Source organism: Shimia sp. R9_2 (genome assembly GCF_017743735.1).
Lineage (GTDB): Bacteria > Pseudomonadota > Alphaproteobacteria > Rhodobacterales > Rhodobacteraceae > Shimia.
Genome location: NZ_JAGHRO010000003.1, coordinates 227,425 through 282,780 on the forward strand (window position 1 = coordinate 227,425; position 55,356 = coordinate 282,780).

57 protein-coding genes, 1 tRNA gene and 1 other RNA gene (2 of these 59 cut by a window edge) are annotated in these 55,356 nt (G+C 59.4%); 26 read left to right on the plus strand and 33 right to left on the minus strand.

Annotated features, from left to right (window positions below):
• Positions 1 to 544, minus strand: the start of a protein-coding gene (locus J7400_RS09695; protein WP_209062566.1) for a CaiB/BaiF CoA-transferase family protein. It extends 569 nt beyond the left edge of the window; 544 of the gene's 1,113 nt are visible here — the first part of the coding sequence; the start codon lies at positions 542 to 544; the stop codon falls past the left edge of the window.
• Positions 545 to 779: 235 nt separating this feature from the next.
• On the opposite strand from J7400_RS09695, the gene J7400_RS09700 reads away from it, so the two are divergent.
• On the plus strand, positions 780 to 1,994 hold the full coding sequence (locus tag J7400_RS09700; RefSeq protein WP_209062568.1) for an acyl-CoA dehydrogenase: 1,215 nt from the start codon (positions 780 to 782) through the stop codon (positions 1,992 to 1,994).
• Positions 1,995 to 2,031: 37 nt separating this feature from the next.
• Here the strand turns inward: J7400_RS09700 and J7400_RS09705 are convergent, their stop codons facing one another.
• The 3 genes from J7400_RS09705 to J7400_RS09715 form a co-directional block, all read right to left on the minus strand.
• A complete protein-coding gene (locus J7400_RS09705; protein ID WP_209062570.1) occupies positions 2,032 to 3,789 on the minus strand; it encodes a hydantoinase B/oxoprolinase family protein in 1,758 nt (585 codons plus the stop codon).
• On the minus strand, positions 3,786 to 5,864 hold the full coding sequence (locus J7400_RS09710; protein ID WP_209062572.1) for a hydantoinase/oxoprolinase family protein: 2,079 nt from the start codon (positions 5,862 to 5,864) through the stop codon (positions 3,786 to 3,788). The genes J7400_RS09705 and J7400_RS09710 overlap by 4 nt, the downstream gene beginning before the upstream one ends.
• Positions 5,865 to 5,925: 61 nt before the next feature.
• Positions 5,926 to 6,711 (minus strand): copper chaperone PCu(A)C, encoded by a 786-nt coding sequence (locus J7400_RS09715; RefSeq protein ID WP_209062573.1) that lies wholly within the window; start codon positions 6,709 to 6,711, stop codon positions 5,926 to 5,928.
• Positions 6,712 to 6,739: 28 nt separating this feature from the next.
• Here J7400_RS09715 and J7400_RS09720 point away from each other — a divergent pair, with 28 nt between their 5' ends.
• The 6 genes from J7400_RS09720 (at position 6,740) to J7400_RS09745 (ending at position 12,929) form a co-directional block, all read left to right on the plus strand.
• Positions 6,740 to 8,179, plus strand: coding sequence for a hypothetical protein (locus J7400_RS09720; protein ID WP_247738728.1), 1,440 nt, complete (start codon positions 6,740 to 6,742; stop codon positions 8,177 to 8,179).
• A gap of 107 nt (positions 8,180 to 8,286) precedes the next feature.
• A complete protein-coding gene (locus J7400_RS09725) occupies positions 8,287 to 9,591 on the plus strand; it encodes an ABC transporter substrate-binding protein (protein WP_209062575.1) in 1,305 nt (434 codons plus the stop codon).
• 66 nt (positions 9,592 to 9,657) lie between these two features.
• A complete protein-coding gene (locus tag J7400_RS09730; RefSeq protein WP_209062577.1) occupies positions 9,658 to 10,584 on the plus strand; it encodes a branched-chain amino acid ABC transporter permease in 927 nt (308 codons plus the stop codon).
• Positions 10,581 to 11,528 (plus strand): branched-chain amino acid ABC transporter permease, encoded by a 948-nt coding sequence (locus J7400_RS09735; RefSeq protein WP_209062580.1) that lies wholly within the window; start codon positions 10,581 to 10,583, stop codon positions 11,526 to 11,528. The genes J7400_RS09730 and J7400_RS09735 overlap by 4 nt, the downstream gene beginning before the upstream one ends.
• The gene (locus tag J7400_RS09740) at positions 11,525 to 12,247 is read left to right on the plus strand and encodes an ABC transporter ATP-binding protein (protein WP_209062582.1); all 723 of its coding nucleotides are present in this window, start codon (positions 11,525 to 11,527) and stop codon (positions 12,245 to 12,247) included. Before J7400_RS09735 ends, J7400_RS09740 begins: the two co-directional genes overlap by 4 nt.
• Positions 12,234 to 12,929: an ABC transporter ATP-binding protein gene (locus J7400_RS09745; RefSeq protein WP_209062584.1), complete on the plus strand. Its 696-nt coding sequence runs from the start codon at positions 12,234 to 12,236 to the stop codon at positions 12,927 to 12,929. The genes J7400_RS09740 and J7400_RS09745 overlap by 14 nt, the downstream gene beginning before the upstream one ends.
• 32 nt (positions 12,930 to 12,961) lie before the next feature.
• Here the strand turns inward: J7400_RS09745 and J7400_RS09750 are convergent, their stop codons facing one another.
• Positions 12,962 to 13,477 carry a MarR family transcriptional regulator gene (locus J7400_RS09750; protein ID WP_348540159.1) on the minus strand — a complete coding sequence of 172 codons (516 nt, stop codon included), beginning with the start codon at positions 13,475 to 13,477 and terminating at the stop codon, positions 12,962 to 12,964.
• A gap of 79 nt (positions 13,478 to 13,556) precedes the next feature.
• Between J7400_RS09750 and J7400_RS09755 the strand changes: the two genes are divergently transcribed.
• The 4 genes from J7400_RS09755 to J7400_RS09770 are packed head-to-tail and all read left to right on the plus strand — an operon-like array spanning position 13,557 to position 19,414.
• Positions 13,557 to 14,411 carry an FAD binding domain-containing protein gene (locus J7400_RS09755; RefSeq protein ID WP_209062585.1) on the plus strand — a complete coding sequence of 285 codons (855 nt, stop codon included), beginning with the start codon at positions 13,557 to 13,559 and terminating at the stop codon, positions 14,409 to 14,411.
• Positions 14,408 to 17,128: a molybdopterin cofactor-binding domain-containing protein gene (locus tag J7400_RS09760; RefSeq protein WP_209062587.1), complete on the plus strand. Its 2,721-nt coding sequence runs from the start codon at positions 14,408 to 14,410 to the stop codon at positions 17,126 to 17,128. Before J7400_RS09755 ends, J7400_RS09760 begins: the two co-directional genes overlap by 4 nt.
• Position 17,129: 1 nt before the next feature.
• Positions 17,130 to 18,596: a 6-hydroxynicotinate reductase gene (locus tag J7400_RS09765; protein WP_209062589.1), complete on the plus strand. Its 1,467-nt coding sequence runs from the start codon at positions 17,130 to 17,132 to the stop codon at positions 18,594 to 18,596.
• Positions 18,593 to 19,414 carry a UPF0280 family protein gene (locus J7400_RS09770; RefSeq protein WP_209062591.1) on the plus strand — a complete coding sequence of 274 codons (822 nt, stop codon included), beginning with the start codon at positions 18,593 to 18,595 and terminating at the stop codon, positions 19,412 to 19,414. The genes J7400_RS09765 and J7400_RS09770 overlap by 4 nt, the downstream gene beginning before the upstream one ends.
• Here the strand turns inward: J7400_RS09770 and rsmA are convergent.
• The 6 genes from rsmA to lptF all read right to left on the minus strand — a co-directional run bounded on the left by rsmA (position 19,398) and on the right by lptF (position 26,960).
• Entirely contained in the window at positions 19,398 to 20,240 is an 843-nt protein-coding gene (gene rsmA, locus J7400_RS09775) for a 16S rRNA (adenine(1518)-N(6)/adenine(1519)-N(6))-dimethyltransferase RsmA (protein WP_209062593.1), read from the minus strand. The two genes, J7400_RS09770 and rsmA, sit on opposite strands and share 17 nt — an antisense overlap.
• Positions 20,241 to 20,326: 86 nt before the next feature.
• Entirely contained in the window at positions 20,327 to 21,319 is a 993-nt protein-coding gene (gene pdxA, locus J7400_RS09780; protein WP_209062595.1) for a 4-hydroxythreonine-4-phosphate dehydrogenase PdxA, read from the minus strand.
• A complete protein-coding gene (locus tag J7400_RS09785) occupies positions 21,316 to 22,560 on the minus strand; it encodes a peptidylprolyl isomerase (RefSeq protein WP_209062596.1) in 1,245 nt (414 codons plus the stop codon). Before J7400_RS09785 ends, pdxA begins: the two co-directional genes overlap by 4 nt.
• Before the next feature lie 22 nt (positions 22,561 to 22,582).
• Positions 22,583 to 24,754, minus strand: a complete 2,172-nt coding sequence (lptD, locus tag J7400_RS09790; protein ID WP_247738729.1) for an LPS assembly protein LptD — start codon at positions 24,752 to 24,754, stop codon at positions 22,583 to 22,585.
• The gene (gene lptG / locus J7400_RS09795) at positions 24,751 to 25,848 is read right to left on the minus strand and encodes an LPS export ABC transporter permease LptG (RefSeq protein WP_209062598.1); all 1,098 of its coding nucleotides are present in this window, start codon (positions 25,846 to 25,848) and stop codon (positions 24,751 to 24,753) included. Before lptG ends, lptD begins: the two co-directional genes overlap by 4 nt.
• Positions 25,845 to 26,960, minus strand: a complete 1,116-nt coding sequence (gene lptF, locus J7400_RS09800; protein ID WP_209062601.1) for an LPS export ABC transporter permease LptF — start codon at positions 26,958 to 26,960, stop codon at positions 25,845 to 25,847. Before lptF ends, lptG begins: the two co-directional genes overlap by 4 nt.
• 144 nt (positions 26,961 to 27,104) lie before the next feature.
• Here lptF and J7400_RS09805 point away from each other — a divergent pair, with 144 nt between their 5' ends.
• Both J7400_RS09805 and J7400_RS09810 read left to right on the plus strand, forming a co-directional pair.
• On the plus strand, positions 27,105 to 28,571 hold the full coding sequence (locus tag J7400_RS09805; RefSeq protein WP_209062603.1) for a leucyl aminopeptidase: 1,467 nt from the start codon (positions 27,105 to 27,107) through the stop codon (positions 28,569 to 28,571).
• 4 nt (positions 28,572 to 28,575) lie between these two features.
• The gene (locus tag J7400_RS09810; protein ID WP_209062606.1) at positions 28,576 to 29,043 is read left to right on the plus strand and encodes a DNA polymerase III subunit chi; all 468 of its coding nucleotides are present in this window, start codon (positions 28,576 to 28,578) and stop codon (positions 29,041 to 29,043) included.
• A gap of 10 nt (positions 29,044 to 29,053) precedes the next feature.
• On the opposite strand, the gene J7400_RS09815 is transcribed toward J7400_RS09810, so the two are convergent.
• From J7400_RS09815 to J7400_RS09825, 3 genes are read right to left on the minus strand one after another with little or no spacing between them, the layout of a single operon-like run.
• Positions 29,054 to 29,635, minus strand: coding sequence for a TIGR02281 family clan AA aspartic protease (locus J7400_RS09815; protein WP_209062608.1), 582 nt, complete (start codon positions 29,633 to 29,635; stop codon positions 29,054 to 29,056).
• A 26-nt stretch (positions 29,636 to 29,661) separates the two neighbouring features.
• The gene (locus J7400_RS09820) at positions 29,662 to 30,285 is read right to left on the minus strand and encodes a MarC family protein (protein WP_209062609.1); all 624 of its coding nucleotides are present in this window, start codon (positions 30,283 to 30,285) and stop codon (positions 29,662 to 29,664) included.
• Between the two features lie 42 nt (positions 30,286 to 30,327).
• Positions 30,328 to 32,178, minus strand: a complete 1,851-nt coding sequence (locus J7400_RS09825; protein WP_209063039.1) for an ATP-binding cassette domain-containing protein — start codon at positions 32,176 to 32,178, stop codon at positions 30,328 to 30,330.
• Positions 32,179 to 32,312: 134 nt separating this feature from the next.
• Here J7400_RS09825 and ndk point away from each other — a divergent pair, with 134 nt between their 5' ends.
• Entirely contained in the window at positions 32,313 to 32,735 is a 423-nt protein-coding gene (gene ndk / locus J7400_RS09830; protein ID WP_209062611.1) for a nucleoside-diphosphate kinase, read from the plus strand.
• Positions 32,736 to 32,826: 91 nt separating this feature from the next.
• Positions 32,827 to 33,363, plus strand: coding sequence for an NUDIX hydrolase (locus J7400_RS09835; RefSeq protein ID WP_280637997.1), 537 nt, complete (start codon positions 32,827 to 32,829; stop codon positions 33,361 to 33,363).
• On the opposite strand, the gene J7400_RS09840 is transcribed toward J7400_RS09835, so the two are convergent.
• The 6 genes from J7400_RS09840 to J7400_RS09865 form a co-directional block, all read right to left on the minus strand.
• Positions 33,360 to 33,689, minus strand: coding sequence for a TfoX/Sxy family DNA transformation protein (locus J7400_RS09840; RefSeq protein WP_209062617.1), 330 nt, complete (start codon positions 33,687 to 33,689; stop codon positions 33,360 to 33,362). The genes J7400_RS09835 and J7400_RS09840 overlap by 4 nt on opposite strands.
• A 252-nt stretch (positions 33,690 to 33,941) precedes the next feature.
• Positions 33,942 to 34,589 carry a hypothetical protein gene (locus J7400_RS09845; RefSeq protein WP_209062619.1) on the minus strand — a complete coding sequence of 216 codons (648 nt, stop codon included), beginning with the start codon at positions 34,587 to 34,589 and terminating at the stop codon, positions 33,942 to 33,944.
• Between the two features lie 271 nt (positions 34,590 to 34,860).
• A complete protein-coding gene (gene rnd / locus J7400_RS09850) occupies positions 34,861 to 36,030 on the minus strand; it encodes a ribonuclease D (RefSeq protein ID WP_209062621.1) in 1,170 nt (389 codons plus the stop codon).
• Between the two features lie 85 nt (positions 36,031 to 36,115).
• A complete protein-coding gene (gene purN / locus J7400_RS09855; RefSeq protein ID WP_209062623.1) occupies positions 36,116 to 36,709 on the minus strand; it encodes a phosphoribosylglycinamide formyltransferase in 594 nt (197 codons plus the stop codon).
• Complete coding sequence (gene purM, locus J7400_RS09860) at positions 36,706 to 37,755, minus strand: phosphoribosylformylglycinamidine cyclo-ligase (protein WP_209062625.1); 1,050 nt, start codon at positions 37,753 to 37,755, stop codon at positions 36,706 to 36,708. The genes purN and purM overlap by 4 nt, the downstream gene beginning before the upstream one ends.
• Positions 37,756 to 37,862: 107 nt before the next feature.
• Entirely contained in the window at positions 37,863 to 38,801 is a 939-nt protein-coding gene (locus tag J7400_RS09865; protein ID WP_247738730.1) for an MBL fold metallo-hydrolase, read from the minus strand.
• A gap of 152 nt (positions 38,802 to 38,953) precedes the next feature.
• Between J7400_RS09865 and J7400_RS09870 the strand changes: the two genes are divergently transcribed.
• Together J7400_RS09870 and J7400_RS09875 are read left to right on the plus strand one after the other, a co-directional pair.
• On the plus strand, positions 38,954 to 39,886 hold the full coding sequence (locus tag J7400_RS09870; RefSeq protein ID WP_209062629.1) for a LysR family transcriptional regulator: 933 nt from the start codon (positions 38,954 to 38,956) through the stop codon (positions 39,884 to 39,886).
• 35 nt (positions 39,887 to 39,921) lie between these two features.
• Positions 39,922 to 39,997 (plus strand) — tRNA-Ile (locus J7400_RS09875).
• Positions 39,998 to 40,087: 90 nt separating this feature from the next.
• On the opposite strand, the gene J7400_RS09880 is transcribed toward J7400_RS09875, so the two are convergent.
• Complete coding sequence (locus J7400_RS09880) at positions 40,088 to 40,594, minus strand: hypothetical protein (protein WP_209062631.1); 507 nt, start codon at positions 40,592 to 40,594, stop codon at positions 40,088 to 40,090.
• Positions 40,595 to 40,722: 128 nt separating this feature from the next.
• Here J7400_RS09880 and J7400_RS09885 point away from each other — a divergent pair, with 128 nt between their 5' ends.
• The gene (locus tag J7400_RS09885) at positions 40,723 to 41,133 is read left to right on the plus strand and encodes a SufE family protein (protein WP_209062633.1); all 411 of its coding nucleotides are present in this window, start codon (positions 40,723 to 40,725) and stop codon (positions 41,131 to 41,133) included.
• Positions 41,134 to 41,202: 69 nt separating this feature from the next.
• Here the strand turns inward: J7400_RS09885 and J7400_RS09890 are convergent, their stop codons facing one another.
• From J7400_RS09890 to J7400_RS09945, 12 genes are all read right to left on the minus strand, one after another.
• Entirely contained in the window at positions 41,203 to 41,436 is a 234-nt protein-coding gene (locus J7400_RS09890) for a ribbon-helix-helix domain-containing protein (RefSeq protein ID WP_209062635.1), read from the minus strand.
• Positions 41,433 to 41,618: a DUF4169 family protein gene (locus tag J7400_RS09895; RefSeq protein ID WP_209062637.1), complete on the minus strand. Its 186-nt coding sequence runs from the start codon at positions 41,616 to 41,618 to the stop codon at positions 41,433 to 41,435. Before J7400_RS09895 ends, J7400_RS09890 begins: the two co-directional genes overlap by 4 nt.
• 76 nt (positions 41,619 to 41,694) lie before the next feature.
• Entirely contained in the window at positions 41,695 to 41,832 is a 138-nt protein-coding gene (locus J7400_RS09900; RefSeq protein WP_209062639.1) for a hypothetical protein, read from the minus strand.
• A 128-nt stretch (positions 41,833 to 41,960) separates the two neighbouring features.
• Entirely contained in the window at positions 41,961 to 43,355 is a 1,395-nt protein-coding gene (fumC, locus tag J7400_RS09905) for a class II fumarate hydratase (protein WP_209062640.1), read from the minus strand.
• A 152-nt stretch (positions 43,356 to 43,507) separates the two neighbouring features.
• Complete coding sequence (locus J7400_RS09910; RefSeq protein WP_209062642.1) at positions 43,508 to 43,978, minus strand: ClpXP protease specificity-enhancing factor SspB; 471 nt, start codon at positions 43,976 to 43,978, stop codon at positions 43,508 to 43,510.
• Between the two features lie 79 nt (positions 43,979 to 44,057).
• The gene (gene chrA, locus J7400_RS09915; RefSeq protein WP_209062644.1) at positions 44,058 to 45,314 is read right to left on the minus strand and encodes a chromate efflux transporter; all 1,257 of its coding nucleotides are present in this window, start codon (positions 45,312 to 45,314) and stop codon (positions 44,058 to 44,060) included.
• Positions 45,315 to 45,365: 51 nt separating this feature from the next.
• Positions 45,366 to 45,797 carry a nuclear transport factor 2 family protein gene (locus J7400_RS09920; protein ID WP_209062646.1) on the minus strand — a complete coding sequence of 144 codons (432 nt, stop codon included), beginning with the start codon at positions 45,795 to 45,797 and terminating at the stop codon, positions 45,366 to 45,368.
• 229 nt (positions 45,798 to 46,026) lie between these two features.
• Positions 46,027 to 46,376, minus strand: a transfer-messenger RNA (tmRNA) gene (gene ssrA / locus J7400_RS09925).
• A gap of 119 nt (positions 46,377 to 46,495) precedes the next feature.
• Entirely contained in the window at positions 46,496 to 47,143 is a 648-nt protein-coding gene (locus J7400_RS09930; RefSeq protein ID WP_209062648.1) for a TenA family protein, read from the minus strand.
• Positions 47,144 to 47,221: 78 nt separating this feature from the next.
• Positions 47,222 to 47,854 (minus strand): ferric reductase-like transmembrane domain-containing protein, encoded by a 633-nt coding sequence (locus tag J7400_RS09935; protein WP_209062650.1) that lies wholly within the window; start codon positions 47,852 to 47,854, stop codon positions 47,222 to 47,224.
• A 1-nt stretch (position 47,855) separates the two neighbouring features.
• Positions 47,856 to 48,341: a twin-arginine translocation signal domain-containing protein gene (locus J7400_RS09940; RefSeq protein ID WP_209062652.1), complete on the minus strand. Its 486-nt coding sequence runs from the start codon at positions 48,339 to 48,341 to the stop codon at positions 47,856 to 47,858.
• A gap of 111 nt (positions 48,342 to 48,452) precedes the next feature.
• Positions 48,453 to 49,199 carry a FadR/GntR family transcriptional regulator gene (locus J7400_RS09945; RefSeq protein WP_209062654.1) on the minus strand — a complete coding sequence of 249 codons (747 nt, stop codon included), beginning with the start codon at positions 49,197 to 49,199 and terminating at the stop codon, positions 48,453 to 48,455.
• An 81-nt stretch (positions 49,200 to 49,280) separates the two neighbouring features.
• Between J7400_RS09945 and J7400_RS09950 the strand changes: the two genes are divergently transcribed.
• The 8 genes from J7400_RS09950 to J7400_RS09985 all read left to right on the plus strand — a co-directional run.
• On the plus strand, positions 49,281 to 50,084 hold the full coding sequence (locus tag J7400_RS09950) for a DUF2182 domain-containing protein (RefSeq protein ID WP_209062656.1): 804 nt from the start codon (positions 49,281 to 49,283) through the stop codon (positions 50,082 to 50,084).
• Between the two features lie 2 nt (positions 50,085 to 50,086).
• Positions 50,087 to 50,791 (plus strand): DUF1326 domain-containing protein, encoded by a 705-nt coding sequence (locus tag J7400_RS09955; RefSeq protein ID WP_209062658.1) that lies wholly within the window; start codon positions 50,087 to 50,089, stop codon positions 50,789 to 50,791.
• Positions 50,791 to 51,306 carry a DinB family protein gene (locus J7400_RS09960; protein WP_209062660.1) on the plus strand — a complete coding sequence of 172 codons (516 nt, stop codon included), beginning with the start codon at positions 50,791 to 50,793 and terminating at the stop codon, positions 51,304 to 51,306. The genes J7400_RS09955 and J7400_RS09960 overlap by 1 nt, the downstream gene beginning before the upstream one ends.
• Complete coding sequence (locus J7400_RS09965; protein ID WP_209062662.1) at positions 51,297 to 52,400, plus strand: dimethylsulfoniopropionate demethylase; 1,104 nt, start codon at positions 51,297 to 51,299, stop codon at positions 52,398 to 52,400. Before J7400_RS09960 ends, J7400_RS09965 begins: the two co-directional genes overlap by 10 nt.
• A gap of 105 nt (positions 52,401 to 52,505) precedes the next feature.
• A complete protein-coding gene (acuI, locus tag J7400_RS09970; RefSeq protein ID WP_209062665.1) occupies positions 52,506 to 53,498 on the plus strand; it encodes an acryloyl-CoA reductase in 993 nt (330 codons plus the stop codon).
• A gap of 201 nt (positions 53,499 to 53,699) precedes the next feature.
• A complete protein-coding gene (locus J7400_RS09975) occupies positions 53,700 to 54,143 on the plus strand; it encodes a hypothetical protein (protein ID WP_348540162.1) in 444 nt (147 codons plus the stop codon).
• A 123-nt stretch (positions 54,144 to 54,266) separates the two neighbouring features.
• A complete protein-coding gene (locus J7400_RS09980) occupies positions 54,267 to 54,683 on the plus strand; it encodes an HIT family protein (RefSeq protein ID WP_209062667.1) in 417 nt (138 codons plus the stop codon).
• A gap of 80 nt (positions 54,684 to 54,763) precedes the next feature.
• Positions 54,764 to 55,356 carry the beginning of an aminotransferase class V-fold PLP-dependent enzyme gene (locus tag J7400_RS09985; protein ID WP_209063044.1) on the plus strand. Its footprint extends 631 nt past the window's final position, so 593 of the gene's 1,224 nt are visible here — the first part of the coding sequence; the start codon lies at positions 54,764 to 54,766; the stop codon falls past the right edge of the window.

A 55,356-nucleotide genomic window follows, 5' to 3' on the forward strand; every position in this document is an offset into this window, starting at 1 on the left:
TGCCGATGGTGCCGTAAAGTCCGGTGACCACATCGGTGACCGCAACGCCGACCTTTTGCGGCTGACGTTCGGGCTCTCCGGTGATCGACATCAGGCCGGACATGCCCTGGATCATGAAATCATAGCCCGCGCGGGAGGCATAGGGGCCGGTCTGGCCAAAGCCTGTGATGGAGCAGTAGATCAGGCGCGGATTGATCTTGGCGAGGTTGTCGTAGTCCAGCCCGTATTTTTTGAGCCCGCCGACTTTGAAATTCTCGATCAGAATGTCGGCGTCTTTGATCAGCTCCAGCACCTGCGCGCGGCCTTCCTCGTTGCGGAAATCGGCCACAACCGATGTCTTACCCCGGTTGGCGGCATAGAAATAGGCGGCGGTTTTGTCGCCGTCGCGCTCGATAAAAGGCGGGCCCCAGGTTCGGGTGTCATCCCCCTGAGGGGCCTCGACTTTGATCACCTCAGCGCCAAGATCGGCAAGGGATTGCCCGATCCAGGGACCGGCGAGAATGCGGGCAAGTTCAACAACTTTGAGACCGTGTAGTGGGGTCATGGGGAGCCTTTATCGTTCGGAGCCATTCCGTGATAGACTGCGAAATATCACCGCAGCGCAAATGGTGTCGCGACCTTACAATGCGCAAAAAGACTGGCAAGGGAAGGCGCGGCTAATTTCGCGACGTCGCGGCCTTTATGCGCCATCGCCTTGACCTTGGGACAGTGCGGCGCATTGTGGGCCGCAACATAGGCACTCATGGACGTCCACTGAAGGGCGCGAGGAAGGAGATCACATGGCCAAAGATCTGGCACCGCAGTCCAAACCGGAACTGGGATCATTCAACTGGGAAGATCCGTTTCTGATCGAGAATCAGCTTTTGGAAGATGAGCGCATGGTGCGTGATGCTGCGCGGGCGTATTGCGAAGAGAAGCTGGCGCCGCGTGTCACCACGGCTTTTGAAAATGAAGAAACCGATCTGGCGATTTTTGCAGAGATGGGCGCGATGGGCCTTTTGGGCACCACCATTCCGGAAGAATACGGCGGTATCGGCTCAAGCTATGTGACCTACGGTCTGGTGGCGCGTGAGGTTGAGCGCGTGGACAGCGGTTACCGGTCGATGATGTCGGTGCAAAGCTCGCTGGTGATGTATCCGATCTATGCCTATGGCAGCGAAGAGCAACGCCAGAAATATCTGCCGAAGCTGGCGTCTGGCGAATGGATCGGGTGTTTTGGCCTGACCGAGCCTGATGCGGGCTCTGATCCTGCGGGCATGAAGACCACCGCCAAGAAAACCGACGGCGGTTACGTGCTGCACGGCTCCAAGATGTGGATCTCTAACGCGCCGATTGCGGATGTGTTTGTGGTCTGGGCCAAATCTGAGGCGCATGGCGGCAAGATCCGCGGCTTTGTGCTGGATAAGGGCACCAAGGGACTGAGCGCGCCAAAAATCATGCATAAGGCCAGCCTGCGGGCCTCGATCACCGGTGAGATTGTTCTGGACAATGTTGAGGTCTCTGAGGACGCGCTGTTGCCGAATGTGGAAGGTCTCAAGGGGCCGTTTGGCTGTCTCAATCGCGCGCGGTACGGCATTGCCTGGGGCGCGATGGGCGCGGCAGAGTATTGCTGGCACGCGGCGCGCCAATATGGTCTGGACCGCAAGCAGTTCAACAAGCCGCTGGCACAGACCCAGCTGTTTCAGTTGAAGCTCGCAAACATGCAGACTGAGATTTCGCTGGGCCTTCAGGCGGCGCTGCGCGTGGGGCGTCTGATGGATGAGGCGGAGGCCGCACCGGAGATGATCTCTTTGATCAAGCGCAACAACTGCGGCAAGGCGCTGGATATTGCGCGGATGTCGCGGGATATGCACGGCGGCAACGGCATCAGCCTTGAGTTTGGTGTGATCCGTCACATGGTGAACCTTGAGACCGTGAACACCTATGAAGGCACGCATGATGTGCATGCGCTGATCCTTGGTCGGGCGCAGACAGGTCTGCAGGCATTTTTCTGATTTTAATCAGTGCATTGCTGAATGAATTTGATGCGCTTCACTCACGGGTGGCGCGCATTTTTGCACGGAGGGTCTCTGTGCATTCGGCGTTATCATCCCCGGTGGCGGCATTGATCATCACGCCAAAGAGCTTCCGCGCCTGAGGCGGGTTATAGCGGCCAAGTCGCACGTCTTCGACGACAAGTGCCGGGTCCCGCGCCAGCGGGTCGCCGTAGCCACCACCACCGGGGGTTTGCACATGCACCCGATCTCCGGGCGCAAGCGGGATGTCCTGTTCTTTGGACAGATGCTCAGGCGTGTAGGCCATGCCATCCTGCCAGACGGTGACGCGATTGATGCCGCCGTCACAGCCGCCCAGCGCGCCTTGCGGGCCAAAGCGCCCGTGATCCATCACAAAACTTGCCTTGGCATGGCCGCGGCGCAGCTCGATTTCATAATCAAGCCCAAAGCCGCCCCGTTGCGTGCCCGCGCCGCCGGAGCCTTCGTGCAGGGCATAGCGGTGATAGAGCACAGGGTAGGCCTGTTCCATGATTTCAATAGGCGGCGCTTTAGAGATGCCGATGGTTGAGCAGCCGTTGGCCAGCCCGTCATGGTCGGCGTTGCCGCCATATCCGCCACCGGAAATCTGATACATCACATAGTCGCGCCCCTTTTCGGGATCATGCCCCCCCAGCGCAAAATTGCCGCTGGTGCCAGCGGGCGCGGCGGTGACACGGTCGGGCAGCGCGGGCACAAGCGCGGCAAAGACCGCTTCGGCGATGCGTTGGGAGACTTCGGCGGCGCAGCCTGAGACCGGGCGCGGGTAATTGGCATCCAGAAAGGTGTCCTCAATGCCCGTGACCGTGAAAGGCGCAAAAGCTCCGGCGTTCATGGGCACTTCGGGGAAGATATGGCGCATGGCGAGATAGACCGCGCTGAGCGTGGTCGCGCGCACGGAGTTCATCGGCCCCATACAGGGGGCGCTGCTGCCGCTGAAGTCAAAGGTCAGACCAGCGGCGTCGCGGGTGATCGAAAGCGCGATCACAAGCGGGGTGTTCACCACGCCGTCGCTGTCAACATAGGCGGTGGCGCGGTAGTGGCCCGGCGCAATCTCATCAAGACAGCTGCGCATCTGGGTTTCGGCGCGGGCGCGCAACTCTTGGATGGCAGCTGCAACCTGCGCATCCCCATAGCGCTCCAGAAGCGCGCACAGGCGGTCTTGGCCCACCAGCAAGGCTGCGGCCTGCGCCTGTACGTCGCCAATGCGCTGATCGGCCACGCGGATATTGGACTTGATGATCGAAAAGATCTCCTGATCCAAGACGCCCTGCTTGAAGAGTTTCACGGGTGGCAGGCGCAGGCCTTCTTGTTCCACTGCTGTGGCGGATGCGGAGAAGCCGCCGGGGACTGCACCACCCGTGTCCGGCCAGTGACCGGTGTTGGACAGCCAGCAGAAGATCTCTCCATCGCGAAAGAGCGGCGTGGCAAAGCGCACGTCCATCAGATGTGTGCCGCCCAGATAGGGATCGTTCACGATGTAGATGTCGCCGGGCTCCGGGGCGGCCACGTCGCCTGCGGCAATCATCTCAACCAGTGTGCGGGTTGAATACTGCATGGTGCCGACAAAGACCGGAAGCCCTGCGTTGCCCTGTGCAATCAATGCCCCGTCGTCGGCGGCGTAGATGCCATCGGAGCGGTCGTTGGCCTCAGCAATCACAGGGGAGAAGGCTGCGCGGGAAAAGCTCAGGTCCATCTCGTCGCAGACCTGCTGAAGCCCGGCCTGGATGACGGTCAGGGTGATCGGATCAACGGTCATGATGCGCTCCCGATGGTGATGATCAGATTGCCGTCTTCATCCGGTGTGGATTGATCGCCGGGCGGGATGAGGACGGTGGTGTCGAGCTGTTCAATCACCGCCGGGCCGGTGAGGGTGAAGGAGGTGGGAAGGGCATCCCGTTCATAGACGGGCGTTGTGTGCCACCTGTCGTCAAAGAACACATCGCGGGTGCCGGTTTGGGCCGCCTGCAGCGTGGGCTGGCGCTTGGCGGGGTCAAAGAGCAGGCTGAGATCCAGCGGTTCGCGGCGTCCGATCACAGAGCAATTGACGTTCACCACGGCGGCGTGAATGTCTTTCAAGGTGACATGAAAACGGTCGTAATAGGCTTTTTCAAAGAGCGCCTGCAGGGCGTCCTGCGCGATATAGGGGCTGGACAGGGGCACGCGGAGCAGGTGGGTTTGGCCGACAAACTGCATATCCAGAGAATAGAGCGTATCAATGTCAGTGGCAGGCAGGTTTTCTCCTGAAATCAAGCGCTTGCCGCGTGATGTTTGCGCGGTGAGGATCTCGGAGATTTCGTTGGGCTGCAGATCTTTGAGGGGCGTGTTGATGGTTTGCACAAAATCATGACGCAGATCAGCGACCACGCAGCCGAGCGCGTTGGTCAACCCGGGGCGCGCAGGCACAAGCACGCGGGGGATATTGAGTTCGCGCGCAAGCGCGCAGGCGTGCAGCGGCCCGGCGCCGCCAAAGGCAAAGAGCGCAAAGTCGCGGGGATCGGTGCCCAGCGACAGCGAGACCATGCGGATGGCCCCGGCCATTTTGGTGTTGGCAACCTGGATCACGGCAGCGGCGGCCTGAGTGACGGTGCAGCCCAGCGCGGAGGCGATCTCGGTTTCAAAAATTCCTTCGACCGTCGCGCGTTGGGCCTCTCCAGTGATGGTGCTGAGGCCTGACGGGTTCAGCCGACCAAGCAGCATGTTGGCGTCGGAGATGGTCGGATCGGTGCCGCCCAGCCCGTAACAGATCGGCCCCGGTGTTGCGCCAGCGCTTTGTGGGCCGATGTCAAGCAAGCCGCCGCTGTTGATCTTGGCAATGGAGCCGCCGCCCGCGCCGACGGTGCGCACATCGACCATAGGCACATGGATGGGCATGCCGTATTCCACGTCGATCTCATTTGAGACCGAAGGCGTGGTGTCGCGGATCAGGGCAACGTCGGTGGAGGTGCCGCCCATGTCATAGGTGATGACATTGGCGATGCCCGCCCGGCGCGCGGTGTAGGCGGCGGCCTTGACGCCGGACGCGGGGCCGGACATCACGGTTTTGGCTGCCTCCTTGGCCACATGGGCCGCGCTGACCATGCCGCCGTTGCCATTCATCACCAGCAGCTCACCAGGATAGCCCTTCTGGGCAAGGGTGGCAGCGAGCCTTTGCACATAACGATCGAGCAAAGGCTGCACGGAGGCATTCACGGCGGCGGTGACACCGCGCTCATATTCGCGGTTCTCCGAAAGCAGCTGATGGCCTGCGGTGATGTAGCGGTTGGGCCAGAGCGATTGGATTTCGGCGATGGCCTCAAGTTCATGCGCGGGGTTGGCGTAGGCGTGCAGGAAATGCACCACAATGGCTTCACATCCCGCATCCAGAAGCGTTTTGGCCGCTTCGCGAACGGCGGCTTTGTCCAGCGGGGTCAGAACATGGCCGCTGCTGTCCATGCGTTCCGGCACTTCAAGGCGCAGATCCCGTGGTATCAGGGGAGAGAAGGTGCCGTGCATCCCATAGGCTTGCGGGCGGGTGCGACGGCCCAGCTCCAGAATGTCGCGGAAACCCATGGTGGTTATCAGCCCGGTGCGGGCCAGTTGGCGCTCCAGAACGGCATTGGTCGTTGTGGTGGTGCCATGCACGATCAGGGAAAGATCGGCGGGGTTGCATCCGCCCGCGGCCAGGCTGTTGAGCACGCCCTCCGCCTGATTGGCGCGGGTGCTGGGCACTTTGGCGAGCTGTAGGCGCCCGTGCGCATCCAGCGCAACCAGATCGGTGAAGGTGCCGCCCACATCAATGCCAGCCACCGCCGCTTTGGGCGTCTGGATCGGCTCCGGAGCAGATTTGGGCATAACGTGTCCTCCACGGCAAATTCATTTGCATACAAATGATGGAGGGCGCGGCTGGCCGCTGTCAATCGGCCAGAATACGAATCGCGGCGCTGATGGGTTGGTCTCCGGCCACATAAGCCCGGTGATCGTTGGTGGAGAGCGTCACGCGGATATCGTGCTCTCCGGGAGGCAGCGCGCCGATGGTGGTGCTTGGCTCATACAGCCGACCAAGTTTCATGCCATTGAGGTAGATGTGACCGTGTCCGGTGCCGGGCACATGAGGCCCATCGACCAGATGTGGCGTGAACTCGAAGTCTTGCGACAGCACCTGCACCACCCATTGATCACCCTTCTGGGTGGCTGAAAGGGTGATTTCAGGGGCGGGTTCACCTTCGCCGACGCGGCAGATGTCACCGATGCCAAAGAGGCCAAAATCGGGCGCTTCGCCGGTGGCGCGCGGGGCGACGATGCGGGCGCGGGTGTTGAGCGTGCCTGCGTTCTCAAAGGTGAGGGAAACGGGTAGGGTGCGCCCGTCGCTCAAAGCACCTGACACGCCTTTGAGGTGGACAAACATCCCATCAGCCGCCAGTGAAACCGCTGAGTCAGCAGGGATCGCGCGCCGGGTGTCCAGACCGCTGAATATGGCTTCCTCAGCGTCGGGTGCCGACACAGAAAGCAGACGGTCGGGCTGGCCATTGTTGGCAATTTTGAGGAAGACGGCGACCGCTTTTTCTTCGTCAACAAGCGGGGCGGCGGTGGCATTGGTGAGCAGCAGGTCGTTTGAGCCTGCAGGGCGCATCAGCGTCCAAGCGGCGCCAGAGACACAGAGAGCGATAAGGAGAAGCCCCAGTGGTTTTCGCGCTTTCATCCCAAAGGCCCCTCAGTATTATCCGCCCATGCTCCAGAAAAATCTGCCCTCCATTCTAAGCTTCAAAGGGATCTCTGCAAAGGCTTCCCTTGCGTTTGTGATCAGCCTGCTGTGCGCGGGTGGCGCGGCTGCCCACACTGCGGAAGGTGGATTTGTGCTGTTGCTGCCGACCGACATCTATATCGCTTCGGGCGTGTTGGCTGTTGCGCTGACGGTGGCGATGCTGCTGGTTTTACCGGAAAGTTTTGTTTCTTTGTCTCTTAAAAACATAAGGTTGTGGCTCGATCCAAATCTGCGAGTGTTGCCGGTAAGGCCGCATCATTTCAGCAGTTTATTGTCCGCGCTGTTTCTCTTCTGGCTGATCTATATTGGGCTTGAGGGGCCAAGAGATCCGCTGGCAAATCCGTTACCGCTGACGGTCTGGACCTTGTGGTGGATCGCCTTTGTGACGGTGCAGGGGCTCTTTGGGAACCTCTGGCGTTGGGTGAACCCGTGGAGCGGGCCGGTTTGGTGTTTTCAAGCGTTGTTTGGGCGCTCTTTGAGGCTGCGGTATCCAAGCTGGGTAGGGCATTGGGTCGGCGTTGGCGCGTTTCTGGCGCTGGTGGGCTTTGTTCTGGCGGATCCGGCGCCCACTGATCCGGCACGGCTGGCGCGGGTGGTGGCGGCCTATTGGGCGGTGACATTCCTCGGCCTGATCCTCTTTGGCCCACGCTGGGGACATCGTGCGGATGGTGCGAGCATGATGCTGTGGCTCTATGGCAAGGTTGGCTTGTTCGCCCGGCGCGGTGCGCATGTGCGGCTGGGGCTGAACGGCTGGCAGTTGGTCAGCCTGCGCTCGGTGCCATTTGGTGTGGCGGTGCTGTGCCTGCTGATATTGGGCAGTGGCATCTTTGACGGGTTAAACGAGACTTTTTGGTGGCTGGATCAGCTAGGCCTCAATCCTCTGGAGTTTCCGGGGCGGTCTGCGGTGATCTGGCAAACACTTATTGGCCTGGTGCTGACCAATTTGGCCGTTGTGGCGCTGTTCGCCTTGGCGCTTTGGCTTGGCTTGCGCTTGGGGCGCTCTCAGATGCCGCTGCGCCGCGCGCTTTGCCTCTTTGCGCCAACCGTTTTGCCGATCGCACTGGGTTATCACGTGGCACATTACTTCACGAGCTTTCTGGTGCAGGCGCAATATGCGCTGGCGGCGGCAACCGATCCTTGGGCGCGTGGTCAGGACCTCTTGGGGCTGGGCACATTTTATGTCTCCACCGGGTTTTTCAACACGCAAGACAGCGTGCGTGTCTTGTGGCTCTGTCAGGCCGGAAGTGTGGTGATTGGGCATGTGGTGGCACTGTTGCTGGCCCATGCGGTGGCGCTGCGCCACGTTGAGACGCCTGCCGCCCTTACACAAGTGCCGGTCGCTATCTTTATGATTTTCTGCACGTTTTTTGGACTTTCGCTGCTTGCATCACCTCGCGGCTTCTGACACAAACCGCGCCCTCTAGACACAACCGCCAATCGTTTGCACTCTAACAAGCATTCTGATTGCGATATTTACGGTCACAACACCATGTGAACACAGGGGGACACAAGATGACCAAATCGAAGACGATTACGCCTAATTCACAGCAGACAACCCGGCGCGGCGCGCTCAAAACACTGGCGCTTGGCGGGACCGCGGCGGCGGCTTTGCCGATGTGGGCGCGCTATGCTGGCGCGCAGAGTGCGGAACCGATCAAGATTGGGTTTCAGGTCCACCGCACCGGCATCGGCGCGGCCTACGGGCGTTGGTATGACCGCACCACACAAGCGGCGGCGGCGCTGATCAACGAGCAGGGCGGGATCAATGGCCGCCCCGTGGAAATCATCGCGGAAGACGATGGCACGGACCCGAAGCGTGGTGCCGAAGTGGTTGAAAAATTTGCCAATCAGCACAATTGCGACATTGGCTTTGGCACGTTGTTTTCCCATGTGGTGATCGGCTCTGCGCCGCGCGCGGGCGAGCTGAAGCTGCCGTATTTTGTGGTCAGCGAAGGCCATCATGTGGCGAGCGGCATGCTCAACCGCTACACCCTGCAACCGGGCATCACCGACGTGAAAAGCCAGGTGCAGGCGATGGCGCCGTTTGTGGCCAGCAACCTCGGCAAGAAGGTCACGATGATCTTCCCGGATTTTGCCTTTGGTCATGACCATCGGGATTTCTTCACCGCCGCGATTGAAGCGCAGGGTGGTGAGGTGCTGGAGCATATCGCAATTCCGCCCACGGAGACCTCCTTCACCAAGTATTTCCCGAAGATCCCGCGCGACACCGAGGTGATCTACCATGTGATGGTTGGCCCGGCTGTGTTGACCTTTGTGAAAGAGCTTGGTGAGTTCTTCGGCCCACAACGGCCTGAAATATTTGGATTTATCGACAGTCTTGAAGCGGTGGATATTGGCAGCCCGGGGCTTGAGTTCCTCGAAGGCACCTATTTCTGGGAAGGCAATCCACGCTATGCGCAGGCGGATCAATCCTCCTATGACGCCTTCTTCCGCGAGCGGGTTGGGGTGGATGCCAATGGGGCCTCGGTGAGTGATCCCAAGGATGTGTCGACCTATGCGCATATGTTTGGCTGCTGGGAGACCTTGCATGTGGTCAAGGCGGGCATGGAAGCGGCAGGCTATCAAAGCACCGCGGATCGCGCTAAGCTGATTGAAGCTGTTGAAGCGATGACCGACATGCCGCATTCCAATGCGCATCCACAAGGCGCGAAGGTGTTTAACGGCAAAACGCACCAGGTGTTTGGCCATCAGTACATCACCAAGGTGACCGACGGAAAACTGCTTCTGGTGCATACGACCTCCATTGAGGACACGTATTATCCGGACGAAGTTGATTACACTACGCAACCGCTCTGATTGAGAAAAGTTGTGGTGCACCAAGGGTTTGGCGCACCCTTCGTAGAGGATGCGGCAGGAGCGGCAATGGATTTTGGACCTTATTTGATGCTCGCCACGCTGGAAGGCGCGGTGACGGCGGCGGTGTTGGCGCTGACCGCGAGCGGCTTGGCGCTGGTGTTTGGCGTGATGCGTGTGGTGAATGTGGCGCATGGGGAGTTTTTCATGCTGGGCGCGGTGCTGGCTTGGTGGGTGACAAGCTGGCTGGATGGCTATGCCGCGCTTGGGTTTGCTCTGGCGCTGTTGATTGTGCCGGTGATGGTTGGCGTTTTGGCCGCTTTGGCGGATGTCACGGTGTTGAAGCGCCTGTCTTATGATCCGGAGCGCACCATCGTCGCCACCATCGGTATTCTCTATATTCTGCAGCAAGTTACGCTGATGACTTACGGCCCGGACGCGCGGCCGGTTACACCGCCGTTTAACACGCGGTTGGCTTTGCCCTGGGTGGAGATGGCCGACACGGGGCTCAGTCTCTATTGGCCCTGGGGGTTGAGCATTACGAGCTACAAGCTTGCGGTGATTGGTGCGGCGGCGGGCGTGCTGGCCGCGCTTTGGCTGTTGATGACCCGCAGCAAGCTTGGGCTGATGATGCGGGCAACCGAGCAGGATCGCGATATGGCATTGGCCTTTGGCATCCCGGTTGAGCGCGTTTATGCGCTGGTCTTTGGTCTGGGGGCAGGTCTTGCGGCTTTGGCGGCTGTGTTGATCGTGCCAATCCAGCAGGCGCACTACCTGATGGGGGGCGATCCGTTGCTGTTGAGCTTCATTGTGGTGATCATTGGCGGTTTGGGTAGCCTGCCGGGGACCGTGCTGGCTGCGCTGTTGATTGGTCTGTCTGACGGGATCATTTCGGTGTTCTTCTCGCCCACGCTGGCCAAGATCATGGCCACGGTTCTGGTGGCTCTGGTGCTGGTGTTCCGTCCGCAGGGTCTTTTCGGAGCCAGCCGCGCATGACATCAGAAGTGAGGAAAATCATAGGGTTGCATGGTGGTGTTCTGGCAATCCTGTTGCTTCTGCAATTCGTGCTTCCGGCCTATCACCATGGCAATCTGGCGCGGATCATGGTGCTAGCGACCTATGCCATCGGCTACAATTTGTTGTTTGGCTACACTGGTTTGCTGAGCCTAGGACATGCGCTTTTCTTTGCGGCGGGGCTTTATGGCATGGGGCTTGGCATGACCCAGCTTGGGCTGAGCGCCGGGGGCGCTTTGCTGCTTGGTGTTTTGGCGGGTGCCACGGTTGGCGCGGTCATTGGCGCGCTGGCGCTGCGCACCGAAGGCGTGGCCTTCATGATCGTGACATTGATGTTTGCGCAGGCCGGATACCTGACGGTGCTCTACTTTGGAGCCTACACGCGCGGGGACGAAGGATTTGTGATCCAGCAGGCAGACCGCATGTTGTGGGGATTTGATCTGTCTGATCCGAGCAACCGGTATTTTGCCGCTTTTGTGGTGTTTGCCGTGGCCTTTCTGGCGCCGCTGACTGTGCTGAGATCCCGGTTTGGCCGCGTTTTGATCGCGATCCGGGAAAACGAAGAACGCGCGATGATGCTGGGATATGACGTGATGCGCTACAAACTGATGGCTGTGGTGCTGTCGGCGACATTGTCTGCACTTTCAGGCGCGGCCTATGGGCTGCTGTTTGGCTACGTCGGGGCGAGTTTTGCCTCGGTGCAATACTCCATTTTCCCACTGTTGTGGGTGCTCCTTGGCGGTGCAGGAACCGCGCTTGGCCCCTTGGTGGGGACGGTATTTATGTTCTACCTCATAGACTTAAGCTCAGGCATTACCACCGCCTACATGCTGATCGCCGGGGTGGTTCTGGTCTGTCTGACACTGTTTGCCCCGCAGGGGTTGATGGGAGAGATCCGCAACCGGTTTTGGAGGTGGTTGCCATGAGTTTGCTTGTTGCGAAGGGGCTTTCCAAACAATTCAATGGCTTGCTGGCCGTTGACGATGTGAGCCTCGATATTCCGCAAGGTCAGGTGCGCGCGTTGATTGGGCCAAACGGCGCGGGCAAGACCACATTGGTGGGCCTGCTGTCTGGCCGTTTGCCGAGCAGCGGTGGAAAAATTTCCTTTGATGGGCGGGATGTTACGGGCCTCTCCGCCCATAAGCGGATCGCGATGGGGATGGCCTATACCTTTCAGATCACTTCGATTTTTCCGAACCTGCCGGTTTGGGAGAATGTCGCATTGGGCGCGCGCCGGGTGTTTCGCTCTGCAACTGAGGCAGATCGCAAAGTGGAAGCTGCGCTGAGCCGTGTGGGCTTGCTGGATCGGGCGTCAGAGGACGCAGGCGATTTGAGCTATGGTCACCAGCGGTTGCTTGAGATTGCGATGGGATTGGCGCAGGCGCCAAAGCTGTTGATCTTGGATGAGCCAACGCAGGGTCTGGCGGATGGAGAAGTTGCGGCGTTCAACAATCTGATCGGAGAATTGCGGGCAACCACAACCGTGCTTCTGATTGAACATAACATGGATGTGGTGATGCAAGTCGCTGATTTTGTGACGGTTTTGAATGCCGGACAGGTGCTTTTTGAAGGCACTCCCGAAGAGGTTCAAGCCAGTGCGGCGGTGCAGGCCGCCTATCTCGGAGGCGAACATGCTGAAGCTTGAGGCGGTGGATGCAGGCTATGGCCGTGCGCAGGTGCTTCGGCAGGTGTCATTTGAGGCGCAAGCCGGTGAAATCACATGTCTTTTGGGTCGCAATGGCGCAGGCAAAACCACCACAATGAAAGCCATCATGGGGCTGCTGCCGTTGATGGGCGGGCAGGTGCGGCTGGAAGCCGAAATGCTCTCTGCGCTGCCCGCGCATCAAGTGCCACGATGTGGCGTTGGCTATGTGCCGCAGGGGCGGCGGTTGTTTGGGGAGCTGACGGTTGGGCAGAACCTCGAAGTGGGGCGGTTTTCCAAGCCGGATAACGAGGGCGTTCTGGAAGAGGTTTTGCAACTGTTTCCGCGGCTTAGAGAGCGGTTTTCCCAGCGTGCGAACACTTTGAGCGGCGGTGAGCAGCAGATGCTCGCCATGGCGCGAGCGCTGAGTTTGCGGCCTAAAGTGGTCTTGCTTGATGAGCCGACAGAAGGGCTGCAGCCGTCGATGATTGCGGCCATTCGCGACGTGACAGAAACCATGAGAGATCAAGGCGTTGCCGTGGTTTTGGTCGAGCAGAGGGTTGAGGCGATATTGGCGCTGGCTGACCGCGCAGCGTTGCTTGAAAACGGACGGATGCGCGGTGTGGTCTCTGGCGCAGAGATGCGCGATGACCCAAGCATACTCGCCGGTCATCTGGGCGTTTAACGATGCGGGGCGACGGAGCATTTGCCAAACACTCAGATCAGCTTTTTCAGGAGCAGTGCGAAGATTGTTTGTTCGGCCTCATTCAGCGGGGCGAGCGTGTCTTTGGTGATTTGTTCGGCGGCGGCGGCAAGCTCTTCGTAAAGCGTCCAGCCCTCGGCGGTTGGTTTCAGCAGGACGCGGCGCTGGTCTTCGGGATCGGGCGCGCTGGCCACCAGAGACTTGTTGCGCAGACGGTCCACCACGCCTTTGATGGTGGCGGCATCCATGGCCGTGGCGCGGCCCAAGGCATTTTGGGACACCGCGCCAAGCGCGCAGAGTTTGGCCAGAGCGGCAAATTGTGTGGGGGTCAGATCGGTGATATTTTCTGCGAAGATCGACAGATGGCGCTGTGTTGCGCGCCGCAAAAGAAAGCCAACCTGATCGTCCAGATCATAGCGCTCTGCCGCGGTGCGCGGCGGAATTGGGGGCTGAGACGTGTCCATCGGGGGCATGTGCTGGGCCTGACTGCGGTCGCGCAAGAGGGCGCGATGGCTGGGATTTGTTGACACAGGCGCAGATCCTGCCGCAAAATCCGTTTGTATACCAACAAGATTTTGAGCAATGCGCCCTAAGGGCTGAGAGGACAGCATGGGGATTTATCACCGCCCCGACAAGTTGAAAGATGCGCTCGCGCTGCTTGAGGCCGAGAAGGTGATCATTGCGGCGGGGTGTACGGATCTCTTTGCGGCGACGGAGGCCCAAGAGCTGGGCAGTGGGTCTGGCGATATTGTGCTGGATGTGACGGCGCTTTCGGAACTTCAAGGCATTCAAAAGGTTGCCAAAGGTTGGCGGATCGGTGCTGTGGCCACCTGGAGCGATCTTGTGGCGGCATCTTTGCCACCAGCATTTGACATGCTGAAGCAGGCCGCACGGCTGGTTGGCGGCATACAGGTGCAGAACGCAGGCACCTTGGTTGGCAACATCTGCAACGCCTCACCTGCGGCTGACGGCATGCCGCCATTGCTTGCCTTGGATGTGGAGGTCGAACTGCTGAGGCCCGGTGGCGTCCGCCGGGTTGCTCTGCGCGATTTTGTGACCGGCCCGCGCCAGACTGCGCGGGAAAACGATGAAATTGTGAGCGCTTTGCTGGTGCCCGAGGTGAGAGCCAATGGCCACAGCGCATTTGAGAAACTTGGCAGTCGCAGCCATTTGGTGATTTCCATCGCGATGGTGGCCGCGCGTTTGGAGGTGAGCGACGGGCGAGTGACCGGCGCGGCAATTGCGGTAGGCGCTTGCAGCCCAGTGGCCGCGCGCTTGAGCGGGTTGGAGACCGCGCTGATCGGGGTGGCCGTTGATGATATTGAGGACGTGGTCGGGGAGGCGCAGATCAGCGCGGCTCTAAGTCCGATTTCAGATGTGCGCGGCAGTGCGGAGTACCGTTTGGAGGCGGTTCCCGAGCTTGTGCGTCGCGCCCTGCGGTCCGCAGCGGAGGCCGCGGGATGATCCATCTGAAGGTGAACGGAACACGTCATGAAGTGGCTGTCGCACCCGGTCGGCGGCTCTCGGATGTTTTGCGCCATGATTTGGGGCTGACGGGCACCAAAGTGGGCTGTGATGCCGGAGATTGCGGCGCCTGTACCGTGTTGCTGGATGGAGCTGCGACCTGCGCATGCCTGACGCCTGTGGCGCAAACGCAGGGGCGTCATATTGAAACCATTGAAGGGTTGTCCGGGCCGGGGCCAAGTGCGCTGCAGCGGGCATTTCTGCGGCACGGAGCTGCGCAATGTGGGATTTGCACGCCCGGTATGGTGATGGCGGCTGAAGCACTTCTGCGGGGGGAGCAAAAACCTGATCGGCAGGCAATTGAAGCGGCGCTTGGCGGTGTGCTGTGTCGCTGCACCGGTTATGCAAAGATCATTGATGCGGTGCTGGATGCAAGCGGCAGCGGTGCGGGCCCTGAACCGGATGCGGCGGCCTCGGTGGGCGCACGGGTTGAGCGTCTGGATGGGGTGCCCAAGGTCTTGGGAACAGAGGGTTTTGGGGCGGATGTACTGCCAGAGGGCGCGCTTTGGGTCAGAGCCATTCGCAGCCCGTATGCGGCGGCGCGATTTGTGTTCGGAGATCTGCAAGGCTGGGCTGCGGCGCAAGGCGTTGAGGTGTTCACGGCGGCGGACGTGCCGGGACGCAATGTGACGGGGGTCATCCCAGCATTCGTAGATCAGCCCGCCTTGGCGGACGGACATGTGCGACTGGCCGGGGAACCTGTGGCACTGGTAGCGGGCGCGCGGGAGGTGGTCTTTGCTCTTGATCTGGCGCAGGCCCCGATTGCGTGGCAGCCGGAGGTTGCGGTGCTGGATGTGGCTGCGGCGCGCGCCGGTGATGCAAGGCAACTGCACGCGAGCCGTGCGGACAATCTGTTGATCGCAGGTGTCGTGCGTCGAGGTGAGGCTGGGGAGGCGGTTGCTAAAGCCGACCACATGGTGTCAGGCCAGTTCACCACAGGGCATGTGGAGCACGCCTATATCGAGCCGGAGGCCGGGGCGGCGTGGATGGAAGGCGATGTGCTCAATATCCGGGCCTGCACTCAAGCGCCTGTGCTCGATCGCGATGAAACGGCGGCGGTGCTGGGGCTGCCGCAGGACAAGCTGCGCATTCGACCGGCCGCGACGGGCGGCGGGTTTGGCGCGAAATTGGACCTGTCTGGGCAGCCGCTGATCGGGCTGGTGACATTGCTGACAGGGCGGCCCAGCGTGATGGTCTATGGGCGTGCGGAAAGCATGCTGGCCTCCACCAAAAGGCATCCGGCGCAGATGACCGCGACGCTGGCCGCAGACGCGGACGGGCAGCTGACAGGAATGCTCTTTGACGGTGATTTTGACACCGGAGCCTACGCCAGCTGGGGGCCGACGGTGGCGGTTCGCGTGCCGGTGCATGCTAGCGGGCCTTACGCGGTGCCCAACTATGCCGCCGAAGCTCGGGCGATCCATACCAACGGGCCGGTGGCAGGTGCCTTTCGCGGCTTTGGTGTGCCGCAAGCAGCGGTGCTGCAGGAAACCCTGCTGGATGAATTGGCGGGCAAAGTAGGCATGGATCGGCTGGCGATCCGGCGCAAAAACGCTCTGAGTGAGTCTGCAGAGACTGTTTGTGGGCAAACAGTGCAGGGCGTTGGCATTGGTGCTTGTCTTGAGGCGCTGCAGCCGCGCTGGGATGCGGCGCAAATCGCGGTGGCGGGCTTTAACGCGCAAAACAGTGGCAAGGCGCGCGGGATCGGGGTGGCCAGTTGCTGGTATGGCTGCGGAAATACAGCTCTGCCGAACCCATCGACCATGCGGATGGGGATCACAGCGGACGGGAGGATTTGTCTGCATCAGGGCGCGATGGATATTGGACAGGGGGCCAATACGGTGATCGCGCAGATTGCTGCAGATACGGTGGGCCTGCCGGTGCATCAGCTTGAAGTGCTGGACGCGGATACGGGGATAACACCGGACTGCGGCAAGACCTCGGCCAGCCGTCAAACAGTGGTGAGCGGCAAAGCTGCGCTTTTGGCCGGGCAGAGCTTGCGGACGCAGATATTGCAGATGGCCAACATGGGACCGGATGCGCGGATTTCCTTGCAAGGAGGGCACTTGCGCATTTCTGTGGCCGGAGCGACGCGAGAGATTGATCTGAGTGCTTTGCCTGCGGGGCCTGAGGGCTATGTATTGATGGCGGAGGAGACTTATGATCCGCCAACTGAGGCGTTGGATGAAAACGGTCAGGGTGTGCCCTATGCGGTTTACGGCTACGGAGCGCAGTTGGCTGAGGTGGAGGTCGATCTGGCGCTTGGCACGGTGACGGTGCTGAAGATCACCGCCGCACATGATTTGGGGCGGGTGATCAATCCGCTGCTTGCGGAGGGGCAGATTGAGGGGGGCATCGCGCAGGGCCTTGGCATGGCCCTGATGGAAGAGTTTGTGCCGGGGCGCACGGAGAACCTGCATGACTATCTGATCCCGACCATTGGCGACATGCCGGAGGTTGTGTCGTATCTGATTGAGGTGCCGGATCCGGAAGGACCGATGGGGGCCAAAGGGCTTGGAGAGCATGTTCTTATCCCAACGGCGCCAGCCATTTTGAACGCAATCACAGATGCTTGCGGGGCGCGGTTGACGCAGTTGCCTGCGCGGCCAGATCGGGTTTTGGCGGCGATCAAAGCAGCAAAAGAGAGGTCTGGGTGAGATGAACACGGCATCGGGCAAAGAGACACGTGTGCGGGAGGAGAAGATCCGCTGCGATGCTTGCCCGGTGATGTGCTACATCGGTGAAGGCAAAATCGGAGCCTGTGACCGCTATGCAAACCAAGGCGGTGAGATCGTTCGCTGCGACCCGTTGACAGTGCTGGACCGCACGCTGGAACATGGCGGGGAGGTTCGTCCGTTTCTGGGGCGCGACTGGCACGACGGGCTTTCGACAGATGATCTGTTTGTGACGGCCGTGGGCGCTGGCACCACCTATCCGGACTATAAACCCGCGCCGTTTCTGGCGAGCCGCGAGGTGGATGGCGCGGATTTTGTGACAGTGGTGACGGAGGCGATCTTCTCCTATTGCGGGGTGAAGGTGAAAATCGACACCGATCGGCATCTTGGACATGAGGGCGCGGTGATCCGCCACCAAGGGGAAGCTGTCGGGCTGATGATCACCAGCGAATATGGCTCGCAGATGATGAGCCTTGGTGGGGTTGATCACCTGACCGGTGGCAGCAAGTTGGAAGGGCGCGTGACCTGTGATGTGCTGCTGCGGCTGCTGAACCGTGAAGCGGTGACACTGACCGTTGATGGCGGTGCGGAAGTGGTGGTGGAGGCAGGCGTTGCCCCGATTGTGGACGGGCAGCAGGAAGCGCGGATGCGGGTGGGCTGCGGGTCGGCCACCATCGGCATGTTTGCAAGTCAGTGGCAGGGTTTGGTTGATGAGGTGGTGGTGGTGGATGACCACATCACTGGCGTTGTGAGCGAGCATCAGGCGGGCAAGGTGCTTGGCTGGCCGGACACGGGCATTCGCATCAAAGGGCGGCGCAGCACGCCGGGGCGCTATTTTCAGGTGGCAGAGCCGGGGCTGGGCTGGGGCGGCACCAATATTGAAGATCCGCTGTCGATCCTTGGCCCATGGCTTGAAAAGAAAGGCGCACGCGAGGGGCTGAGCCTGTTGATGGTCTCCACCACCGGAGAGCATGCGGCTTATTTTGAACTCGACGCGGAATTGGAGCCGCAGGCCAAGCTGATGCCGGAGGCCTTGAAGCCGTCGGTGGCCTTGATCGCCGAGAACTGCGAGCCCGCGCTTTGCACGGTGATGTTCATGGGCGGTGCCGGTGGTTCGTTGCGCTCCGGCGTGACCCGCAACCCCGTAAAGCTGACCGATGCTGTTCAGGCCGGGCGCGCGGATGTCACCGTGGGCGGGGCAAAGTCATTTGTCTGGCCGGGCGGGGGCATCACGCTGATGGCAGATGTGACGCAAACGCCCAAAGGGGCCTTTGGCATGGTGCCAACGCCGGCCATTGTCGCGCCCTTGGAGTTTACCGTGTCCAAGGAGGAATATGAGGCGCTTGGCGGGCATGTTGACTCGGTGCGGGATGTTCTGGATATTTTGCAAAGCGGTGGCGCTTATGCGCGCGACAGCCATGTGTTTGGTAAAGGTGAGGACAGTGAATGACTGTTATGCCTCAGGTGGCGTGGTTGCCGGACGGGCGACGGTTGCATCTGCATCACGGCCCCATTGATCTGATCATTGAAATTTGGGGCGACGGGCGCGCTGAGGCTTATGTTGCGGTGGTGCAGCGGTTTGAGACGGTTTTGCAGGAATTGGTGGCAGAGCTGCCGGGACTGCGGCAATCCGCCGATCAGGAAATCGTTTTTGAGGGGCAGATTGCCCAAAAAATGCAAAAGGCTGCGCGGGTTGGGTTGCCTGATTTTGTCACACCGATGATGGCGGTCGCCGGTGCGGTGGCAGATGAGATCGCCAATATCATCGCCAACGTCCCCGGCGTGGCGCGGGCCTATGTCAACAACGGCGGCGATGTGGCGCTGGTTCTGACGGAGGGGGAAACCCTGCGCGCCAAGGTGATTGGCAACTCAGCAGGCGTGAAAGTGAACGCGGAAGATCCGATCCGTGGCGTGGCGACCTCTGGTTGGTCAGGGCGCAGCCTGTCCCTTGGCATTGCGGATGCGGTGACTGTTCTGGCGCATACGGCGGCAGAGGCGGATGTGGCGGCAACTTTGATTGCCAATCACGTGGATGTTCCCGGGCATCCGGCGATCACAAGAGCGCCTGCCAATGAGGTACGTGAGGATACGGATTTGGGAGCGCGGCTGGTGACCGTCGATGTTGCGCCAATGCCTGCAGAAGATGTCAAACAGGCCCTGCTGCGCGGGGTGCAATATTCTGAAAAGCTGTCACAAAAGATGCCGCTGGCCGGTGTATATCTCTATGCGCAGGGGCAAGCGCGTTGTGGGCTCAAGTTTCTTTCATAACGCGCGCAAGGGCGCAAAACTGCTCCAGTGAGACCTGTTCGGCGCGTTCGGTGGGCTGGATGCCAGCGGCCAAAAGACGGTCTTCGATATCCGGTGCCTGACCTTTCAGGGCCGCGCGCAGCATCTTGCGGCGCTGGTTGAAGGCGGCAGCGACCACGCGAGACAGCGTGGCGGCGTCAGCTGGGTAGCGCGGCTCTTCCAGAGCGGTCAGATGGACCACAGCGGAATGGACTTTTGGCGGCGGGGAAAATGCGCCGGGTGGCAGGGACATCACGATGTTGGCGTTGGCACGCCATTGGGCGAGGATCGCAAGGCGGCCATAGGCTTTGGAGCCCGGTTGGGCGGTGATACGCTCGGCCACTTCGCGCTGAAACATCAGGGTGAGGCTCTGCCAGAACGGCGGCCATTCCTTTGGCGTGAGCCAACGCACCAGAAGCTCTGTGCCGACGTTATAGGGCAGGTTTGCTGCTACACGGATGGGGGGCGTGAGATGGGCAAGCGGGTCCACTTCAAGCGCGTCGCCGTTGATGACCTGAAGCTGGCCGGGGTAGGCGGCTTCGATTTCTGCGAGTGCTGGGATACAGCGGTCGTCTTTCTCGATGGCGAGCACGCGACGTGCCCCTTCGGCGAGCAAGCCGCGGGTCAGGCCGCCGGGGCCAGGGCCGATTTCCAACACGTCACATTCGGTGAGATCGCCTGCGCGACGGGCAATCTTGGCGGTCAGGTTGAGATCGAGCAGAAAGTTCTGCCCCAGAGACTTGCGGGCAGAGAGGCCATGGGTGTCGATCACCTGACGCAGCGGGGGAAGATCATCAATGGCGCTCATGGTGTTACCTGTGGCTTACCTGTGTGATTGCGCGCGCAGGGCGCGATATTGGCCTTGGGCGGGGATATGTGCCGCCCTGTGACGCGTCAAGCGCTTTGTGGGCGGCTGTCGGCCATGCGGGCGGCCATGCGCAGCGCCGCGATTGTGCTGGACGGGTTGGCCTGACCTGTGCCTGCGATGTCAAAGGCGGTGCCGTGATCCGGTGAGGTGCGGATGAACGGCAGGCCCAGCGTGACATTGACGCCGCCGTCAAAATCCAAGGTCTTGATCGGGATCAGCGCCTGATCGTGGTAGGCACAGATGGCCACGTCATAACGCGCGCGGGCGGCGACATGGAACATGGTGTCAGCGGGCAAAGGACCGGCGATGTCAAAGCCCTCAGCGCGCAGTTTGGCGAGCACGGGGACGATCACGCTGGCATCCTCATGGCCCATGGCGCCGCCCTCACCCGCGTGCGGATTGAGGCCCGCCACGGCGATCCGGGGATTGCTGAGACCAAACTGATCTGTGAGGCCTTTGGCGGTGATGCGGATGGTTTCTTCCAGCAGTTCCGGTGTGAGTGCGGCAGGAACCTCAGACACAGGAATATGGATTGTGGTGGGCACGACGCGCAGCATTTCGGAGGCCAGCATCATCACCACATTGTCCACGCCGCCGAGATCCGCAAGGAATTCTGTATGGCCCGGATAAGCAAAATCCGCGCCGTCTTTCAGGGCTTTCTTGTGGATCGGCAGTGTGCAGACCGCGCTGGCGCTGCCGGACATGGCCATATCAACCGCTTGGGAAATCACGTCAATCACGCCTTCGGCGTTCTCAGGATCTGCCTGACCGGGTGTGCGTGGTGCACCAAAAGGATGGGGAAAGACCGGCAGCGCTTTGGGCATCAAACCCGCAGCCTCCGCCGGATCGTCAATCATCTGATGCGGCACTGTGCCGGGCAAATGATCGGGGTCGGCAATCAGGAAGAACGGCAGTTCCTCTTTCAGGGACTGCCAAGCTTTCTCGGCGATCTCAAGGCCGATGCCCCCCGGCTCACCACAGGTGAGGGCAATGGGCGCGCGCGATGATGGGCTGGTCACTTTTCAATGATCCGAGCTTGGGCGCGCAGCTGGCTGAGATAGCTGTTGGCGTAGCTTTCCAGACGCTGGTTGCGCAGGGCTTGGGCCACGTCTTCGCGCGAGATTTCCTCGGCCAGCTGGGCTGTGCGGCCGCAGAGCATCAGAAGAATGAGGTTCTGCCCATCTGCGGTGGTCAGATTGTAGGAGGCCTCGTTGTCGTCGAGCTTGGCCAGCTCCAGCGCCACGTCCTGTGGAATTTCATTGGGCGCCTGTGTTTCGCGCACCAGAATTTCCGCGGGCTGATCCTGCGCAATGGCAAAGAGATCATCACAGCGGTCAAGGCTGCCAGCGAGTTCCTTGGCTTTTGCGAGGTTTTCCTCGGTGCGGCCACCCGGCAGATAATACTTCATATAATCGACGGCGGAATAGGTCGGTGTTGAGCGGCCTGTTTCAGCCACGTCGCGCAGCTGGAACAGCGCCACGGCGTTGGGCAGCGGCAGCGGACGGCTCACTTCGCCGGGGCGCAGAGCAGTCACAACCGGGCGCAATTCAGCCGGCAGATTGGTGACATTCATCCAGTCGACACGTCCGCCTTCGGCTTTGGTCGCTGAGGCGGAATAGGTGCGGGCGGCGTTTTCAAAGCTTTCAAAGCTGGTGAGTTCTGAAAGCTGCTCTGCGAGGCTGAGCACCTGACGCTGGTTTTGTGGCGTCAAAGGTATGATGATTTCATTCAACAGCACGCGCACGCCGCCGGAGCCGCTGTTCTGGGCGATGGCGCGGTCGATCTCTTCCTCGCTGACCTGGGCGTTGCCCCCGAAGCGGGACTGCACAACCCCGGTCCAGGTGATGTTGGAGATGATGAAGTCGCGTAGCGTTTCTTCGTCGATCCCTTCACCGGACAGGGCCTGAACCAGATCGTCGATGTTCATGTTGATGCGGTCGGCGAAGTTGTCGAGGCCGTTCTGGATGCCTTCATCCGTGGCCGCAATGCCGGTGAGGCGGGCGGCTTGCAATTTCAAGCGGTCATCAATCAGCTGTTCGCGGGCCAGTTTTCCGGGATCACCCGGCGCATTCATGATGGCTAGCAGGCGAGCGCGCTGATCAAGCTCGTAGTAGCTGACGGCGGAGTCGTTCACCAAAATCGCTGGGCTGAAAGCGCTTTGCGCGGAGGCGGGGCCGGTCAGCAAGGCCGCTGCTGCGAGTGTGCTGGCCGTGCCCGTGAAGGAGCGCAGAAGGGAGCGGATGAAAGGGCGTCGCGTCATGAGAGTGTCGTCTTCCTGTAATTCAGCCACAGGTGCGGCTATAGCTCTTATCGTTTGAATTGACCGAAAATCCAAGCAGGGCCACGTTGATGCCAAAGGTGTTGCTGGATTGTACGGTATCGGATGTGGAGAAGCGGCGCGAGAGCGAAAGTTCGACCTGCACGCATTCGTTACGATACTGCAGTCCGAGGCCCGCGCGGGCCGATTTTCCGGCCACGGCGTCATAGCGCCAGTCGACCAGTCCGGTCCAATGGCGCGAGAAACGGTAGCTGCTGTCCAAGGTCCATTCCGAGATGCGCTCGTCGCGCGCTTCTTCGGGATCTCTTGCCAGCCAAATGTAGCTGGCATCCACCATCAGCATCGGATTGCTCCAGCCCAGACGGGCGGCCGCCTTGTTGAGGGTACCGCCCGAATCCAGCAGGCCACGGGCAGAGGCCACCAAGCCGTTTTGATTGTTGAACTGACCCGCGATCAGCAGATCTGAGGTCTTGCCGGACAGGCCGGATGTTTCAGAAAAATCACCTTGGGACTGATCGCGGAACACTTGGCCAAAGGTGAAATGCCCTTCCCAGCCCTCTGAAGTAACGCGCGACCAGTTCACACCGAGAGCCGCAGCCGAGCCGCGTTCGCGCCGGTCATAAGACGGGAAGCGAGACAGGGCGAGCAGGTTGCCTTCGTCAAATTCCGCGCGGGTGCTTTCATCATTGGCGATGTCGAGATCGCTGCCACCGGTCCAGCCGATCTGTGCAAGAGGTTCCAGCAGATAGGTTGCCCCGTCGGTGCCGCGTTTGACCAACGGATAGCGCAGGTTCACGGCGACTGTGGGGGTGAAGCCGCTGTCAAATGAACTGAAATTGGAATCGTTCAGTGTTTTGTAAGCGTCAAAGGCCAACCCACCGGTTGCTCCTACGCGCAGGCCACCCGCCATCGTCCAATTGCGCAGCCATTCAACAGACGCGTTGGTGCGCGCCACATCGCGGCCGTCATCACCATCCGCACCTGAATCCCGTTGGTGGGAATGCGCCTCAAGCCGGGTGCGCAGCTCGCCGCCAATAAGGTTTGGGAAATAGCGGCGCTCGGTTTCGGCCTGAAACACCAGCGTGGGCAGGGTGTTGTTGTCTTCGTCATCGCGCAGCGAGCGGAAGTGGTACACGCCAAAGCTGGTGTTTTCGTAGCGAGAGGCGCGCTGCACCTTCACGCTGCTGTTGAGGCGGTCGAGATCTGAATAGTCGTAGTCAGAGAGATAAGCATCATCTGATACGGCTTTGATATCAAAGGTAAGTTTGTAGTCTCTTTGCAGCTGGAAGAGTCCATTAGCAAAGGCGTACCCACGAGTTTCTCCGGGGCGCAGGTCGTCATCAGAAATCGCACCATCAACCTGAAATCCGCCATTTTCAAACGCTTGCCGATAGCTGAACTCCAGCGTGCGGGATTCGGTGGAGATATAAGGCGTGAGCGTGATGTCTTTGTCTTCGCCGATCGGGAAAAAGTAAGGCAGCTTCACCCCGTTGCCGAGCAGCGACGTGCGTGTGAATTGCGGAAACAGAAAGCCTTTGCTGCGTTTCAGCGTTGGATCGGGCATCCGCAGGTAGGGGAAATAGAACACGGGCACATCGCGGACGAGAAAGCTCGCCTGCTCAAAATACACCTGCCGCTCTTGCTGATCGTGAATCACCCGTTTGGCACGGATTTGCCAAAGCGGGGCTTCGCCGGTTTCGCAGATCCGACAGGATGAAACTGTCGTTTTGGTCAGGACGTTGTAGCGGCCCTCAACGCGATTGAGCTGTTGGGCGGCCATTTGCACCTGATCGGCAAGCACAAGGCGCGCGCTGCGGATCAGGCCTGAACGGAAATCGGCATCAAGCTCGGCAGAGTCGGCAACAATGGAAATCTCATCCCCATCACTGATCCGGATGGGGCCAATAAGGCTGATCTCGCCGGTCTCGTTATTATAGGTGACCTCGCGGGCTTGCAGACGGGTGTTGCCGGAGACGGCTTCGACATTGCCGCGCGCTTTGAGGATATTCTGGCCGACCAATTCCACGCTGTCGGCAATCAGCACCACATTTTGCGGCGCCTCTTGGGCGGTGTTTGAACCTGCCGCCGATGCAGGGGCGGATTGCGCGTAAGTGTGCGGAGCAAAAGCGCAAGTCAGTGCAGTGGCCGCCATCAGGCGGAAGAGGAGCTTCGTCATCCGTCCTCCATATGCAACAACAGCCCCAGTGCCAATAAGACACTTGCAGAAGGTGGCGCCCAGGCTGCGAGGAGCACCGGGATCTGACCATTCTCTCCAAGGATCTGGGCGAAGTTGCGGATGAAATAGAGGCTAAAGCCAACAAGGATGGCAAACAGAACGGCGACGCCGGTGTTGCCAAAGCGGGTGTGGCGCATGGTGAAAGCGGAGCCAACCAGAACCATGGCCATCAGGAACAGAGGCTGGGCCAGCTCCATGTGCAGCCAAACGGTGTGGCGGCGCGATGAAAACCCTGCTTCGTCGAGCTCTTTGATAAATTGGGGCAAAAGCCAAACGGATATCGCAGAGGGGCTGCCGAAACGGTCGCGGATGCGGTCGGGCGTGAGATTGCTGGCCAGGTGGAGCGTTTCGTGATGCACGGCCTCGGCACCTTCGGTGACGCTGCGGTTGAGGTTCCAGACGCGGGCGTTGGTGAGTTCCCAGCCTTCCTCAAGCAGGCGCGCGGTCTCTGCTTCGATGCGCGATTGCGGCCCGCCGTTGTCGGCGTATGTGATGACGCTGAGGTTGATGAACTGGCTTGCATCCGCATTGGTGCGGTCGGCGTGAATGACCGCGTGGCCCTCCGGCCCGCCTTGGCGCAGCCAGATGCCTTCCTCGGTCAATGAGAGCGCCTCCCCGCCATTGTTGCGCAGGGCGTCGCTTTGCTTTTCGTATTCCAGAGAGGTTGTTGCGACCAACGGGTTGAGAACTGTCACCGCAAGCAGCCCCAGCAACATGGCCACAACAACAGGTGAGAGTACCGCGACGATCCCGGATCTGCCTGCGGCGCGCACAACCACCAGCTCTGAGCTGCGGGCCAAGCCGATGAACAGGGCCACGGTTGCCAGAATGACAATCAAAGGCAGGAGTTGGTAAAGCCCCTGTGGCGCGCGCAGTAGCGTAAGGCCGAGCACGCGATAAAACCCAACCTCATCCACATCAAAGCGGCGGAGTTGTTCCATCATGTCCAAAAGCATGGTCAGCACGAAGAAGACGGTCAGGATGCTGAGGAACATCCAGAGGAATTTGCGCGCGAAATAGAGGTGCGTGGTCATGCGGTTGCCCTCCGCAGGCGCAGAGGATTGGATGCGAAATAGAGCAAGCCAAAGGCCACAAAGAAGCCGAGGGCCGCGGGCAGATAAAGCAGCGGCCAGAGGTCCGGCGCATCCTGAACAGGGTCGGACACCACATTTTTAAGCGCTTCGAGCACAACAAGGATGGCGAAGGCTGACAGGATCTGCCGCCAGACCCCAAAGCGGCTAAAACTGCCGATGATCAGCATCCCAAAGCCGATCAAGGCAAAGACGATACACATGACCGGTTGAGTAAAGCGGGCGTGGAATTCTTCGGTGACTTTCCCAAGGCTTTCTCCGGTCTCAGCAGACACAGAGGCAAGGGCGCCAAAAACATCCCAGGTTGGCATGAAGTCGATAGAGCCGCGGGAGGCGACATCCGGGTCAACAAGGGCGCTGATGTCATAGGAGAAGTCAGCGAAGTTGGTGGTCATCAGGCGGTCCGTGCCGGTGGGGTTGAGCTGCATGAGGCCGTCGACCATCACCAGTTTGGGGCCGCTTTCGTCCTGTACCAGATAGGCCTCCGCAGCCGTGTGGACCGTAGAACTGCCGGGGTTGCGGCTGTCAGCCATCAGCACGTCTCTGAGCACACCATCGGAGGTGATTTCGCGGATGTAGAAAGTGACCCCGTCAATGGGATGCAAAAAAGTGCCATCCGTCAAAAGGCGTGCGGTGACATTTTCGCTGATCTCGGACTGTCTCTGGCTCAGCTCTTTGGTGGAGCCAGGCACAAGAAAATGGGTCAGGGCGCTCATCATCAAAGCAGTGATTAGACCAAAGATGGCCACGGGACGGGCCAGACGCCACGGGCTGAAGCCGGTGGCCTGCATGACGGTCAGTTCGCTTTCATTGGATAGGCGGTTGGTGACATAGACCGTGCCCGCGAAAACCGCGATTGGCAGCACGCGCCGGATCACATTTGGCAAGGTCAGTACCGAAAGTTCCAGAAAAACAGCCACGTTCTGGCCGCTGGCGATCAGCTGGTCAAACAGTGACACAGCCTGATTGACCCAATAGACCGACACAAGGATCAGTGCGAAGAAGCCAAACAGGGTTAGGAACTGCGACAGGATGTATCTGTCGAATCTGCTCACGCCGTGGACTCCCTCAAGTGCCTATTCTTTCGGCGCAGTTTAGTGGAATTGATTGCGCGGTGAAACTGCAATCTGGCGATGGCTACTGGTCAAGCCAGATCGGGCGCGCTAGGTGTTTGGCATCAGTAAAACGGAGACACCAGAATGCGCCCTGTGCAGTTTGCTTTTGAAGAAACCCAATTGGACGAAATTGCAAAGGCAGAGGGGCGGATCGCGATTTTTGTGCCTCAGGAGGGTAACCTCGATCAGGGCGCGCGTCGGATCAACCGGCTGACCCGTGGCGCGATTGAGCGTCTGCGTGAAGAAAAGGGTGAGAAAGCCTCAAATGGCGATCTGATCAGCCTCGCGTTTCCGGCTGGTTTGGCCGCAGAAGCCGTTGATGTTGTGGTGCTGCCGCGCCGTTGCAGCGTGGAAGAGGCGCGCAAGGCCGGAGCCGCGCTTGGTAAGGCGCGTGGCAAAGCGGCGCTGACCGTGCTGGCTGGCACCCATCCCAAAGCGGCGCAGATCGCTTTTGGCATCGCAATGCGTGACTACGGTTTTGATGACCACAAAACCGCAGAGGCCAAGGATGATGCGCGCGCGGTGCGCATGATGGTGAGCAAGCCTGACGATGTTGAGGCCGCCGCCAGCCCCTTGTTGGCCGTGGCAGATGGGGCGTTTTTCACACGTGACCTGACCAATGAGCCCGCCAATGTGCTGACCACCACCGAATTTGCCGACCGTCTGGTGGCGCTGAAGGACATTGGCCTTGAGGTTGAGGTGCTGGAAGAGGACCAACTCAAGGAATTGGGCATGGGCGCGCTTCTCTCCGTTGGAGAAGGCTCTGAAAGCCCCTCCAAAGTTGTTGTGATGCAATGGAAAGGCGGCGACGCCAAGGCCGCGCCATTGGCGCTGGTTGGCAAAGGTGTGGTGTTTGATACGGGTGGCATTTCGCTCAAACCGGCGGCCGGCATGGAAGACATGACCATGGACATGGGCGGCGCAGGTGTTGTGGCCGGCACCATGAAAGCGCTGGCGTTGCGCAAGGCAAAGGCCAATGTGGTCGGCCTTGTCGGCCTCGTGGAAAACATGCCGTCTGGCCGCGCGACCCGTCCGGGGGATGTGGTGACCTCTATGAAGGGCGACACCATTGAGGTGATCAACACAGATGCTGAGGGGCGTTTGGTGCTGTGCGATGTAATGCACTATGCGCAAGAGCGTTTCAAACCGGCGGGTATGATTGATTTGGCCACTTTGACGGGTGCGATCATCATCGGTCTTGGCCATGAAAACGCGGGCGTTTTCTCCAACGATGACATGCTCTGCAACGCCTTCCTGAAAGCGGCGGATGCGGAAGGTGAAGGCGCGTGGCGGATGCCGCTGGGCAAAGGCTATGCCAAACAGCTGAAATCGCGGATTGCAGACGTGAAAAACGTTGGTGGCCGCCCAGCGGGGTCGATCACAGCGGCGGAATTCCTGCAGCGCTTTGTGCAGGAAGACATGCCGTGGATTCACCTCGATATCGCGGGCGTTGCCAGCGTGAAATCGGAAACCGCGCTTGCACCTGCTGGTGCAACCGGCTGGGGCGTGAGCGCGCTGAGCCGGTTGGTGGCGGACAACTTCGAGGTGTAAGCCCTTGGGCGCGGCCTATTTTTATCACCTGACACAAGCGCCGCTTGATACCACGCTGCCGCGTCTTCTGGAGAAGGCGCGGGGCGCGGGTTGGGCCATTGCTGTGCGGGGGGTGGACCCGGGCCGCATGGAATGGCTGGATCAAAAGCTCTGGCTTTTGGGCGATGAGAGCTTTCTGGCGCATGGGCTGGCAGGTGGACCTTATGACAGGTTGCAGCCCATCTTGCTGACGACATCTTCGGACAAGCCAAATGCGGCGGCATGCATCATGTCAGTGGATGGCGCGGCGGTGAGCGCGGAAGAGGTCAACACAACTGAGCGGGTCTGTATCCTGTTTGACGGGCATGACCCGGAGGCCGTTCAACATGCCCGGGGGCAGTGGAAAGCGCTGACCGATGCGGGTTGCGCGGCGCAATACTGGTCTGAAGAGACGGGTGTTTGGCAGAAGAAGGCGGAAAGCGGCGGGAACTAAGATCCCAGGCTTACCGCGTTAGAATCAAACGGTTTCCGGCGATTGTGATCTGCGCATAGCGCTGCAGATAGGACATGCCGAGCAGCGACTGCGGCATTTCGCCTTCGTTCACCGTGGCGCGCACGTCGCGGTCTGTAAAATCTCCCAGAGAAATTTCCTCGATCCAGACAGGTGCAATGCGGACTTCGCCGTTTGCGGTCATGGCGCGGCCCCAATAGGCGAGGTTGTCCGGATCAAGCCCGGCGCGGCGGGCATCTGCTTTGGACAGCACGATTTCAGATGCGCCGGTATCCACCACAAAGTCAATATTGGCACCGTTGAGGCGCAGCGTGGCGTAGTAGTGGCCATCGTTGCTGCGCGGGATTTCGATGCGGCTGCCGTCATCCAGCACGGTTTGCATGGGGCGCACCGTGGAGCGGATGTCTTCCCACATGCCAGCCACCGCAATGGCCCCCAGAAATATCAGCACCCATATGGCCGCGTTACGCAGGGTCTGGCCAAGCGCAAGGCGGCCCGATGAAATGTACCACATCAGAACCATCACCAGTAGCAGGCTCAGATATGCGAGGTGGCCGATCTCAAATTCGCTCATGATGCGGATGTCCCAGATGCGCTTTGCTAGCCAACAAGCCCAAAATCTTTGAGGCCATCAAGGATAAACTGCACGGCAAGCGCTGCGAGCAGCATGCCGAGAAGGCGGGTGATCACGGTGATGCCGGTGCGGCCAAGCAGGCGTTCCAGATAACCTGCGGTGAGGAACAGACAGAACACAATTGCCAGAACCAGAAGCGCAACACCAAGCACCGCGAGGGTGGCCTGTACGCCGGTGTCCTGACCTGCGAGCAGGATCACAGAGGTGATCGCGCCGGGGCCTGCCAGCAGCGGAATGGCCAGCGGGAAGATCGAAGGATCCGGGTAGTCTTCCTCAGCTTCTTCGGCCTGATCTTCGCGCCGTTTGGTGCGGCGTTCAAAGAGCATGTCGAAAGCTGTTACAAAAAGCAGGATTCCACCCGCAATCCGGAACGCGGGCATGGAGATGCCAATGCCGTTCAGCACAGCTTCGCCAAGGAAGCCGAAGAGCGACAGGATCACAAAGGCCGTGACGCAGGAACGGATGGCGATTGTGCGCCGTTCGCGCGCGGGCACGCCTTGGGTCAGCGACACATAGATCGGAAAAAGTCCAATCGGGTCGATGATCACAAAAAGCGTCACAAAGGCCGTGATAAAGGCTGCGCTGTCCATGGTGGTTGGGTTTTCCTTTTAGTGATGGAGCAAAGGCTAAGGTCAGCCTTCGGCTTTTTCCAGCTTTTCCAGCGCTTTCATCCAAAGATCTTCGGCGCGGTCCTGGGCATCGCGGACTTCGGCATATTTCTTTTGCCAGACTTCCATCTCGCCAAGTTTCTCGCCCTCATAGAAAGCCGGGTCCGCCAGTTTGGTTGCCAGCTTGTCCGCCATCTCGTTGAGTTTTTCGACCCGCTGCTCTGACTTTCGCACCTCGGCGCGCAGAGCCAGAATCTCGTCGCGGCTGGCTTTTTTGGCCACGGGTTTGGCTTTTGGTTTTTCACTGGCCGGTTTGTCAGAGGTGAGCAGCAGTTTGCGGTAGGCCTGAAGGTCATCCTCATAGGGCTTCACCGTGCCATCTTTGACCAGCCAGAGGCGATCGGCCACCAAGGTGAGCAGGTGCATGTCGTGGCTGACCAGAATGACCGCGCCGGTATAGGCGGTGAGGGCCTCAACGAGGGCCTCGCGGCTCTCGATGTCGAGGTGGTTGGTCGGTTCGTCGAGGATCAGAAGATGCGGCGCATCCAAGGTGGCAAGCAGCAGCGATAGACGCGCCTTTTGGCCACCTGACAAGCGGCCCACTTCGGTCTCCGCCTGTGCGGCACCCAGGCCAAATCCAGCAAGTCGCGCACGCAGGCGCGCCTGACCTTCCGCCGGACGCTCGCGCATCAGGTGCTGGATGGGTGTTTCGTTCACGTAAAGCTCATCAACCTGATGCTGCGCAAAGAAGCCGATGCGCAGCTTGGATGAGGTGGTGAATTTGCCTCCCATCGGCTCAAGTCGGCTGGACAATAATTTCGCGAGAGTCGACTTACCCTGACCATTTTTGCCCAGAAGTGCGATGCGGTCATCCTGATCTATGCGCAAATTCAGGTTTTTGAGCACAACCGTTTCGCCGTAGCCTGTCGATCCACCTTCAATCGCGATGATGGGCGGGGACAGCTCTTCAGGCTTGGGAAAGGTGAAGACCACACGTGCTGCATCTTCAGGCGCGGTGATCGGAGTCATCTTTTCCAGCATTTTCACGCGGCTTTGCGCCTGTTTGGCCTTGGACGCCTTTGCCTTGAAGCGGTCCACAAAGGCTTGCAGGTGCTCGCGCTGCGCTTGCTGCTTTTTGGCGGCAGCGGCCTGAACAGCGCGCTGTTCGGCGCGTTGGCGGGCGAATTGATCATAGGGGCCGGTGTAATAAGCCAGCTTGCGTTCATCCAAATGCAGGATTGCGCCGACGGAGCGGTTCAGAAGCTCGCGGTCGTGCGAGATGATCAGAACGGTGTGCGGATATTTGACCAGATAGTTCTCCAGCCACAGCGCGCCTTCGAGATCGAGATAGTTGGTCGGCTCGTCAAGCAGCAGGTAATCAGGCTGCGAAAAGAGCACAGCCGCCAAGGCCACGCGCATGCGCCAGCCGCCGGAGTAGTCAGAACACGGGCGCAGTTGATCTTCGTGATCAAAGCCAAGCCCCTTGAGGATGGAGGCGGCACGGGCCTCTGCACTCCAAGCGTCAATGTCGCTGAGGCGGGTTTGAATTTCGGCAATGCGGTCTGAGTCGGTGGCGGTTTCTGATTCAGCCAGCAAGGCTGCGCGCTCAGTGTCGGCCGCCAACACGGTGTCGATCAGTGATACCTCATTTGAGGGCACCTCCTGCGCCACGCCGCCGATACGGGCGCGCTGGGGCAGGGTGATGCTGCCACCTTCCAGAGACAACTCGCTGCGGATCAGGCGGAAAAGGGTGGTTTTTCCGGCACCGTTGCGGCCGATCAAACCCACTTTGTGGCCGGTGGGAATGGTCGCAGAGGCGCCTTCAAACAGCGGGCGGCCTTCGACGGAATAGGAGATGTCAGAGATCTTAAGCATGACGCGGGTTTGGCGCAGTATTACGGCGGCGTCAATCATCGCTTTTCAAGTCGTTAATCGCGTGCTATCGGAGCGACAATTCGAATGCGGGGCGGGCGTGGTGCTGGCCCCAATCTTATATGGAGAAAAGAGACATGGCTCTGGAACGCACCTTCTCGATCATCAAGCCTGATGCCACCCGCCGCAACCTGACCGGCGCAATCAACGCCAAGTTCGAAGAAGCTGGCCTGCGCATCGTGGCGCAAAAGCGCATTCACCTGACCAAAGAGCAGGCAGGTGTGTTCTACGCGGTGCACGCAGAGCGTCCTTTCTACGACGAACTGTGCGAATTCATGGCATCTGCGCCAATCGTGGCACAGGTTCTGGAAGGTGAAGGCGCAATCGCGAAAAACCGCGAAGTGATGGGCGCAACCAACCCAGCAGACGCAGCACCAGGCACCATCCGCGCCGAGTTCGCTGAATCCGTTGGCGAAAACTCCGTACACGGTTCTGACGCACCAGAAACCGCAGCGGTAGAAATCGCATACTTCTTCTCCGGTCTGGAGCTGGTGGGCTAAGCATTGCCCCGGGGGGAGATTATCGCCACTATGAATTTACGGATGGGTCGCGGGAATGCCGCGGCCCATTTTTTGTTCTGAGAGGGTGCTGATGGACGTTTGGAAAACAAAGGCGCGGGAAACGGTTTTTGAGGCTGCGCCTTATGTGAAGGTTGCCAAAGAAACGGTGGAGCTGCCCGATGGGCGGTTGATCGACGATTTCTACCAATTGGAGCTGCGGTCGTTTGCGCTGGTTGTACCGGTTATGGACGACGGCAGCGTGATGATGTTGCGGCAATACAAACATGGGCCGCGCAAAGTGTCTGTCACTTTTCCGGCGGGTTTCATTGATCCGGGTGAGGGGCCGGAGGCAGCAGCACAGCGCGAGCTGATGGAGGAAACCGGTTTGGCGGTTGGCACGCTGACCCCGATGGGCAGCTATGTCGACAATGCCAATCAGAAAGGATGCGAAGGCCACTACTTTCTTGCGCGGGGATGTCGTCGGGTTGCCAAGCCGGATGCCGGTGATCTGGAGGAAATGCAGGAAGAGCTTTGGACGATAGAAGAGCTGGATCGCGCCATGTTGAACGGTGATCTGGCGGTCACGCACCATGTGGCGGCCTGGGGCATGGCGCGCCTTCGGCTCTAGCGTTTTTCGATCACGCCAATTTTGTTGAGCATGTCTTCGAGTTCTGAGCGCCCCTTGTCATGGGCGCGCGCCTTGAGCGCGTCAAAGCGTTTGCGCAGGGCGTCTTTCTCTTTGCCTTTGCAATCGTTCCAAGGACGGCCTTGCAGCCCCATCACCAGGACATAGTAACCGATGAAATGAGGCTTGGTTCCGGTCTTCAGGAGACGCGCGTAAGTTTCATCGGCCCCCAGCGCCCTCAGCTCTTCAGCGGTGTGAATACCGGCGCGGGCGCAGGCTTCTTCGTAGGCCGGGCCGAGGTTGCGGATGGAGGAAATCGGGTCTGACATGGCCCAACCATAAGGTGGGACCAAATCGTGAACAAGAGGGGATGTTAGATCATCGCCCAGTCAGTGAACTTTGCATCCGCGTTTGGCGCGGGCTTTGCTGCAGAAGCAGGGCTTTGCGGCTGTTGTGCGTTCTGTGAGGGGTGCTGTGATTCAGGTTTTGATGTGGCCATGATCCTGCTCCTTTTGATCTGAGTGTCTGATCTCTTTTGGTGTGCCTGTGATCCAACTTTGGGCACAGGCGTGAGGTGTCTCCTAACATTGCGCTGTAATGTGCGGCCGGAAGGCTTGCTTTGAGGCAAATTCATGCCCTTTCAGGTGGATTTGAGTAAACTTTGGGCGCGCTTTGCGTGTTTGATAAGAAGGTTCGCGGTCTAAGCCAGTTTGCAACTCTGCGCGATTGGCAAGCGGGTGTTGGGGCTTCACATCGAGGTAGGTGATCTTTTCCTTGATGAGTCCGTTTTCAAAGACGAGCACATCCAAGGCCGGGAGCGTGAGCGAGGTCTCAGAATTTGTTTGCCGCCGTGGATCGCACGGTGCGACGGTTTTGGCATCAACCGTCAGGTCGTGTTTGAGAACCGCATAGTGTGCTCCGGAGAGAATGGTTTTGCGGCCGGTTTGCTTTGGCGGAGCTGCGGCATAGAGCGCGGCGAGTAAGGCGTTCAGGCTGTCGTTGTCCTGCGCGGGATTGATGCCAGCAGCGACCAGACGAAAGGCGGTGTCCTCGGGCTGGAGCGCGACAAGCGCGTCCATGTCGTGGCTTGCCCAACTTGAACCGTAGGTGGCCAGCAATGTGGCGAGATCCTGTTTGGCTGCGGCACTGGCCGAGAGCGTGGAGAGTGTGGCGGCAAGAGCGAGGGTTGCCGGAAGCGTGAAGAAGGCACTTGGGGCTGTCTTGGACATGTCGCAATTCCTTTCGCGCAAAGAAGCGGTTGCGCCGAGATGCTCATGTGCCAAGGGCTTTTAGCTGGCTCTCATTGAGGTGCGGCAATGGGCGCGGTGTATCTCCATGATAGGAACAGGCCGCGCTGCATCTGAATGTTGACTTCGGTCATGCAGACGACAGTTTCGGACAGGCGAGCCGATAGTGCGCGCCAAGTTTGGCCGCGACTGTTTTGGCCAAGACGGTGCAGTGCAACGTCTTGCAGGCCATGTTTGCTGAGGCTTGGACGCCTTAGAGCTTCACGATTTTGATCGCGGATCCTTTGGCGGCGAGGGCAACTTCGCCTGTGCAGAGACGCAGGGCGTCTGCACCAAAGACCTCATGCCGCCAGCCATGCAGCGCGGCAACATCGCGCCCGCCGGAGGCCAGAGTATCCAGATCAGCGGAAGTCGCGATCAGCTTTGGCGCCACACCGGAGCTTTCGGTTTTGGCTTTCAGAAGCACGCGGAGAAGATCAGCCAATGCCGGGTTGACCTGTTGCTTGTCGTCACGTTTGGGCAGACGTGGCATCTCATCAGACGGGCAGGATACCCCCGCTTTGACAGCGGCGAGAATGCCATCGGCAATATCACCCTTGCGCGCTTCGCGCAGCAGAAGGCGGGAGCGGCCCAGATCCTGCATATTACCGGGTTTGGTTGAGGCCAGCTCTACCAGTGCGTCGTCTTTGAACACGCGGTTGCGTGGCACGTTGCGCTCCTGCGCATAAGCCTCGCGGAACTTTGCAAGCTCGCGCACGATCGCAAGGAATTTGGGCGAGGTGGTGCGGGTTTTGACCCGTTTCCACGCATTTTCCGGATCGATGATGTAGGTCTCCGGACGGGTGAGCATCTGGATCTCTTCTTCCACCCAATGGGCGCGGCCGGTCTCTTTGAGCTTGGCAGCAAGGAATTCGTAGATTTTGCGTAGATGGGTCACATCTGCCAGCGCGTAGGTTTTCTGCGCTTCGGTCAGCGGACGGCGGGACCAGTCGGTGAAGCGGGAGCTTTTGTCCAAGCCCTGCTTTGCAATCTTGCGCACGAGGGTCTCATACCCAACCTGCTCGCCAAAGCCGCAGACCATGGCCGCAACCTGCGTGTCAAACAGCGGGTTCGGGAATACACCAGCCTCAACAAAGAAGATCTCAAGGTCCTGACGCGCGGCGTGGAAGACCTTGACCACAGAAGTATCGCGGAAGAGCTCATAGAGCGGCTCAAGCGAGATACCGTCCACCAATGGGTCGACCAGAACCGCCTTGTCCTCTTCGTCACCGGGCATGTCGCTGGGCACAGCGAGCTGAACGAGACACAGCTTGGAGTAGTAGGTGCGTTCCCGCAGAAACTCGGTGTCGATGGTAACGTAGGGGGCTTTGCGCGCCATTTCGCAGAACTGCGCAAGCTCTTCAGTGGTGGCGATGGTCTTCATAGGTGGCGTATCTTCTTCGTCCGTATTGCCGTGCTCTTCTAACCAGCACTAAGCAGAAACATAGGGGAAAGCAATTCACCAACCCTTAAAGCGTGAAGGGTGTGGTATTTCCGGCGGCGAAACGGCGCAGAGCGGCGGGATAAAGCCGGTGCTCCTGTACCAAAACGCGTTCCGCGAGAGTTTCCGGGGTGTCGTCAGGCAAGACCGGCACACGTGCCTGGCCCAGAATGGGGCCGTCATCCAGCAGAGGCGTGACCATATGCACGGTGCAGCCATGCTCCGCATCACCCGCTTCGAGCGCGCGCGCATGGGTGTGCAAGCCTTTGTATTTGGGCAGCAGGGACGGATGAATGTTCAGCATACGGCCTTCCCAAGGGGCGACAAAGCCTTCTGTGAGCACACGCATAAATCCGGCCAGACAAAGGATGTCCGGTTGGACCTTATCAAGCTCTGCCTGAAGCGCTGCCTCAAAGGCAGGGCGGTCGCCCTTAAACGGGCGGTGGTCCACCGAGACGGTTGGCACACCCATGGCCGACGCTTTGGCGAGACCGCCAGCATCAGCGCTATTGGCAAGCACCAGAACCGGCTCTGCCTCATGGCCGGGTTCGACCATGTCCTCCAGCAGGCGGACCATATTGGACCCGCCGCCGGAGATAAAAATCGCAACGCGTTTTTTCACAGAAGCGATCCGCTGTAGGTGACGCCTTCGCCTTTGGTCACGGTGCCAAGGGTGTAGACAGTTTCACCTTGCTCTCGCAGAAGCGCTGCAAGTGCATCGGCCTGATCCGCTTCCACAGATAGGATCATGCCGACGCCGCAGTTGAAGGTCTTGAGCAGCTCAGCTTCGTCCATGCCGCCGGTTTTGGCGAGCCATTGGAACACAGGAGGCAGCTCCCAGCTGGAGAGGTCAATCGCACCGGCCAGACCTTCTGGCAGCACACGGGGCAGGTTTTCGGTGAGGCCGCCGCCGGTGATATGGGCCAGAGCATGCACGCCACCTGCGCGCACGGCGGCCAGCGCCTGTTTCACATAAAGACGTGTCGGAGCGAGCAGGGCCGCGCCGAGGGTCTGGCTTGCGTCCCATGGGCAGGTGTCATCCCAGCCAAGGCCGGAAACTTCAACAAGCTTGCGTACAAGGCTGTAGCCGTTGGAGTGCACGCCATTGGAGCCAAGCCCCAGAAGCACGTCGCCCTCTTTTACGCCGGCAGGCAGGTCTGCGCCGCGTTCCATCGCGCCAACAGAGAAGCCCGCAAGGTCAAAATCGCCCGCTTCATACATGCCGGGCATTTCTGCGGTTTCGCCGCCGATCAGAGCGCAGCCGGACTGGAAGCAGCCTTCTGCGATGCCTTCGATGATACGTGCGGCGGTTTCGGTTTCGAGTTTGCCGGTGGCAAAATAGTCGAGGAAGAACAGAGGTTCAGCGCCCTGACACACCAGATCGTTCACGCACATGGCCACCAGATCAATGCCTACGCCGTCAACATTGCCGGTGTCGATGGCAATGCGCAGCTTGGTGCCCACACCATCGGTGGCTGCGACTAGGATCGGATCAGTGTAGCCTGCGTCTTTGAGATCAAAGAGCGCGCCAAAGCCACCAAGGCCCGCCATCACGCCGGAACGTGTTGTACGTTTGGCAGCAGGCTTGATGCGCTCCACCAGCGCGTTGCCTGCGTCGATGTCCACACCTGCATCTGCGTAGGTGATGCCGTTTTTGCCGTCGCTCATGGGGCGTGTCCTCTCAATCAATACTTGGCGCGTTGCTTAAAGGATCACTTGGGCAAAGGGAACCATGGATTGCACCCTCTGCGCTAACAGACGGTGCATCTGAGTATTTAGGCGCCGTATTGCCACGGAGCGGCCTGATAGCTGAAGCCATTCGCCGATTTCTGCACCTTGCCAAAGCCCGGGAAATTCAGATGCGCGCCGGTGACCAGCAGGTTGTCAGCGACGGCGCGGTCAAACATCTGCAGGCGGGTGTCGACGGTCTGTTTCGGATCTCCATCAAACGCGAGGGTGAGGCCGGGATTTGCGAACTGCAAGGCGGTCATATGCACGATGTCGCCCCAGAACAGCAATTGCTCTCCGCCGGATTGCAGGAGGTAGCCGGTGTGCCCGGGCGTGTGTCCCGGCATAGGTAGAGCGACCAGCCCCGTCAAAGGCTCCTGTTCCTTGGTATGAAACAACAGCTGATCCTTGTAAGGTGCCACACTGTTGCGCGCCAATTGGAAGAAGCCACGACTACCCTGAGGCACGCCGGCCATGATGGCGTCATCGTGCCAGAAGTTAAATTCGGTTTCAGAAACCGAGATCTGCGCATTAGGGAAAGCAGCGCTGCCATCAGTGTTGAGCAGCCCGCCAGCGTGGTCAGGGTGCATATGGGTCAGCGCAACGGCGTCGATGTCCATAGCGGACACCCCGATGGCCTCAAGGGCTGCGCCCATCGCGCCAAGCGTGTCTCCCATCAGATTGGCTGAGCCCGCGTCGATCAGGGTTTTTCTGGCACCTTGCTCCATCAGAAAGGCATTTACAGGAATGCGCACGCCGCCCGGCTGGAGCGTTTGCTGTGCTTTAGCCAGTGCGGAGGAAATGGCTGGTTCGTCAAAATCAGACAACAGCCCGGGTGCAGCGTCGAGATAGCCGTCCAAAAGTGCCGTCACAGTCGCCTCACCGACCGTGAAGCGCACAGTGGCTGGCAAGGCTTTGGCGGCGGGGCCTTTGGCGTGGAGTACTTTCGGCAGGCTGATCAATGCGGGGGCTGCCAATGAGGACATAAGGAAACGTCTGCGGGACAAAGACATAAGGAACTCCGATATCGGTCACAGGGGTTAATTCGCCAGCTTGTGCTGGTGATGATGAAATAGCACTGCTATTCTGGCGCAGTAGCGGGCTGCGCCTGATAGTTAATATAAGAGATGCTAATACCATGGATCGTCTGGGACTGCTGGAGACATTTGTAAGCGCGATTGCTGAGGGCAGCTTGTCTGCGGCGGGGCCGCATCGGGGGATCACCCAGTCTGCGGTGAGCCAACAGATCAGGCAGCTTGAGGCCGCCATGGGTCAGCAGCTTTTGCACCGCTCCCCCAATGGGGTTTCTGCAACGCGGGCAGGGGTGCTGGTCTGGGAACATGCGCTGAAGCTGCTTGAACGCCATGATCTGATGCTGGCGGAGCTTGATGCGCTTGGCAGCGAGGTTGCGGGAACCTTGCGGATCAGCGTGGGACATTTTCTTGGGCGCGAGGTTTTTGGGCCGGTTCTGATCGGGCTTGGAAAAGAACATGCCGAGCTGGATATTGTGCTAAAGCTGGAAGACCGTTTTGTGGATGTGGTGCGTGAAGGGTTTGATCTGGCCATTCGTGCCGGAAAGCTGGGTGAAACCTCAGGCTACGGCCGTAAGATAGCGGCGTTGGAGACGGTGTTTTTTGCAAGCCCAAGCTATCTGGATCAGCATGGGCGGCCGGAGAGGCCCGAAGACCTCAAGCGGCTCAAGTTCATTCAGCACCATGAGGACAAATCGCTGGGCTCGTTTTCAGTGACGCGGGACGGGATCGAATATCAGGCTCCGGTCCGGATCGGTTTCACCGCGGACGATCCCGACATCATTTTCAAAGCGGTGAAATCAGGGGCTGGCTACACGCGGGTCGCGCGCATGTTGATCCAGAAAGAGCTCGATGACGGTGTCTATGAAGAGATTTTGCCGGGCTTTGCTGCGCCGACAAAAGATTTGTTTGCGGTGACGCCGACGCGGATCATTCCAGGCTCCAAGGTCGAGCTGGTGATCAATACGTTTGTTGAGAAATTGGCCGCGATCCACAGGCAGGCGGTCGCGGCGAACACGAATAACAAACTGACCGCTTGACGCCGTCTTTGGCATTTCATAACCAAGCATCAGGCGGGCCTGTAGCTCAACGGTTAGAGCAGAGCGCTCATAACGCTTTGGTTGCGGGTTCAAATCCTGCCGGGCCTACCAAACACCGCCAGTCTTTCCCAAGCATCTAAAAAAGAAAACCTCTGCCAAAGGCGAAATGCCTTTGACGTGAGGATGTTGGCTGCCGCGCCTTTAGCGTGCGCGGCGATCCAGAGTGTTGTTTGCTGCGGCCACGCGAATGGTGCGTACACCTGCCATCTGCTGATCCGTCAGCACCACCGCGGTGGTGATCTCACGTGTCAGATCCGAGCCGCCGAGGATCGGGTTTGCGGGCGGGATCGCCAGAAAATCAAGCGTCAGCACGCCGCCGTCGACACCGCCGTCGCGTGCAATCAGGCGGGCATCATGGGTGCCGTGCACAGAGGAGACGCCAACCGCCATAACAAGCTGGCCTTCGGTCACGCGATGTACCTCAACATTGGAGACCTGCGTTACCGGCTGCCCGACGTAGGCGACAATCTCGTCGCGGGCAAAGATCGAGCGGCCGCCTTCTTCCTCCTCATCGGGAATCAGCGGGTTGCCTTCCACGACTTGGTTGCTTTTGCCGCTGCCATCAAACCAGTTGACCGGGTTGAGGCGGGATTGGCAGGCGGTCAAAGCCAAGGTGGAGGTCAGCAAAATCAGGACTGGAGTGCGCATCGATAAGCCTCATTCTTTGACACCATGGGTTATCCTATTCGTATTGGCTTGAAAAGCATGGATAGCGGGGCTGGACCTTTTGTGACTGTCCACTTAGGTGAAAGACAGACAGAAGGAGAGCCGACCCTATGGCTGCGCAAGCGTTTGAAGACATTGTCGAAGACTTCGAGTTCATCGAGGATTGGGAAGACCGCTATCGCTATGTGATCGAGCAGGGCAAGGATATGGCCCCGCTGGATGAAGCGCTGCGCGTGCCAGCGACCAAGGTGGATGGCTGCGCCAGTCAGGTTTGGCTTCACCCCAAGATCGAAGACGGTGTTTTCAGCTTTGAGGGCGCAAGCGACGCGATGATCGTGAGCGGTCTGATTGCGGTGTTGCGCAAACTCTACAACGGGCTGTCGCTGGCTGAGGTCTTGGCGGTGGATGCCCGCGCAGAAATGGAGCGGCTGGGGCTGAATGAGCATCTGTCTTCGCAACGTTCCAACGGATTGCGCGCGATGATTGAGCGTATCCGACTTGTGGCCGGTGAAGCAGCCTGATCCTTTGAACGCGCCCCAAAAGGGCGCTGCCTCCGGCGGGGAATTTTTTGGCAAGAGGAAGCCTGCGGGCTAAAGCGCGGCGGACTGCGCTTTGCTGCGATAGTGGTTGAGAATGTAGAGGCGGATGGCTGTGGCAAGGCCCGCCTCCAGATCGCGATCTGCATCAATTTGCGCCGCTAATTCGTTGATTGGAATTGATTTTTCCTCCGAGATTTCTCGGAAGGCGCGCCAGAAATCTTCTTCTAGAGAGACGCTCGTGCGGTGGCCGCGCAGGGTCAGCGAGCGTTTTTGAGGGCGGCTCATTCCGGATCTTTGCTGCGTTCTTTGCCGTCGAGATCCCGCTCGGACTTCTCCGCCTGTGCCTCTTCCAATTGTTTCTGCGCCTTGGTGCGTCCGAATTTTATAGCGTTCTCTTCTGCCAGCGCTTTTTGATCAGCGCGTGCGCGCGCTTTGCGGAATTTGTTCAGGTTGATAATCTCGGCCATGAACCCAAGGTATCGCGGCGTGCCTGATTTGCATAGAGGCCTTTGCATTTGATCCGAAACGCTTTTTGCACGCTTTTCAGAGGCCCATCACATCGAGAGACTTTGCGCAGGCCAAGCCGCCATCGGTGGCAAAGACCGGCGAAGAGGCGAGGGACAGGCCGCCAAGTACAAAGATGATCAGCAGAAAGAGTGGAGGAAGAAATTGACGTTTCATAGGACGCTCGTTGGTCAGGATATAGAGCTGATACGGGCGCGGCGTTGAATTCCGTCGCTGGTATTTGACATTTCCAAAAGAAAAGGCGGCCCGAAATGGACCGCCTTGATGTTGTTATGTCTGAGTGATCAGCCTTTGGGGCCGATCATTTGCTCTGGGCGCACAACAGCGTCAAAGGTTTCCGCGTCCACAAAGCCAAGCGCGATGGCTTCTTCTTTGAGGGTGGTGCCGTTTTTATGGGCAGTTTTGGCAACGGTGGTGGCGTTGTCATAGCCGATGGTTGGCGCAAGAGCGGTCACCAGCATGAGGCTTTCTTTCATCAGCTTGTCGATGCGTGGCTCGTTGGCTTTGATACCGTTGAGCATACGTTCGGTGAAGCTGTCGGCCACGTCACCCAGAAGCTGCATGGATTGCAACAGGTTGTAGCTCATCATCGGGTTGTAGACGTTAAGCTCGAAGTGGCCTTGAGACCCGGCAAAGGTCATCGCTGCGTTGTTGCCCATCACATGCGCGGCGACCTGTGTCATCGCTTCGGCCTGTGTTGGGTTCACTTTGCCCGGCATGATGGAGGAGCCTGGCTCGTTTTCCGGCAGGATCAGCTCGCCCAGACCAGAGCGTGGGCCGGAGCCGAGGAAGCGGATGTCGTTGGCGATTTTGTACATTGCACCAGCAACAGTGGCGAGCGCGCCGGACATGAAGACCATGGCGTCATGGGCCGCCAGTGCTTCAAATTTGTTTGGCGCAGTTACGAAGGGCAGGCCGGTAATTTCAGCCATGTTGGCCGCCACAGCTTCGCCCCAGCCTTTCTGGGTGTTCAGGCCGGTGCCAACGGCGGTGCCGCCTTGTGCCAGCTCGTAGATGCCCGGAAGTGCGGCTTCAACACGCGTGATGCCCTGACGGATCTGGTGGGCGTAGCCGCCAAATTCCTGACCCAGGGTGAGAGGGGTTGCGTCCTGGGTGTGGGTGCGGCCGATCTTGATGATGTCTTTGAACTCTTCGGCTTTCGCCTCAAGACCTTCGGCCAGTTTGGTGAGGCCGGGCAGCAGCACGTCGCGCGCGGTCATTGCAGCCGCAATGTGCATTGCGGTTGGGAATGTGTCGTTGGAGGACTGACCCATGTTGCAGTGATCGTTGGGGTGCACCGGATCTTTGGAGCCAATCACGCCGCCGAGGATTTCGATCGCGCGGTTTGCAATCACTTCGTTGGAGTTCATGTTGGACTGGGTGCCGGAGCCGGTCTGCCAGACAACGAGCGGGAAGTTGTCGTCAAACTTGCCTGCAACCACTTCGGAGGCTGCCTGGATCACCGCGTCCGCGATTTTCTCGTCCAGCTTTCCGGTGGCCTTGTTCTGCATGGCGCAGGCTTGTTTGATCACGCCAAGCGCGCGCACGATGGCGACCGGCTGCTTTTCCCAACCAATTGGGAAGTTCATGATCGAACGCTGGGTTTGTGCGCCCCAATATTTGTCAGAAGGAACTTCCAGCGGGCCAAAGCTGTCGGTTTCGGTGCGGGTATCTGCCATCGTGACCTCCGGTAAAATATGTCAGGAGTGTCATAGCGGAATGGGGCCAAAGTGCAATACAGTATACCGTGGGATACCGCTAACGCAGCTGTCAAACTTCAAGCAAACTGGTGCAAATTGGCGAAGCCCGCGACGATTGGCGCGGTGAGCCCTTACTTGCGGAAGCTGTCCAGTGAGACAACTTCGGCGTCTTTGCGGGGCTCTTCGACAATCTCTTCGAGGTTGATTTCCTCGGGCAGCTCGTCGAGCTCTTCATCTTCCAGCTCGTCTTCCTGCGTTTCAAAGCGCAGGCCAAATTCGACGGACGGGTCCACGAAGGTCTTGATGGCGTTGTAAGGAATATACAGAGGCTCAGGTGAGTCGCCGAAGTTCAGCGTGACCGCAAAGCCTTCGTCAGAGACTGTGAGATTGTCATACCAATGCTGCATCACCACGGTCATTTCGCCGGGGTAGCGATCTGCCAGCCATTCGGCGATCTCCACATCCGGGTGCTGTGTGTCAAAGGTGATGAAGAAGTGGTGCTCGCCCGGAAGTCCATTGGATTGCACGTCGGTCAGAACCGTCTGGATCAGACTGCGCATCGCGCGGTGCATAAGGTTTCCGTAGTCGATGGTTCCGGACATGGGCTAGCTCCGATGGTCTACAATTCCGACAATAGCTCATTGAGCGGGAAACGAAAGATGATGCATGTCAAAAAGTGCATCATATCCAACCCAAAGCTGTCGCGCTTGCGGCGCTGATAAACAGTGTTGTGAGGAGTGGCAACCGAAGGGTGAGCAGAGCGACGCCCGCGAGGACACAAAGGAGCGCGGCTTGCAGGTCAAAACTGGTTAGAACGGGCAGGGGGCCAAAGCCGGTTTGCACGGTTTCTCCAAACAGCAGATTGAGCGTGAACCACAGGCTCAAATTGAGGATCACGCCAAGAACCGCTGCCGAGATCAGGCTGAGGGCGTGGCTGAGGCGCGGCTCGGATAGGATGCGCGCAACATGCGGGGCACCTGCGAATATCCAAAGAAAACAAGGGATAAAGGTGCACCAGAGCGCTGTCAGCCCTGCGGTGAAGGCGAGCCATGGTCCGCCCTGCAAAGCGCCGGAAAGGGTTGCGACAAATTGGGTGACAAGAATCAGCGGGCCGGGAGTGGTTTCGGCAAGGCCGAGCGCATCCATCATCTGATCGGTCGACAGCCAGCCGAAGTCTTGCACCACGGTCTGCACCATGTAAGCGAGCAAGGCATAGGCGCCGCCAAAGCTGACGACCGCCAGTTTTGAAAAGAACAGCGCGACGTCTTTTAAGAAGCCTCCCTGCATCCACAGAAAGAGTGCGGGAGCGGCCCAAAGGCTGCCCCAGACCAGAATGGCCTTGAGCGACGTTGTGATGGGCTTGCCGCTGGATGGTGTCGGGCTTGCCGCGACATGTGTGCTGTCTTTGGACGGGATCAGAAAGCCGATTGCCGCAGCGATGAGAATGACCGCCGGAAAAGGAAGGAGAGCTGAGAAAAGTGCCAGAAAGCTTGCCAGAGCAACGGCGGTGTTTAGCTTGTTTGTCAGCACCTTGCGTGACAAACCTAACAGCGCTTGCAGAATGATCGCAACCACGGCGGCTTTGACACCCACAAAGGCGGCAGCGACCAGGGGCAAGTTGCCATAAGCGGCGTAGCCGGCTGCAAGGCAGAAGATAAGCGCCGCACCGGGCAGGACAAACAGACTGCCGGCGATGAGGCCGCCAAGAGCGCCGCGCAGTTTCCAGCCACAGAAAGTAGCGAGCTGCATGGCCTCGGGGCCGGGCAAAAGCATACAGAAGGAGAGCGCGCCAAGGAACTCGCGTTCCTCAAGCCAGGGGCGGCGCTCAACCAGTTCCTGATGCATCAAGCTGATTTGCGCCGCCGGACCACCAAAGGACAGCAGACCTATGCGTCCAAAAACGCGATAAAGATCGGAAAGAAGCGGCGTCTGTGACATGCGCTCATGGCTAGCGACGCGGGTCACAGATGCAAGAGATTCGTTTCAGTCTTAGGCGACCTTTTGTCCGGTCAGGCAGAGTGCGATGGTTTGCTCTGGCAGAAGGCCGAGCTGCTGGAAAAATCCAACCATATCAAAGTTGTTATAGGCTTCGACCATAACTTCGCCTTCAAAGCGGACGAAAAGCTGGCCAAAGCCTTTGATGCGGTCCCCGCCGGTCGGGTTGGCGATGCTCATGGTCCAGAGTGCTGCGGCCCAATCGCCATCGTCCATCACCTTGTCCACGGTCACGATCGGATCTTCGACCAGCGCCAGATACATGGTCGCCATTTCCCGGAAGTCGTCAGGGCCGACGCCAAAGCCGGGAAGAACCCCTTCGGCGGTGCTGTCCGGACGGAACATCTCGTCGATGGCGTCCATATCTTGTTCGACCCAAACCCGACGAAACCAGTCCTTGATGATTTGCTGCTTGTCCACAGTCATTGTTTCGTACCCTACTTTGTTATCCCCACGAACACGCTAGGTATTAAAGAGTAAGTGAAAGGTTAAAAAATTAGATCAAAAGGTGGCGAAAATGTGTTTTTTGCACCTGACACCGCCTTTGAAGATCTAAGTTCTTAGTAGCCACTCGCCAAGGTTGAGCCATTAACCAATTTCACGTTGGATTCCAAAGCTCTCGTCAGGTTTGTGGGTAGTGTCTTAACCTAAATTAGGTGCAGGTTTCTGTTGCCAGGTACCTGCGAACCCCGCCTGAAGCTGCAAGCGTCAGGGCTTAAAGTTCGGTGTTAGGCACTGCTTACGCAGCGACTGCTACCGGTGCACGATTGTCATTTGCAATTGTACGATTTTCGCCGATAACGGTGGCAGACAGCCGAGACAAAGCTAACTTCTTTAGACGTCCGTCGATCCTATTTCGTCCCCATGATCCCCAAATGAAGGATGTTTGGTGGAGACGCCGGGTACCGCCCCCGGGTCCGATCCGTTTATTACAAGCGCGTTTATGTCCATAGTCCCCGAGGAGACACCCTTTAGATAGTCCGGAGCCGTTGCGTGTGCAAGCGGGTGTTAACGAGTTTTTTCTGCGTCGGTATTGCGTCTGTATTGCGGCTGTATCGCGGCGGTGCGAATTTCGGTCGGCTGAATTGTGTTAATCGACCGTACGTTGCGCCGCCGCTGGCAAGTTAAGCGGCGTAGGACGCATCCCAGAAGGCGCGCTCCAGTTTGGCGGCGCGCAGAAACAGCGCCTCCACTTCTGCTTTGGCCTCATCAGACAGCGTTGCCCAAACCGCATCCAACTGGCCGCGCAGATAGTCCACCACGCCTTCGAAGCCTTCGCCCGCGTGCAGGGTGATCCACTCGGCAAAATAAAACGGCAGATCCTCTTTGGGCGGGTTCACCGGGGTGGCCCAGCTGAGGTAGACCCATTCAGCGACCACGAGCACCGCCAGCATCAGCTCATAGCGGCCCGATGCCGCGGCCTCTGCCATCAGCGCGATGAAACCTTCGGTGGGGGCAGCAGGCGGCGGGGTCTGGGCGGCTTCGTCCATGCCCAGCGCCTCAAAGGAGCGCAGGAAGTAGGTGTTTTCCGGACCTGTGACCAAAGCCAGAAACTGCGCCGCTGGAACAGAATCAGCGAGTGACGGCGCATGGGCAATGGCGCTGGCTAAGAGCCGCACAAAGCCGTCGATGAACTGGTAGTCCTGCGCCAGATACCAGCGCATCTTGTCCAGATCCAATGTGCCCTCTGCAAGCTCTGCGCAAAACGGGTGGGTTGTGGCGGCGATCCAGTCTTCTCCGGCAAGCTCTCGCAGATGATCAGTGGGGCGCATGGGGGTCTCCTGTCCGTCGGGCGTTTTGCCCCGTTTTGGCGGAGAAAAGCGTTTGACGCGGCAAACCGCAAGCAGGTTTTAGCGGCGACGGCGCGGGCGGCATACCCGAACGTCCCAAAGCACCCAGAGGGTGATGGCAAGTACGGCTATGCAGGTGAGCCATTTTGAAACCGTGCCCATGGTGCCCTCGATCAGAAGCGCATGCACCACGGTGGAGATCACGATGATCAGGGCCAGCGTGTTGTGCAGGATCGACCAATGCAGAAACCGCAGCGGCAGGCGCTGGCGCAGCGTGACCAACAGCGCGGTGACGATCAGCCCATAAAAGGCAATCGCGCCATAGAGCGAAAATGGCGTAGGCGCGACCAGCAGGAGCGCATCCAAAGCATCCGGCGGGCTGGTCAGATAGAGCCCTCCAATGTGCACGGCCACGGCGATCAGGATCAGGCTGCCCGTGGCGCGGTGCCAGAGGCGGGCGCTGCGCGGGCGCAGTCCGGGTAGCTGGTTGGCCGCCAGCAAAGGTTGCACAAAAAACAGCAGCAGCGCGATGATGCCCGCAAACCCGGCCAGGATATAGGCGAGGTTGCGATAGGCGAGATAGGGGCTTTGGGAGGCTATGATCAACGGCAACAGCAAGGCCATGCCAAGCGCACTCCAGATGAGCGCGGCCTTGCTAGGCGTGGCTATGGGCTTCTCTGTCACTTCTGCCATGCTAGGCGGGCTGCAGCACAAAATCGACGGTGAGCGAGGTGTCTTGCGCGCTTGGCATCACCGGGCGCAGGAAGAGTGTTTTATACGCACTGTCGTCATAAGCGAGATGGGCATGCGGCTCTCCGAAGTTTGGCACGATCTGCTCCATCTCCAGACTGTAGCTGCCGTCCGCGCGGGTCAGTACCGAGCCGTGATTGCGCGGCTCACGTTCTCCGCCAAGCGTGGTTGCGGCCCAGATCTGGATGCGGGTGTTGGCAACCGGTGCGCCGTTGCCAGCGCGCAGAACGGTGCCGGAGACAATGAAACCTGAGCCGAGACGATCGACCAGCGGCGCATTGGGGCGATAGTTGTTTGAGCCGCCGCGCATGGTTTGGGTGGGTCTTAGACCTGCGGCCTGCGCGGGGGACACAAGGCCTACCGCCAGTGCTGTGCCAGCAAGACCCGCCCCGATGAGAAAGCGGCGGCGGTTGTAGTAGGGGGTATTCATGAGGAGGCTCCTTTCTCGAAAAGAACAGGTGCGGTCCTCAAAAGTGTGCCACAGCCCTGCAAGGAGAGTGCACACAAATTCGTGAGCTGCCTTGGAAAGGCAGGAGATGGCTTATCGCTCTGATTGCGCCTTGGCAGCGGCGCGGGCGGCCATGGCCTCTTCTCCAAGGGTCAGGGTATAGGCCGTGAGTTCAGCGAGCGCGGTGTCTGCGGCGGCGCCGTCCTGAGCCTCCAGAGCGTCTGCGATGCGGGTGTGCAAACCGATGATCACATCGCGGTTGCGCTGGGTGAAGGTGATCATGTTCATCAGGGGCTGCATCGCCTCAACTGCGCCGGCCAGTTGATAAGACAGCACCGGATTGGAAGCCCCATCCACCAGCGCGCGGTGAAAGGCCACGTCTGAATCACAAAACCGCTCGTCTGACAGGCCGGGCTGGGCCTGACGATGGATTTCGGCGCGCATGGTGGCCAGATGGTCCGGGGTGCGGCGTTTCGCTGATAGGCGCGCGCAGGCGCGCTCCAGCGCAAAGCGGGCCTCACAGGCGGTTTCAAAATCCACCGCATTCATGGAGAGCAAAAGCGTGCTGGTTGTGATATGCTGGGCAAAGGCTTCGTCATATGACAGCCTGCGCACAAAGGCCCCGCCGGAGGCGCCACGCTGTGTGCGGATCAGATTTTGCGCGGCCAGACGTTTGAGCGCTTCACGCACCGTGGGGCGGGAAACCTGAAACTGATCTGCCAGTTCTGCCTCTGAGGGCAGGCGCTCATCCACGATCATCTCCCCCGAAATGATGGCATCCCGGATCGATTTGGCGATTTGCGCCGAAAGGTCGGCGGAGCTTTTGGGGTCAATTTTCATTTGTCTGACATTTAATGTTTGCTGCACCTTCAATTGTCTGACATTAAATAGGGAAATGCACGAGTCGCCAAGGGAGGGGAGATGTCGCGCTTTGATTTTCTTTCCGTAAGAAGCATTTTATGGCTGAGTTTCTTTGTAGCCATTCTGGCCGCATGGTGGGTCATGTACGATATGGCCATGTCGATGGACGTGGATCTGATCGGGCGTCCCGGAGAGATGGGCGCGCGTATGGCGGCGATGGATCCGCGCATGCCGATGTATATGCCGATGGCGAATTTCGGCCCGCTGTTCGTGATGTGGGCGGTGATGATGGCGGCGATGATGCTGCCGACCATGGTGCCCACATTGACCAATTATCAGCGCCTGATGACCTCTGCGGATGGCAGCTGGGGCGGCTGGGTTGGCGTTTTGCTGGGCTATTTGATTGTCTGGGTGGCCTTTGCGGCGGTGATCACCGGGGTGCAGCTTGCTCTGCTGTTTGGCGGCGTGATCGACATGCTCGGCATTGCGAAAAGCCCCTGGGTCTCGGCAGGTCTGCTGATCGTCGTGGGCGCGTTTCAATTCACCCGTGCCAAAGAGGTGTGCCATGGAGTGTGCCACAGCCCGATGACCTATTTCCTTGGCCACTGGCGCACCGGTTTTGACGGTGGGCTGCGCATGGGGCTTGGGCTTGGGGCCTTTTGTGTCGGCTGCTGCTGGGGCTTTATGGCGCTGGGTTTTGTCGGCGGTGTGATGAGCCTGTTGTGGATGGGCCTCGCCACGCTTTTCATGGTGCTTGAGAAACTGCCACAGATTGGCCATCGGGTGACCAAACCCATGGGCGTGGCGCTGATTGCTGGGGGTGGCGTTCTGATCGCCATGCCAAGCTTGTTTTATGGAGGATAAACATGGCTTTGGAGCGTAAACCTGACGCAGAAAAACTGCCGGTGTCACAGCGGATCGACAACCGGATGAGCAACCCCAAGCGCCGTAAGATGACGCCGACGGAATGGGCGATCAAAGGCGAGTTGATCCTGAACTGTTCCTGCACCGTATTTTGCCCCTGCGTGGTCTCACTGGGTCAGCATCCGCCCACCGAAGGCGACTGTAAGGCCTGGATGGCGATTGCCATTGATGAGGGACATTATGAGGGCGAAGACCTGAGCGGGCTGAATGTGGGTCTGATGGTCTATATCCCGGGCAAGATGGCCGAGGGTGATTGGCGTGTGGCGGCCTATGTGGATGAGCGCGCCAGCGGCAAGGCCTATAACGGTCTGTTGCAGATTTTCTCGGGTCAAGCGGGCGGCACCACGGGCCTCTTTACCATGCTGGTGAGCGACATCTTCTCCGCTGAGCGCGAAAAGGTCGACATCATTCGGGATGGCAAGAAGCGTGCGCTCTATGTGGGTCGCAAAATTCAGGGTGAGGTGGAGATGCTGGAGGGTTCTAGCCCGGATCATCCGGTGATGATTTCCAACTCCAAATACTGGATGGGGCCGGACATCATTGCCGCTGTGGGCACGAAGTCCAAAGTGCGCGACTTTGGCCGGGTCTGGGACTTTGGCGGCAAATCCGCAGAGATCTGCCCGATTGACTGGAAAGGCCCGCGGTAATGATTTCGCCTGCGTACTGTCAGATGATGGCGCGTTATAATGCTTGGCAAAACAGTCAGTTGCGCAATGTTTGCGACACTTTGAGCGATGCAGAGCTGCGCGAGGATCGCGGGGCATTTTTTGGATCGATCATGGCGACGCTGAACCACATTCTGTGGGGCGATACCCTGTGGATCAGCCGTCTGGACGGGGGCGCAGGGCCCAAATGGCCTGCCAAACAGCACGCGGATCTCTGTGCGACCTATGCTCTTTGGTCTGAAGAGCGCTTGGCCGTGGACCGGCGGATCGCCGCGTGGGCCGAGGCGCTGCGCGCGGAGGATCTGGAAGGCGATCTGAAATGGCACGCCCAAATGCTGAACGCGGATATGCAAAAACCGGTTGCGCAATGTGTGGTGCAACTTTTTAACCACCAGACCCATCACCGTGGCCAGATCCATGCCATGCTGACCAGCATTGGACATGATCCCGGCGATACAGATGTGGCGTTGTTGCCGGAGGGCGCGACATGGCTTTGATTTCTCCATCCCGGCGCCTGCGCCGCACGCCGTTCTCCGACGGTGTCGAAGCTGCCGGTGTGAAAGCCTACACCGTTTACAACCGTATGCTTCTGCCGACGGTGTTCCGTTCGGTTGAGGAAGATTACCGTCACCTTAAGACTGCGGTACAAGTCTGGGATGTGGCCGTGGAGCGGCAGGTGGAACTGCGTGGACCGGATGCCGGACGTCTGATGCAGATGCTGACCCCACGCGATCTACGCTCGATGTTGCCAGGCCAGTGTTTCTATGTGCCGATAGTCGATGAGACCGGCGGAATGCTGAATGATCCGGTGGCGGTGAAGCTGGCTGAAGACCGCTGGTGGATTTCCATTGCCGACAGTGATCTGCTGTTCTGGGTCAAGGGCATTGCCTATGGCTATCGTCTGGATGTGCTGGTGGATGAGCCGGATGTGAGCCCGCTGGCGGTGCAAGGCCCCAAGGCCGAAGAGCTGATGGTGCGGGTGTTTGGCGACAAGATCCGTGACGTGAAATTTTTCCGCTTTGGCTGGTTTGATTTTCAGGGCCGCAATCTGGTGGTGGCGCGCTCGGGCTACTCCAAACAGGGCGGGTTTGAGATCTATGTGGAAGGCAGCGACATTGGCATGCCCCTGTGGAACGCGCTTATGGAAGCGGGCAAGGATCTGGATGTGCACGCGGGCTGTCCCAATCTGATTGAACGGATTGAGGGCGGATTGCTGAGCTATGGCAATGACATGACCGATGACAACACGCCCCATGAATGCGGGCTTGGGCGGTTCTGTAACACAAACACCGCGATTGGCTGTGTCGGGCGCGATGCATTGTTGCGGGTGGCACAGGAAGGGCCGGTGCGTCAGATCCGGCCGATTGAAATCCATGGGGAGGCCGTGCCGCCCTGTGACCGGCTCTGGCCGGTGATGGATGGAGATCAGCATGTGGGCAATGTGAGCAGTGCAGCCTGGTCGCCGGACTTTAACACCAATGTGGCCATCGGCATGGTGCGCATGACCCATTGGAATGGCGGTACCGAGCTGGATGTACTGACACCGGATGGGGTGCGTGCGGTCACGGTCTGGGAAGCTTTCTGGAGCTGACACCTGCGGCGGAGGTTGAATGCCTCCGGCGGGGATATTTTGAGAATGAGAAACCTGAAATGACATGCGCCTAGGGCGTTTGGCGCAACAGTTAGGAGAGATGAGATGTTTAAGGCATTGGTGATGACGCAGGGTGAGGATGGTCTTGCCAGCGGGGCCATTCAGGAGCTGGATGAGAGCCAGCTGCCTGAAGGAAATGTGACCGTTGCGGTGGAATATTCCACGGTGAACTACAAAGACGGGCTGTGCCTGTCCCCCAAAGGCGGCGGGCTGGTGCGCGCCTATCCGCATGTGCCGGGCATTGATTTTGCCGGCACCGTGGAGAGCTCTGAGGATGAGCGCTACAAGCCGGGCGACAAGGTTGTGCTGACCGGCTGGCGCGTGGGTGAGGTGCATTGGGGCGGCTACGGCCAGAAAGCCCGTGTAAAAGCCGATTGGCTGGTGCCGCTGCCGGAAGGGCTGAGCACCAAACAGGCCATGGCTGTGGGCACGGCGGGCTTTACCTCCATGCTGTCGGTGATGGCGCTTGAGGATCACGGTGTGACACCTGAGAAAGGTCCGGTTCTGGTGACCGGTGCGGCGGGGGGCGTTGGCTCTGTGGCCGTGGCGATTTTGGCCAACCTTGGGTATGAGGTGGCCGGTGTCACCGGGCGTCCAGAGACAGCTGACTATCTGAAATCGCTGGGCGTGAGCCAGATTGTGGCGCGTGAGGAGCTGAATGAAACCGTGAAACGCCCACTGGAAACAGAGACATGGGCAGGGTGTGTTGACGCCGTGGGTGGCGAGATGCTGGCGCGGGTGCTGGGCCAGATGAAATATGGCGGCTCGGTTGCCGCTGTGGGTCTTGCCGGTGGTGCAGGTCTGCCTGCAACCGTGATCCCCTTCCTGCTGCGCGGTGTGAACCTCTTAGGCATCGACTCTGTGATGCGTCCGTATGAAGACCGCGTGCGCGCCTGGCAGCGGATTGCCAGCGATCTGCCGATGGAGAAGCTGGAAGCAATGGTGAAGCCTGCGAATTTGTCGGATCTGCCGCAACTGGGCGCCGATATTCTCAAAGGTCAGGTTCAGGGGCGTGTCGTGGTGGATGTGAACACCTAACACACACCGAGAGTGAACGTATCAGGGCATCCCTCCGGGGGTGCCTTTTCTTTTTTGAGGAGAATCATATTCATATAATTGAATGTATATGATTTCGATCAAAGGCGCGGAGATCGCTTTGTGGTGCTGTGACATCCAGAAATGTCTCCGCATTATCCCTTTGCGGGCATCTGTCTGATTTATGGATGAAAGGATGTCATTGTGACCCGATTGAAAACACACCTTGCGACCGCTGCCACTGCTCTTTGTCTTTATGCTAGCGCTGCGGCAGCGCAGGAGGCGCCAAAGCTGGTGACCATTCTGACCGAGGCCGAACCGCAGACGCAGTTGATGGCGATGGTGTTGACGCTTCAGGCGGCGAAACAGGGGGCGGCTCCGCATGTGTTGCTGTGTGATGCGGGCGGTGCGCTGGCGCTGAAAGATGCGCCGGAGAGCGCCACTGCCGGGCAACCGCCGATGGATGTGAGTCCTCAAGGGCTGATGCAGAAGATCATGACCTTGCCCGGCGCAAAGGTTGAGGTCTGCGCGCTTTATTTGCCGGGGTTGGGGCAGGGGCCGGAGATCCTTCTGGAGGGTGTGGGTGTCGCCAAACCCGCTGCCATGGCGCAGGCGATGATGGCGGCGGATGCGCGTATGAGCTTCTGATCCGCCCGCGCGGCTTTTTGTTCACCTCCCATGTCGGGTGCGGTTGCAAATCGGCTTGCACTCGGGGGGTGGCAGAGGCACCTTGGCGGCCAACGAACACCACCACAGCGGAGCGGCGTGGCCATGTCTTATGACAGCGACAATATTTTTGCAAAAATCCTGCGGGGCGAAATCCCGAGCGAGAAACTTTATGAGGATGAAGACACCTATGTGTTTATGGACATCATGCCGCGCGCGGATGGCCATTGTCTGGTGATCCCGAAAACGCCTTGCCGCAATATGCTGGACGCAACACCCGAACAGCTCGCCGCCTGTCTGAAAACGGTTCAGAAGATGGGCCATGCGGTGATGAAGGCGTTTGATGCGGATGGTGTGACCGTTCAGCAATTCAATGAGGCCGCAGGCGGGCAGGAGGTGTTCCACCTGCACTATCACGTGTTGCCGCGCCATGAAGGTGTGGGCGTGCGCCCGCCGGGCACCATGGCCGATTTTGACGTGCTGAAGGCGCAGGCCGATAAGATACGGGCCGCGCTGGCTTAATCTGTTTTGGCGGGGCGCATCCCCGCTTGACCTTCCCCTGCATCAAGGCTCTTCTCTGACGCAATCAAAAGTGGAGAGCCCTGATGCTTGATGTGGAGTTTGTACGCAGCCAGTTCCCGGCCTTTGGCGAGGATGCGCTGAAGGGGCAGGCGTTTTTCGAGAATGCCGGGGGCAGCTACACCTGCGCGCCCGTGATCGAGCGGCTCACACGGTTTTACCGCGAACGTAAGGTGCAGCCCTATGCGCCTTACCGCGCCTCAGAGCTGGCGGGAGCGGAGATGGATGAGGCGCGTGCGCGCCTTGCCGCTGTGATGGGGGTGGACACCGACGAGGTGTCCTTTGGCCCGTCCAGCACGCAAAACACCTATGTTCTTGCGCAGGCCTTTCGTCAGTGGATGGACCCAGGGGATGCCATCATCGTCACGAACCAAGACCATGAGGCGAACAGCGGCCCCTGGCGGCGCCTGGCGGATGAGGGCATCGAAGTGCGCGAATGGAGCATTGATCCTGAAAGCGGGCATCTGGACCTTGAGGCGCTGTCTGAACTGCTTGATGATCGTGTGCGGCTGGTGTGTTTTCCGCATTGCTCCAATGTGGTTGGGGAGATCAATCCGGTGGCCGAGATCACGGCGCTTGCGCATGCGGCGGGGGCGTTTGTCTGTGTCGATGGCGT

Coding starts and splice junctions, on each gene's coding strand:
- J7400_RS09700 (WP_209062568.1), top strand. CDS start 780: ATGGCCAAAGATCTGGCACCGCAGTCCAAACCGGAACTGGGATCATTC.
- J7400_RS09705 (WP_209062570.1), bottom strand. CDS start 3,789: ATGACCGTTGATCCGATCACCCTGACCGTCATCCAGGCCGGGCTTCAG.
- J7400_RS09710 (WP_209062572.1), bottom strand. CDS start 5,864: ATGCCCAAATCTGCTCCGGAGCCGATCCAGACGCCCAAAGCGGCGGTG.
- J7400_RS09715 (WP_209062573.1), bottom strand. CDS start 6,711: ATGAAAGCGCGAAAACCACTGGGGCTTCTCCTTATCGCTCTCTGTGTC.
- J7400_RS09720 (WP_247738728.1), top strand. CDS start 6,740: ATGCTCCAGAAAAATCTGCCCTCCATTCTAAGCTTCAAAGGGATCTCT.
- J7400_RS09725 (WP_209062575.1), top strand. CDS start 8,287: ATGACCAAATCGAAGACGATTACGCCTAATTCACAGCAGACAACCCGG.
- J7400_RS09730 (WP_209062577.1), top strand. CDS start 9,658: ATGGATTTTGGACCTTATTTGATGCTCGCCACGCTGGAAGGCGCGGTG.
- J7400_RS09735 (WP_209062580.1), top strand. CDS start 10,581: ATGACATCAGAAGTGAGGAAAATCATAGGGTTGCATGGTGGTGTTCTG.
- J7400_RS09740 (WP_209062582.1), top strand. CDS start 11,525: ATGAGTTTGCTTGTTGCGAAGGGGCTTTCCAAACAATTCAATGGCTTG.
- J7400_RS09745 (WP_209062584.1), top strand. CDS start 12,234: ATGCTGAAGCTTGAGGCGGTGGATGCAGGCTATGGCCGTGCGCAGGTG.
- J7400_RS09755 (WP_209062585.1), top strand. CDS start 13,557: ATGGGGATTTATCACCGCCCCGACAAGTTGAAAGATGCGCTCGCGCTG.
- J7400_RS09760 (WP_209062587.1), top strand. CDS start 14,408: ATGATCCATCTGAAGGTGAACGGAACACGTCATGAAGTGGCTGTCGCA.
- J7400_RS09765 (WP_209062589.1), top strand. CDS start 17,130: ATGAACACGGCATCGGGCAAAGAGACACGTGTGCGGGAGGAGAAGATC.
- J7400_RS09770 (WP_209062591.1), top strand. CDS start 18,593: ATGACTGTTATGCCTCAGGTGGCGTGGTTGCCGGACGGGCGACGGTTG.
- rsmA (WP_209062593.1), bottom strand. CDS start 20,240: ATGAGCGCCATTGATGATCTTCCCCCGCTGCGTCAGGTGATCGACACC.
- J7400_RS09785 (WP_209062596.1), bottom strand. CDS start 22,560: ATGACGCGACGCCCTTTCATCCGCTCCCTTCTGCGCTCCTTCACGGGC.
- lptD (WP_247738729.1), bottom strand. CDS start 24,754: ATGACGAAGCTCCTCTTCCGCCTGATGGCGGCCACTGCACTGACTTGC.
- lptG (WP_209062598.1), bottom strand. CDS start 25,848: ATGACCACGCACCTCTATTTCGCGCGCAAATTCCTCTGGATGTTCCTC.
- J7400_RS09805 (WP_209062603.1), top strand. CDS start 27,105: ATGCGCCCTGTGCAGTTTGCTTTTGAAGAAACCCAATTGGACGAAATT.
- J7400_RS09815 (WP_209062608.1), bottom strand. CDS start 29,635: ATGAGCGAATTTGAGATCGGCCACCTCGCATATCTGAGCCTGCTACTG.
- J7400_RS09820 (WP_209062609.1), bottom strand. CDS start 30,285: ATGGACAGCGCAGCCTTTATCACGGCCTTTGTGACGCTTTTTGTGATC.
- J7400_RS09825 (WP_209063039.1), bottom strand. CDS start 32,178: ATGCTTAAGATCTCTGACATCTCCTATTCCGTCGAAGGCCGCCCGCTG.
- ndk (WP_209062611.1), top strand. CDS start 32,313: ATGGCTCTGGAACGCACCTTCTCGATCATCAAGCCTGATGCCACCCGC.
- J7400_RS09835 (WP_280637997.1), top strand. CDS start 32,827: ATGGACGTTTGGAAAACAAAGGCGCGGGAAACGGTTTTTGAGGCTGCG.
- J7400_RS09840 (WP_209062617.1), bottom strand. CDS start 33,689: ATGTCAGACCCGATTTCCTCCATCCGCAACCTCGGCCCGGCCTACGAA.
- J7400_RS09845 (WP_209062619.1), bottom strand. CDS start 34,589: ATGTCCAAGACAGCCCCAAGTGCCTTCTTCACGCTTCCGGCAACCCTC.
- rnd (WP_209062621.1), bottom strand. CDS start 36,030: ATGAAGACCATCGCCACCACTGAAGAGCTTGCGCAGTTCTGCGAAATG.
- purM (WP_209062625.1), bottom strand. CDS start 37,755: ATGAGCGACGGCAAAAACGGCATCACCTACGCAGATGCAGGTGTGGAC.
- J7400_RS09865 (WP_247738730.1), bottom strand. CDS start 38,801: ATGTCCTCATTGGCAGCCCCCGCATTGATCAGCCTGCCGAAAGTACTC.
- J7400_RS09870 (WP_209062629.1), top strand. CDS start 38,954: ATGGATCGTCTGGGACTGCTGGAGACATTTGTAAGCGCGATTGCTGAG.
- J7400_RS09880 (WP_209062631.1), bottom strand. CDS start 40,594: ATGCGCACTCCAGTCCTGATTTTGCTGACCTCCACCTTGGCTTTGACC.
- J7400_RS09885 (WP_209062633.1), top strand. CDS start 40,723: ATGGCTGCGCAAGCGTTTGAAGACATTGTCGAAGACTTCGAGTTCATC.
- J7400_RS09890 (WP_209062635.1), bottom strand. CDS start 41,436: ATGAGCCGCCCTCAAAAACGCTCGCTGACCCTGCGCGGCCACCGCACG.
- J7400_RS09895 (WP_209062637.1), bottom strand. CDS start 41,618: ATGGCCGAGATTATCAACCTGAACAAATTCCGCAAAGCGCGCGCACGC.
- J7400_RS09900 (WP_209062639.1), bottom strand. CDS start 41,832: ATGAAACGTCAATTTCTTCCTCCACTCTTTCTGCTGATCATCTTTGTA.
- fumC (WP_209062640.1), bottom strand. CDS start 43,355: ATGGCAGATACCCGCACCGAAACCGACAGCTTTGGCCCGCTGGAAGTT.
- J7400_RS09910 (WP_209062642.1), bottom strand. CDS start 43,978: ATGTCCGGAACCATCGACTACGGAAACCTTATGCACCGCGCGATGCGC.
- chrA (WP_209062644.1), bottom strand. CDS start 45,314: ATGTCACAGACGCCGCTTCTTTCCGATCTTTATCGCGTTTTTGGACGC.
- J7400_RS09920 (WP_209062646.1), bottom strand. CDS start 45,797: ATGACTGTGGACAAGCAGCAAATCATCAAGGACTGGTTTCGTCGGGTT.
- J7400_RS09930 (WP_209062648.1), bottom strand. CDS start 47,143: ATGCGCCCCACTGATCATCTGCGAGAGCTTGCCGGAGAAGACTGGATC.
- J7400_RS09935 (WP_209062650.1), bottom strand. CDS start 47,854: ATGGCAGAAGTGACAGAGAAGCCCATAGCCACGCCTAGCAAGGCCGCG.
- J7400_RS09940 (WP_209062652.1), bottom strand. CDS start 48,341: ATGAATACCCCCTACTACAACCGCCGCCGCTTTCTCATCGGGGCGGGT.
- J7400_RS09945 (WP_209062654.1), bottom strand. CDS start 49,199: ATGAAAATTGACCCCAAAAGCTCCGCCGACCTTTCGGCGCAAATCGCC.
- J7400_RS09950 (WP_209062656.1), top strand. CDS start 49,281: ATGTCGCGCTTTGATTTTCTTTCCGTAAGAAGCATTTTATGGCTGAGT.
- J7400_RS09955 (WP_209062658.1), top strand. CDS start 50,087: ATGGCTTTGGAGCGTAAACCTGACGCAGAAAAACTGCCGGTGTCACAG.
- J7400_RS09960 (WP_209062660.1), top strand. CDS start 50,791: ATGATTTCGCCTGCGTACTGTCAGATGATGGCGCGTTATAATGCTTGG.
- J7400_RS09965 (WP_209062662.1), top strand. CDS start 51,297: ATGGCTTTGATTTCTCCATCCCGGCGCCTGCGCCGCACGCCGTTCTCC.
- acuI (WP_209062665.1), top strand. CDS start 52,506: ATGTTTAAGGCATTGGTGATGACGCAGGGTGAGGATGGTCTTGCCAGC.
- J7400_RS09980 (WP_209062667.1), top strand. CDS start 54,267: ATGTCTTATGACAGCGACAATATTTTTGCAAAAATCCTGCGGGGCGAA.